Here is a 57671-nt window from a genome sequence, read left to right as displayed (position 1 = left end):
CGGTCCGCCCGCGGGTCCCAGGTGTCCACCTCGACGCCCAGGGCCAGTTCGTCACGGAACCGCGCCAGATCGCTGCCGCACCGCTCGGCCAGCGGCCGCAGCAGGTCGGCGGCGGCGCGCAGCTCGGCTGCGTTGCTCTCCGGGGTGCTTTCCGGGGTGCTCTCCGGGGCGCCGCGCCGCAGCAGGTCGTCCACCGCGCGCCCCAGCAGGGCCGTGACCGGCCCGTCACCGGACATGGCCGCGACCAGCGGGGCGACGCCGGGCCGGTCGGCGAGCCGGTCGTGGGAGCGTTTCTGGAACGGCAGCCCGGTCCGGGTGAACGCCTCGGCCAGTGCCCGCGCCTGCCGGTCGGTCCGGTACAGCACCGCGAAGTCGGAGAACCCCAGGCCCCCGCCGCCCTGCTCGCCCGGTTCGGTGGCGTCGACGCGGCCGCTGTCGAGCGAGTGGAACGACGCGCCGCCCAGCAGCCGTTCGACGGTGCGGGCGACGAACGACGCCTCGGCGTGCTCGTCGGCCGCCGCGTGCAGGGCGGGCAGCGTCCCGCCGTGGCCGCCCATGGGCCGCAGCTGCCGCCCCGGCGCGAGCGTCGCCGGCTCGACCACGCGCAGCGAGGCCGCCAGGACCGGCGCGGCGGAGCGGTAGTTGCGCGTCAGCGTGACGGTGCGGGCGCCCGTGAAGTCCTCGGTGAAGCGCAGGAAGAAGCCGACGTCGGCGCCGCGGAAGCGGTAGATGGCCTGGTCGGGGTCGCCGATGGCGGTGAGGTTGCCGCCGGGCGGCGCGAGCAGCCGCAGCAGCCGGTACTGCCGCTCGTCGACGTCCTGGTACTCGTCCACCGAGATCCAGCGGTACCGCTCGCGGTAGGCCGCGGCCAGTGCCGGGTCGCCGGACAGCAGCGCCAGCGGCACGTCGATCAGGTCGTCGAAGTCCACCAGGTCCTGGGCGCGCAGCGCCTTGCGGTAGACCTCGCCGCGCTCCTCGTCGCCGCACCCGGCCGCTACCTCGGCCTGCCGGGCCTGGTCGGCGATGCCGAAGTCCGCGCTCAGGCCGGCCCGTTCGTGGTGTTCGCGCAGGATTGACAGGCCGAGGGAGTGGAACGTCGCCACGGTCAGCCGGGGCGCGTGCGCGGGCGCGAGCGCGGCGAGGCGCTCGGCCATCTCCGCGGCGGCGCGCCGGGTGAACGTGATCGCCAGGCACTGTTCCGGCGGCACGCCGCGCTCGCGCACCAGGTGCGCGATGCGGTGCGTCAGCGTGCGCGTCTTGCCCGTGCCGGGGCCGGCGATGATCAGCAGCGGGCCCTCGCCCGCCTCGGCGGCGCGCCGCTGCTCGGGGTCCAGCCCGTCGAGCAGCGAACCGCCGGGCGTGCGTGCCGGCGCGGGGGCGGGCCCGGGCGCCGGGGCAGCGGCGGGCGGCTCGGGGCGCCGGGGCGCCGGGATCCGGGCGCCCGCCGGGCGCCTTGCGGAGCGGCGCGCGGGCGCGCGCGACGGCGCCTGCGGTATCGCTGCGTCGTCGAAGAGCGAGGGCGCCGGGGCGGGAGTTAACCGGGCCAGCTCGCCGGGCTCGAAGAGCCGGATCGTGCCGTACTCGCCGTCGTACCCGGCCTCGCGGATGACCTGCCCGCGCCGCAGCCGGGCGACGGCCTCGCCCAGCGGCGCGGAGTGGCGGGCGATGTCGTCCACCGGGACGTCTTCCAGGATGGCCAGTTCGGGCCCGAGCGCGGTGGTGAGGGCGTCGATCTCCCGGGCCACGCGCTTGCTCTTGGGGCCCACGCCGAGGATCTCGCCCATCACCTCGGGCAGCGGCACCAGGCTGCGGAACGGCGGCGCGCCGCTGGGCCGGTACCCCTCGGGCCGGTCGGCCAGGTCCTCGACGCGGCTGAGTACGCCGACCGTCAGCGGCTTGCCGCACACCGGGCACAGCCCGCCGCGCTCGCGGGTCTCGGCCGGCTCCAGGCGCACGCCGCACTTGCGGTGCCCGTCGGTGTGGTACTTGCCCTCCTCGGGGAAGAACTCGACGGTGCCGGCGTGCCCCTGGCCGGTTTCGAGCGCGCGCCGCAGCGCGAAGTAGTCCAGCTCGCAGTCGAAGACCGTCGTCTCCCGGCCGAGCATGGGCGGGGAGTGGGCGTCGGAGTTGCTGACCATGCGGAAGCGGTCCAGGCGCGAGACCCGCCAGTTCATGGCCGGGTCGCTGGACAGGCCCGTCTCCAGCGCGAAGATGTGGTCCGACAGGTCGGCGTAGCAGTCCTCGATCGCGTCGAAGCCGGACTTGGAGCCGAGCACCGCGAACCACGGCGTCCACACGTGGGCGGGGACCAGGTAGGCGCCCTCGCCGCACTCCAGGGCGATCTCCAGCAGGTCGCGTGAGTCCAGGCCGAGGATGGGGCGGCCGTCGGAGGTGATGTTGCCGATGGCGCCGAGCCTGCGGTTGAACGCCTCGGCCGCCTCGAAGTCCGGCATGTAGATGAGGTGGTGGACCTTGCGGGTGCGCTCGGCCCGCTTGTAGATCGTGGAGATCTCGACCGACAGCATGAACCGCACCGGCCGGGCCGCCAGCGCCGGCGGCAGCGTCCGGGCGATGTCACGGTCCAGGTCGTCCCGCAGCCGGAACAGGCCGGGCTCCGCCGGGACCAGCGACTCGCGCAGGTGGGCGAACCAGGCCGGATGCGTGAAGTCTCCCGTGCCGACCAGGGAGATGCCCTTGCGGCGGGCCCACCACGTCAGGTGCTCCAGGTCGCAGTCCTTGCTGCACGCCCGTGAGTACTTCGAGTGGATGTGGAGGTCGGCATGGAATCGCATCAAACCGCATCTTCCCACACCGCGCCGGGCGTTCCTCACACCCCGGGGGCACGGCGTCACCGACCGCTACGGGGCGCGGGCGCGGGGAGCGCGGGAGGCCGGGTTGCGACTGTTCGCACCGGGGCACGGGCGTTTAGGCTGCCCGCGCGAACGAGCCACCCTCGTCGCACAACTGAACGTGCATCACGAGACCGTTCCGCGCGGAGCCCCGCGCAAGGAGAAGACATCTCATGGAATCGCACCTGCCGGAGTCCCCACGAACCGCCTCCGCTACGCCGAGGCTGGAGACGATGGACGTCGAGCCGCTGATGACCCGGGACTACGAGACGCGGCCCGCGTTCGTCTACGAGCGGCTGCGTGCCAAGTACGGCCCGGTAGCGCCGGTGGACCTGTACGGCCTCAAGATCTGGCTGGTGCTGGGCTACCAGGAGGTGCTGGAGGTCCTGCGCAACGAGAACCAGTGGAAGAAGGACCCCAAGCACTGGAAGGCGCTCCAGGAGGGCCGGGTGCCGCCGGACTGGCCCATGCTGGCGGCGTACCAGGTGAGCCACACGCTGCTCCAGGACGACCAGCAGCGCAAGGAGTCGCGGGCCGCGATCGAGGCCGCGCTGCGGCCCTACCAGGACCCGGGGCAGCCGCAGGCCGCCGAGCTGGAGGCGGCGGTGGCGCGGCAGACCGACGAGCTGATCACCTTCTTCGCCGACGGCGGCACCACCGGCTGGGCCGACCTGAGCGCGGAGTTCGCCCGGCCGCTCCCGCTGCTGGTGATCAACCGGCTGTTCGGCTTCCCCGTCGAGCAGACGGACGACATCTTCATGGACGCCTGGCGGATGATGGACTCGGGCCCCGACGCGGCCGAGGCCATCGGGCGGCTGAACACGGCGACGTCCCAGCTCGCCGCGTACAAGCGGAAGAACCCGGGCGACGACCTGACCAGCCGGCTTATCGAGGCGGGTCCGCACCTGTCGGACGAGCAGATCGGCCTGGAGCTGTACGCCATGCTGATCTACTCCGACCACATCACGCAGTCGATCACGCACACCGTGCTGGAGGTGCTGACCGGCAACACCCGCGCTCAGGCGAGCCTTTCGGTCGGCACGTTCCACGAGCTGGTCAACCGCGTGCACATCGCCTCGCCGCCGTGGCGCAACCTGGCGCTGCGGTACCCGGTGTCCGACGTGGTGCTGGGCGACTTCCACATCGCCGCCGGGGACGTCGTGATGCCCTCGGTCGCCGCCGCCCACGGCGACCCGATGTTCGCCAAGGCGCTGAACGACGACTCCGTCATGAGCACCCGGGCGCACCTGGCGTGGGGCGCGGGCCCGCACCAGTGCCCGAGCCGGGACCTCGCCGAGATGGTGTCGACCACGGCGGTCAGCCGCCTCTTCGAGCGCTGCGACCTGGAACTGGGCCTGCCGGTCGACCAGTTGCCGTGGCGCTCGTCGTCCTACATCCGCGGCCTGAAGTCGTTCCCCGTGAAGTACACGATGCGGCAGCTGCCGCCCGGCGCGCGGCCCGACCTCAGCACGCCCGTCACCCCGGCGCCGGCGGCCGAGCCCGGCGGCGGCGAGCCGGAGAGCCCGGCGCAGCCGCAGCAGCGGCCGCGGTCCCGGCTGTGGCGCTTCCTCGCGTCGCTCCGCGGCGGCGCCAACCCGCGCAACTGACCGCGCGGCCCGGCGGCCTGCGCTGTACCCCCGCCCCGCCCGTACCCGGCACCGGGAAGGCATCGCGTCGCCCGCGCGATGCCCGGAACGGGCGGGGCGGGGGGCCGCCCCGCCGCCGTCAGGGCCGGTCGGCGGGCACCGGGTTGGCCGCCGGGTCCCACTCCACCCACAGCTCCCTGGGGCCGCGGAACGAGGTGTTCGGCAGGTAGGAGAACGTCTGCCCCTCGACCAGCCGCATGTGCGGCAGCCGCCGCGTCAGCTCCTCCAGGAAGATCCGCATCTCCAGGCGGGCGAGCGTGGCGCCCATGCAGATGTGCGGGCCGAAGCCGAACGACAGGTGCCGGTTGGCGTTGTCCCGGTCGATGTCGAACGCGTCCGGGTCGTCGAACACGGCGTCGTCGTGGTTGGCGGAGGCGGTCATCAGCAGCAGCTTGGCGCCCGCGGGCACGCGCACGCCGCCGATCACCGTGTCCTTGCGCGCCTGGCGGCGCCACGACACCACCGAGCTGCTGTACCGCAGCGACTCCTCGACGGCCTTCGGGATCGCCTCGGGCTCGCGGCATATCCGCTCCCACACCTCGCGGTGCTCCAGCAGCGCGCGCAGGGCGTTGCCGCTGGCATTGGTCGTGGTCTCGTGCGCCGCGACCAGCCCGGACATGGCGGTGGTCTGGAGGTCGTTGTCGCTGAACAGCGACGGGTCCCGGCGCTGCGCGCGGATCAGGTGCGGCAGCCAGCCGGGGGTGTCGTCCGTCAGCGTCCGCTTCAGCTTCTCGACGAGCCCGCCGGCGAACTGCCAGTACTGGCCCATGCCGGTGGCGACGCGCTTCTGCTCCTCCAGGTCAGGGCGGCCCCAGGTGAAGATCGTCTGCTCCATGCTGAACCGGCGGCAGACCTGGATGTCCTCGTCCGGCACGCCCATGAAGATGAGCGCGATGGTGTTCGGCGCCTCGTGGAAGAGACCCGCGACCAGGTCGGCCTTGCCGGCGCGGACGAAGCGGTCGATGCAGTGGGTGACGACCTCGCGGATGCGGGGCACCAGCCGCTCCACCTGCTTGGCCTTGAACGGCTCCTGGTGGGCGGCCCGTCGCACTGGGTGCTTCGGCGGGTCCTCGTTGGCCAGGGACTTCCCCGCGTTGAACCCGTAGTGCGCGAGGATCTGCACGGCTTCCTCGCGCAGCGGCACGAGCTGGTCGAGGGCGATACGCGCCGAGAAGGTCTCCGTGTCCTTGAAGATCTGTTTGACGTCCTCGTACCGGGTAACGATCCAGTAGTCCAGCTGCGGGCTGTAGAAGACCGGCTCCTCGCGGCGTGCCCACGCCAGGGACACCGCCGGGTCCTCCTGATAGGGGCCCTGGAAGAAGTCGAAGGTCGCCGCTCTGTGGGAAACGGGACAGCCGGTAGGAGTCAGCTGTGGCTGATGAGACGTCATGTGCTCTCCTGTGAGCGCTGTTTGCGGTGCGACGTTCAACCTCTTTCCCAAGGCGTGCACTCAGATAATCGGTTTGGTGGCAAAGAGTTGCCTCCGTCATAGGCCCGCGCCGCGCCGCCCAGGGCTTGACCCGCCCCGTGCCCTGCTGTCCACTGGGCGCTCATGAGGCGCCACGACGTATACGAGGTCTTCGACGAGCGGTTCAGCGACCGCACGCGTCACGCACCCTGCGACGCGGGCGACCGGGAACTGGAACTCCTCCACGAGGGCAGCCGCTGGGCCGAGGGCCCGCTGTACGTGCCCGCCGGCCGGTACCTGCTGTGGAGCGACATCCCCGCCGACCGGCTGATGCGCTGGGACGAGACCACCGGCCAGGTGGGGGTCTTCCGCGAGCGGGCGGGCTTCCCCAACGGCAACACGCTCGACGGCCAGGGGCGCCTGATCACCTGCGAGCAGGGCAACCGCCGCGTCACCCGCACCGAACACGACGGCTCGATCACCGTGATCGCCGACCGGTACCAGGGCAAGCGGCTCAACAGCCCGAACGACGCGGCGGTCACCTCCGACGGCGCCGTGTGGTTCTCCGACCCGGACTACGGCATCATCAGCGACTACGAGGGCCACCGGGCGGAGAGCGAGATCGGCTCGTGCGATGTGTACCGGGCCGACCCGGTCACCGGGGAGGTCCGCCGCGTGGCCGACGGCTTCCAGGGACCGAACGGCCTGGTGTTCTCCGCCGACGAGTCCCGGCTGTACGTCTCCGACAGCCGCGCCGGCCACATCCGCGTCTTCACCGTGCGCGAGGACGGCACCCTCACCGGCGACCGGGTCTTCGCGACCTGCCGGGACGCCGTCAACGGGCGGTTCGACAACATCCGCCTCGACTCGGCGGGCCGGCTCTGGGCCGCCGCGCTGGCCGACGGCGTGCACTGCTATGACCCGGACGGCACCCTGCTGGGCCGGATCGTCGTGCCCGGCGTGGTCGCCAACATCCGCTTCGGCGGCCCGCGCCGCAACCGCCTCTTCATCGCGGCCACGACGCGGATCTACTCCCTGACGATGAGCACCACGGGCCTGCCGCCGCTGCCGGGCCGCTGAGCCGGGGGCCGGGCGGCGCCGCGCCGCAGCGGGGCGCCGCCCAGCCCGGGCCGGCCTCAGCCGTGGCCCGTGCCGTGGCCGGCGTTGTGGTCGAAGACCGCGACCTCGGGCGGGGTGACGGTGAAGACGCGCATCATGCCCATGTCCTCGTGCTCCAGCAGGTGGCAGTGGTACATGAAGCGCCCCTCGGCACCCTCATACGGGCCCAGCACACTGACCATCTCGCCGGGCGGCACGATGACCACGTCCTTCCAGCCCTGCTCGTTCGGCGGCAGCGGCACCTCGGCGCCGGGCGAGGCGTCGGCGGTGACGGGCTCCGTCGTGCCGCCCGCCGCCGGGTCGAAACCGGCGGTGGTGTACCGCTCGCGGCTGAGCACCTGGAACGACGTCAGGTGGATGTGCATCGGGTGTTCGGGGCCGCCGAGGTTGAGGAAGCTCCACTGCTCGTAGTCCCCGCGCACCACCTTGAACCCGAGAGCGTCGTCGAAGGTCCGGGCCGTGCGGCGGTAGGTCCGCGTCGTCCCCTCGGCGCCGGTGACCTGGAGGACGCCGTCTGACGGCACCGTCACCGAGTCCGCCGGGACCTCCGTCATCTCCCATATTTCCGGGTGGCCCTTGCCGCCCACCGTTCCCGGCGGTGTGAGGACGACCAGCCGGTGCCCGTGCGGGATGTCGTGCGTCAGCCGCCGGAACGAGCGGGCCAGCACGTGCGGCAGCGTGAACCGGTCGCGTACCGGGCGGGAGTCCACCCGGAACTCCATCACCTGCGGGAACGGCACGTCCTGATCGGGGGCCGGCTGCCCGGGCACCGCTCCGGCGTCCGGGACGTTCACCAGCCGCAGCCGCCTGCCGCGCAGCCGGGAGAAGTCCACCAGCAGGTCCATCCGCTCGGCGGGGGCGACCGTCAGCAGCGGCAGCTCCCCGTCGAAGTCGACGGCGACGGGAGCGGGCAGCAGCCCGCCGTCCGAGCCGATCTGCTTCACCGCGCCCCGGACCAGCTGCCCGTCCTCGTCGATGAGCGCCAGCCGGAAAATCCGCGAGTTGGCCGCGTTCAGCATCCGGAAGCGGCACCAGCGCGGCTCGACGTCCAGGTACGGCCAGATGACGCCGTTGACCAGCGTGAACGGGCCGGTGAACGGGATGGTCACCGGCTCCCCGGTCTCCGGGTCCGGGTCGGGCAGGCGCGGCACCTTGTGCAGCGTCTCGCCCGTGACCCGGCCCTGGGCGTCGGTTTCGAAGTTCCGGTCGCTCAGCAGCAGCGGGATCTCGTACGCGCCGCCCGGCAGCCGCAGCGCCCTCTCCTCGTCGTCCCGTATCAGGTACATGCCGGCGAGCCCGGCGTAGACGTTCCACCGGGTGATGTGCATCGCGTGGTCGTGGTACCAGAGCGTCGCCGCGCGCTGGTCGTTCGGATACTCGGTGAGCTGCGTCTCCCCGGCGGAGACGGCGTTCTCCGCCCAGCCGTCGTGGCCGCCACCGGTGACGGCGCCGTGCAGGTGCGTCACCGTCCAGCCGGGCAGGCCGGCGACCTCCTTGATCTCCTCGAAGCCGTCCTGGCGTCCCGGCACGGCCGTCGGCGGCGCGCCGTCGCCGAGCGGCTCGGTGCCCGCGGCCACCGGGTAGGCGCCTTCGAGACGGTTGGTCCAGGCCACCCTGATCCGCTGGCCGCGCCGCACCTCGATGGTCGGCCCCGGGAAGTGGCCGCCGTAGGTCCAGAGCAGGCTGGGCGGCAGTTCGGAGTGGAGCCGTTCCCACGCCGGCTCCAGCTCGATGGTGATGTCCTCGCGCGTCCCGCCCCGGCCCGGTCGCAGCACCCGCGGGATGCGCAGCGGGTCACGGAACGGCGTGAGCCCGTGCGCGTCGTCCTTTCCAGGCACGTGTGAACCCCCCTTGGTTCCCCCATGCCGCCGGCGGTATCCGGCGGCACCTCTCGCGAGAAGGACGAACGGGACAGCAGGAAGGTTGCGGACATTGTCTCAGTTAGTGCGCTAACAGGGGTCTTTCCGGCCAGTGCGGCGCCGGCCCGCGCGGCCGTTACCTCGCGGGAACCGCGCCGCCCCAGGTCCGGATCTGGCCGGAAACGGGCACCCGTGGAAACGGGCCGCCGCCCGGCTGCACAGGGGGAGCGGCCGGGCGGCGGAGCCGGAGAGGAGCCGGGGAGGAGCCGGGGGGGATCGAGGCAGACTGCGAGAGGGGGCTTACCAGGTCAGGGCGTCCTCCGGGTCGCTGAGCCAGTAGGACACGTACGCGTTGCCGGGCTCGACGTAGACCTCGCCGCCGGGCACGTCGAGTTCGACGGCCTCCCCGGTGCCGGTGCCGCTGTCGTCGATGAGCGTGACGTTCATGTAGTCGGTGGTCTGCCCGGAGCCGGAGCCGTCGGCGCTCGAGCTGCCGACCACGGCGTATCCGGCCTCGCCGGGCTGGAGCGTGACGACCGCCTGCGGCTTGCTCTCCTCGATCGGCTCGGGCAGCGGCGCCTCGGGATCCGAGGAGAGGGCGACCAGCGGGTACTCATAGAGCGAGCACGGCTCGTCGCTGGTGTTGGTGGCCGTCAGCAGCATGTGGTTGACCGGGCGGCTGACGCTCTCGGCGGTGATGGTCACCATGCCGGGCGTGCACGCGCCCCCCGCCTGGGCGCCGTCGTCCCCGGAGCCGCCCTGGTCTTCCTGGCTGCCCTGGTCTTCGCTCTGGTCCTCCTGGCCGCCCTGGTCTTCCTGGCCGCTCTGGTCCTGATCCTGGCTGCCCTGCTCCTGGCTCTGCTCCTGGGAGCCGCCGCCCTGGGAGCCCGTGGCCTCCTCCTCGTTGCAGGCCCCGAGCGCGAGCACCAGAGCGGACGTGGACAGGGCGGTGGCGGCGATACGGACGAGGCGCATGGGTGGGTTTCCTGTTCCGGTACGTAGTCGGTCTGTCAGCTTCGCGGCGTTATCTGTGGGTTGAGCCGCTGTCACCCTGTTCTGATCCCGGCCCCGCCGCAGAAGTTCGCGGGAGTTCGAGAAAATCTGGGCCGGCGGCAGAAGATGCCGCGGCATCCGCTATGTCCGGGAGTTCTGATGGCCCACACCGTGCGCATCACCTACTGCACCCAGTGCCGCTGGCTGCCGCGCGCCGCCTGGCTCGCGCAGGAGCTGCTCGGCACGTTCGAGGCCGAGCTGGCCGAGGTGGCGCTCGCCCCCGGCAGGGGCGGCGTCTTCACCGTCAGTGTGAACGGCGAGACGGTCTGGGACCGCGCCAAGGACGGATTTCCCGACCCGGCTGCGGTCAAGCGCCTGGTCCGCGACCGCGTGGCGCCCGGCCGCGCTCTCGGGCACGCCGACCGGGGCGGCCAGGACGGGCCCAGCGCTTCGTGAGCCCGCGGCCGGCCGGTGCCCAGGGAGCATCCTGCCGGTGACCTCCCGGGCGCAGCCGTCCATGCCCGCCTCGCTGTCGCTGCCGCCCGCAGGCCGGGGGGGAGCCCGCAGGCCGGGGCCGATCACGCGGGATCCGGCTGCGGCAGCGCGGTGGTCCGCGGTGACCCAGCGGCCGGTGGAACGGCTGCCCGTGGATGAGGACGACGGGCAGGCCGTCCCGCGGGCCCGGACGTCGCAGGGGAGGGGCAGGCCGTGCACCGTCATCCGCGCGCCATGCGGTACCCGTGCGCAGGGCTCCCCGCTGGCGCTCAGGAGGGCGCTTGCTCAAGTTAAACGTAATTACGTAAGATTTGGGTTATGGATCTGGAGGAACGCCTCACCGCGCTCGAGCGGCGGGTCGAGGCGCTGGAACGCGGGGCAGGCGAGCGGACCGGAACGGCCGGCACCGGCGAGGCGGGCCCGGCGCCGGCGGCGGAAGAGCGCGACGCCGCCGCGCCCGGCGGCGCCTTCTGGGCGCTGGAAGGGCTCAAGGAACGCCTGGCGGCCGACGGCTCCGCCCCCGGCGGCGGGGTGCTGTTCACTGGCGCTGTCCGGCTGCCCACCGGCGAGGAGTACGAGTGGCAGTACGGGCTGCCCACGCCCCAGCTGCTCGACGGCGACTGGACCGAGGCCGCCGAGGCGTTCGCCGCCCTGGGCCACCCCGTCCGCATGCGCCTGCTGCGCGAGGTCCTCGGCGGCCGCCGCAGCGTCTCCGCCCTCGCGGAACTTGCCGGCCTCGGCACGACCGGCCAGATCTACCACCACCTGCGCCAGCTCACCGCCGCCGGCTGGCTGCACACCCCCGGCCGCGGCCGCTACGAGGTGCCGCCCACGCGGATCGTCCCGCTGCTCGTGGCCCTGGCGACCACCGCGCGGACCTGACCGGAAGCGCCCGTGCCCGACCCTGGAGACACCATGCGCACGACCATCAAGGCGCTCTCGGTGCTCAGCCGGTGGTGCTTCCTTCTCGTCGCCGCCGAGTTCGCCGCCGGCTTCTTCTGGGACACGCCCCGCCTGGTGGGCTGGGTCCTGATCACCGCCTCGGTGGTCTTCCGGATGCTGGCCGCCCTGCTGGCCCGCCGCGCCGACCGCCGCGCACCCGCGCGCGAGCCGGCCGAGGTGGCCGCGCCCGTCACGGGCACGTGGTCCGCACTGAACAGCCCGGCCGACAACGTCCCCAGCCACGGCACCCGCGCCTACGGCCAGGCGTACGCGATCGACGTGGTCGCCGAGGGCGACGGACCCGGCCGCGCGGCCGGGGAGACCGCCCCGGCCCGGCCCGGCTTCGGCTGGTGGCCCGTGGTCCGCCGCAACCGGGACTTCCCGGCGTACGGCCAGCCGCTGCTGGCCGTCGCGGACGCCACCGTCGTCACCGCCACCGACTGGCAGCGCGACCACCTCAGCCGCAACTCCTACCCGGTGCTCGCCTACTTCTTCCTGGAGGCCATCCTCCGCGACCTGCTCTCGCCCCGCCTGGTGGTCGGCAACCACCTCGTCCTGGACCTCGGTGACGGCACCTACGCCCTGTACGCGCACCTGAAGCACGGCTCGCTGACCGTGCGGCCCGGCGACCGCGTCACCGCCGGCCAGCGCCTCGCCAGCTGCGGCAACTCCGGCAACACCACCGAGCCGCATCTGCACTTCCAGCTGATGGACGGCCCCGACCTGGACACCGCGCGCGGCGTGCCCTTCTCATGGCGCGGCATCGGCGTCCCAGCCGCCGGCGAGCGCTTCACCGCCGCCGCCCCCGCCGCCTGACCGGGCCGTCTCGGCCGCCACGGCCGCCGCGAACTCCCCCAAGGCGCGCGGCGCGTGCCCCCGGTGCCACACCAGCCCCAGCGCCGAGTCCGGCACGCCGGTGACCGGCACGAACGCCACGTCCCGCCGGCGGTGGTACTCGGCGGTCGGCTGGCACAGCAGCATCGCGCCGCGCCCCGCCGCGACCAGGCTCAGCCCTTCCTGCAGCGTGCTGACGCACGGGCCGCCGGCCGCCACCGGGGCCTGCGCCTGCCGCCAGTACCCGGGCGCCGGCTCGCCGGGCGCGATCAGCGGCGGCGCGCCACCGAGCTGCGCCGCCGTCAGGCCCGCCCGCGCCGCGAACGGGTGCCGCGCCGGCACCGCCAGCGCCCGCCGCTGCGGCGCGAACACCGGCCCCAGCACCAGGTCCGGCTCCGCCACGGGCAGCAGCACCACCGCCGCGTCCACCTCGCCCCGCCGCACCGCGCCGAACGGGTCGGCGAGCGGCAGCTCGCTCATCTCCACGCGCACCCGCGGGCGCTTGGCCTCGAACGCTGCCAGCGCACGCACCAGCCCCGCGTCGGCCGTGCCCTGGAACCCGATCCGCAGCACGCCCTCCTCGCCGCGCGCCGCCGCCCGCGTGGCCGCCACCACGCCGCGCAGCGCCTCGTACGCCGGGCGCAGCTCCGCCTCGAACCGCTCGCCGAGCGGCGTCAGCGCTACCCGCCGGCTCGTGCGCGCCACCAGCCGCGCCCCCAGGCGCCGCTCCAGCGCGCTCAGCAGCTGGCTGACCCGGCTGGCCGAGACGTAGAGCCGCTCCCCGGCGCGGCCGAAGTGCAGCTCCTCGGCGAGCACCAGGAAGCACTCCAGCTCACGGATCTCCAGTCCGCCCACGCCGCCGCCCTCCCGATCGTTGAACCTCGCTCATCCAAGGCTGAGAACTCCGGCGTTGTTCCCGGCCAGCGCCGCGCGCAGGCTGAAGTGCCATGTCTCACCCCGCTACCGGCACGCCCGCCCGCCGTCCGGCCGCCGTCCCGGCACTCGCCGCGGCCACCTTCTGCGTGGTCACCTCCGAGATGCTGCCGGTCGGCCTGCTCACGCCCCTCGCCGCGGGCCTGGGCGTCGCGGAGGGAACGGCCGGGCTCGCCGTCACCCTGCCGGGCCTGGCCGCCGCGCTCACCGCCCCGCTGCTGCCCGCCGCGCTGCGGCGCGCGGACCGCCGCACCGTGCTGGCCGGCCTGATGACGCTCCTGGCCGCGGCCAACGCCACCGCCGCCCTGGCGCCCGCGTTTCCGGTGCTGCTGGCGGCCCGGCTGCTGGTGGGCGTGTGCATCGGCGGTGTCTGGGCGGTCGCGGCCGGCCTGGCGGTGCGGCTGGTCCCCGGGCCGGCGGTGGCGCGCGCCACCGCGCTGGTCTTCAGCGGCATCGCCGTCGCCTCCGTGGTGGGCGTGCCCGCGGGCACGTTCCTGGGCGAACTGGCCGGCTGGCGCGCCTCGTTCGGTGCGGCCAGCGTCCTGGCGCTGCTGTCCGCCGCCGCGCTGGCCCTGCTGCTGCCCCGGCTGCCCGCCGAACGGCCCGTGCGGCTGCGGGAGCTGGGCGGTCTGCTGCGCGTCCCGGCGGCGCGCGCCGGGCTCGCGGTGGCCGCGCTGCTCGTCACGGGGCACTTCGCCGCCTACACGTATGTGCGCCCCGCACTGGAACGCGGTGACGGGCTCGCGGCCGAGGCCATCGGCGGGGTGCTGCTCGGCTACGGGGCCGCCGGCGTCGCGGGCACCTTCCTCGGCGGCATGGCCGCGGCCAGCGACCCCCGCCGCACGATGGGGGTGCTCAGCGCCGCGCTCGGCGCGACGATGCTGCTGCTGATCCCCGCCGGTGCCAGCGCCGCCGCCGCGGTCGCGCTCGTCGTCGTCTGGGGCCTGGCCTACGGCGGGGTGTCGGTCACCACCCAGAACTGGCTGATGGCCGCCGCGCCCTCGGCACGCGAGGCCGTCTCCGCCCTCTTCGCCGGGATGTTCAACGCCGCGATCGCGCTCGGCGCCCTGGCCGGCGGCCAGACCGCGGCACGCCTCGGCCCGGACGGGGCCCTGCTGCTGGGCGGCGCGCTGGCCGCCGCCGCCTTCGCCGTCACCCTCGCCGTCCGGCCCGCCACGGCCACGGAGGCCGGCAGGGCCGCCGGGCGCCAGGCGGGGGAGGCGGTCACGGCTCCGGCGCCACGTCCCTGACGAACACGACGCCGTCGATGCGCGGCAGATGGGCCGGGTCGAGCGGGGCGTAGCCGAAGTAGGCGGACACCCGGGGCGCGGGCGGCGCCTGGCCGGCCGCGCCCCGCAGCACGGCGGCCAGCTCCGCCGCCCCGACGAGACAGCGGTCGGCCCCGAACCGGTACAGCACCCCCTCCGCGGTGTCCGGCGGCGGCACGTCCACCCCCCGGTGCCGGAGCGTGCCGAGGGCCGTGGCCAGGAAGGCGTAGTCCGCGCCGAGGCGGTCGCTCACCAGGGCGCCCGCGCTCCACCACGCCACCGGCCCGCTGTCCATCGCCATGCTGCTGAGGTCGCGCTGCATGTGGCCGTTGTGCGCGCTGACCAGCCCCGGGCCCCGCTCGGCAAGGTCCAGCAGGTTGCCGGCCATCATGTGGTCCCGCACGCTTACCAGCCGCGTCAGGCGCGCCGGCGAGTCGTCGGCCATCCAGGAGTGGTACCGCAGCAGGCCCGTCGCCGTGCGCCCGTACCGCCGCGCCCGCTGCCAGTCCTCCGGCGGGGTCACCGCGCGCAGGTGCGGCGCCCGCTCCTCCAGCAGCGCCACCAGATCGTCGGCCAGCAGCCGCAGCCTGGCGGCCTCGGGCGACTGGCCCACCGACCGCGACGGGTCGCGCATCGCCTCCGGACGGGTCCACCGGGCGTCGGCGCCGAGCAGACGGTCCAGCTCGGCCGCGGCGCGGGGCAGCGAGGCGGCGTCCACGTGCGGCGCCAGGTAGTCCAGCAGCCCGGTCAGCGCCCGCCGGGGACTCGCGGCACCGGTGATCTCCAGCGGCCCGTCGAAACCGGCGAACCGGACCCGGTCCGCCTCGGGCCGGCCCTCGTTGAACGCGCGCATCCACCGCACCAGGGCGCGGTTGCCCGCCCACGCGCCCCAGCCGTGGCTGAACCCGCGCGCCATCGCCTCGTCCAGGGAGCACGCGCCCCCGGTGACGTAGTCGTCGACCAGCAGGCCGCTGAGGCAGTCGGTCTCCAGCGCGATGGTCCGGTAGCCCTCGTGCTCGACCAGCTGCCGGAACAGCTCGTTGCGCACCCGGAGCAGGGCCTCCTCGCCGTGCGTGGGCTCGCCCAGGGCGAGCAGCCGGGGCCGGGAGGGAAACAGCCGCATGACGGCGGCGGCCTCGACGCGGTGGGCGATGTCCGTGCTGCGAGTCACCATGCCTTCCACGCTATCGTTGAACATGCGGTGCAAACTTTTTCGCGACTACCCCAGGAATCAGCGGGTGTGATGGGGAAAAACCTTCAAACCGACGGGAAGCTCAGGCCGGTTGACCTGGCGCGCGGGCACGGCATTTCCGCGCAGGCGGTCAGGAACTACGAGGCGGCCGGGATCCTCCCGGCGGCCGGCCGCACGCGGCACGGCTACCGCGTCTACACCCCGCTGCACGCCGCCGCGCTGCGCGCGTTCCTCGCCCTGGTGCCCGGCCACGGCCACCAGACGGCGGCGGCCGTCATGCGGGCGGCGAACGAGGGCGACACCGCGGAGGCGCTCCGCCTGATCGACGTCAGCCACGCCCAGCTCCTCAGCGACCGCGGCACCCTCCAGGCCGTCGAGAGCGCCCTGCGTGACCTCGGCCGCGCCGCTGTGCCGGCGCCCGCCCCGCGGCGCGCACCAGCGGCGGGCGGCACGCACATCGGCCCGCTGGCGGCACAGCTCGGGATCCGGCCCGCCACGCTCCGCGCCTGGGAGCGGGCCGGGCTGGTGCGGCCCCGCCGCGACCCGCGGACCGGCTACCGCGTCTACGACGAGGCCGACGTGCGCGACGCGCGGCTGACGCACCAGCTGCGCCGCGGCGGCTACCCGCTGACGCGGATCGCCCCGGTGCTCGACCGGGTGCGGGCCGCCGGCGGCCTCGCGCCGCTCCAGGCCACGCTGCGCGACTGGCACGAGCGGCTGGCCGCCCGCGGCCGGGCGATGCTCGCCGGGGCCGCCGCACTGGACGCCTATCTCCGTCTCGCGGAAGAGAGTTCGCCCCACGCGAGCGTCAACACCCCACCCGTTGACGGCGCTAACGCGCGCACACCTCCCTGACCTGCGCGGAAGCGTGTACGGTGACGTGCATGACGGAGGACGCGCGCCCCGCCGCCGACCCGCTGGTCAGCGGCGCCGAGATCGCCCGGCTGGCCGGGGTGACCAGGGCCGCCGTCTCCAACTGGCGGCGGCGGTACCCAGACTTCCCCCGCCCGGCCGGCGGCGCCGCGGGAGCGCCCCTGTTCTCGCTCGGTGAGGTACGCGCCTGGCTGGCCGCCCACCGCAAGGGCAAGGACGTGCCGGACGAGGCCCGGCTCTGGCAAGCGCTCAAGGGCACCGCGCCCGGCGGCCTCCCCGGCGCCCTCGCCGCCGTCGCGGCGTTCCTCGCCACCGGTGAGCCGTCCGGCCTCGACCCCGGCGTCGCCAGCCTCGCCGCCTCGCTGGCGGAACGCCGCTCGCCCGCCGCTGTGGTCACCGCCCTGACCGACCGCTACCTCGACGCGGCCCGGCGCACCGGCTCCGACCGCGTCACCTCCGCCCGCGTGGTGCGGGCCGTGGCCCACTTCGCCCGCCCCGTGCCGAAGGACGCCACCCTCTTCGACCCCGCCTGCGGCATCGGCACGCTGCTGGCCGCCGTCGGCCCCGCCGCCGGCCCGCGCCGCCTCGGCCAGGAGGCCGACCCCGGCGCGGCGCGCTTCGCCATGCTCCGCTCCGCGCTGACCGGGCCGTCCCGCCTCACCGTCCGGCACGGCGACTCGCTGCGCGCCGACGCCTGGCCCTCGCTCCGCGCCGACCTGGTCATCTGCGACCCCCCGGCCGCCGAAGCCGACTGGGGCCGCGAGGAGCTGCTGCTCGACACCCGCTGGGAGCTGGGCACCCCCTCCCGCGCCGAGGGCGAACTCGCCTGGCTCCAGCACTGCTTCTTCCACACGGCACCCGGCGGCCGGGCCATCGTGGTGATGACGGCCTCCGCCGCCTACCGCAAGGCGGGCCGCCGGATCCGCGCCGAACTGGTGCGGCGCGGCATCCTCACCAGCGTCATCGCCCTGCCGCCCGGCGTGGCCGCCTCCCACGCCCTGCCGGTCCACCTGTGGACGCTGCGCCGCCCCGCCTCGCCCGCCGAGGCCGCCGACCGCGTCCGCATGGTCGACCTCACCGGCAACGACCCGGACGGGCCGCTCAACCCGGCCCCCCAGCAGGTCACCGAGGTGCCCGCGCTCGCGCTGCTCGACGACACCGTGGACCTCACGCCCGCTGCCCACGTGCGGGCCTCCCGGCGCGACGTCCCCGCCGAGTACCGCGAGCTGCGCCGGCAGCTCGACGAGCGGCTGCGCGCGCTGCGGGACCTGCTGCCGCCGCTGGTGACGGGGCCGGGCACCGGCTCCCTGGCCGGGGCGTCCGTCCCGCTCGCCGACCTGGCGCGCGCCGGGCTCGTCGACCTCGCCTCCGGCACCCCGGTCTCCGCCAGCGACCAGCTGGACACCGACTACCTCGCCGGCTTCGTGCGCCGCGACGCCCGGGGCGCGCGGGTGCCGCAGATGGCGGTCGCGGACCAGCGGCGCTACGGGGCGGCGTTCCGGGCGCTGCGCGCATTCGAGGAAAACCTCGACGCGCTCACCGAACTGGGCCGGCGCGCCGCCTGCCTGGCCTACCAGGGGCTGACCGACGGCGCGCTGGCACCCGGCGACCCGGTCCCCTGAGCGACCGCCGCGGCGTCCTGGGCCAGGCGGGCCGCCAGCTCCCGCACCGCGGCCAGCAGCCGCTCCGGCGGCTGGTCCAGGTCGAGCGCGTGCCGGTGCAGCACCACCCCGGCCCCCCGGACCCGGTGCGCCCCGCGCGGCGCGCCGCCCCCGGCGTGGACGAGATGGCCGCGCGGCAGCCCGAGCGCCGTGCAGTACGCCAGCATCTGGTACAGGTCGGCGTGCGGCAGGCCGCCGTCCGGCGCCTGCCCGGACGCCGCCTTGTACTTGGCGTCCACCACGGCACGCGGCCGCCCGTCCGCGCCGTACCACACCAGGTCGGGCCGCATCCGCACCGCGCCGTCCTCGTCGAGCCACATCTGCTGCTGGAGCACCGTGCGCCCGCCGTACGCCGCCAGCGCCTCGCGCAGCGCCACGCACACGAAGTCCTCGAAGACGGCGTTCATGTCACACACGAAGCCCTCCACGGCGACGCCCCCCGGTGCGAGCTCCACGGACGAGCCGCGCAGCACCGTCTCCGCCAGCCGCAGCGCGGGCCAGTACCGGGCGTTGAGGCGGCTCGGCCGCCATCGCGGCAGCGGCGCGCCCGGCGCCAGCCGCGCCGCACCCCCCAGCCGCGCGCCGTGGTGCCGCAGCCGCTGCCGCACGGCCCGCGGCACCCGCGGCAGGCGCAGCAGCCGCTCGGCGGCGGCCCGCAGCAGGCGGTTCTCGGCGGTGTCGGTGCCGTACGCGTCGTACGCCACCTCCAGCGGCAGCGCCCGGCCCAGGTGCCGGCGCAGCTGCTCCGCCTCGCGCAGCCGCCCCCGCAGCACGGGCGCGGACTCCTCGGTCCGGCGGTAGCCCTGGAGCACGCCCTGCCGCAGGGCCCGCTCCAGCGCCCGCTCGTAGGCGTGCGCCAGCGCGGGCAGCACCTCGTCGTGCGCCGCCAGGCCGACGGTCCCCGCGCCGTGCGTCTTCGGATCGCGGGCGTAGCCCAGCAGGAAGAACAGCCGGGCCACCGGCAGCTTCGGCGCGATCCGCAGCTCCAGGCTCTCGCCGCCCGGCACCGCCAGCCGGACCGCCCCGACGCGGCTGCCCGCCCGCAGCCGCCACGCGCCCGGCACGTGCGGGTCGGGCGCGGCGGTGACAAGACCGGAGGCGGCCAGCGCCCGCCCGGCCGCGTCGGGCAGCCGGAGCGTCGCCGCCGGGCCGTGCTCCGTCAGCTCGACGAGCGTCACGCCGCCGGCCCGTCCTCGCGCAGCGCGGCCCGCAGCGCCTCCAGGCCGTAGCGCTCCGCCACGTCGACGTCCTCGCCGTAGTGGTACTCCGCGAGCAGCGGCAGGATCTTGGTGCGCCAGACCCGCTCCAGGCCACCGTCGCGGTAGACGCCCGGCTTCATCAGATAGGACGGCCCGACCGCGAAGTCAGGGTCGGGTATGCGGGAGTTGAGCGCGTCCAGCAGGTCGGCCGGCTCGCTGTCCCGGCCCTCGCGCGCCAGCCAGCGGCGCAGCAGCCCGCGCACCGGCTCGACCCGCGGCGACAGCTCCACGAACGCGAACCGGCGCCGCATCGCCGCGTCCACCAGCGCGATGGACCGGTCCGCCGTGTTCATCGTGCCGATGACGAACAGGTTGGGCGGCAGCGCGAACCGCTCGCCCGAGTACATCAGCCGCACCGACCGGTCGCGGTACTCCAGCAGGAAGTACAGCTCGCCGAACACCTTCGCCAGGTTGGCCCGGTTGATCTCGTCGATGACCAGCACGTGCGGTATGTGGCGCCGCTCGGGCCGGGCGGCCAGATCCGCCAGCTCCCGCAGCGGGCCGGCCGTCAGCCGGAACGCGATCCCGCCCTCGGGCCCGTCCTGCCGGGGCCGGAACCCCTCGAAGAAGTCCTCATAGGCGTACGAGGGATGGAACTGCACCAGCGTCACCTGCCCGGGGCCGCCGCCCAGGAACTCCGCGAACGCCAGCGCCAGATGCGTCTTGCCCGTCCCCGGCGGCCCGTACAGCACCAGCTGCCGCTCGTCCCACAGCAGGTCACGCAGCTCCCGCAGCCACGCCGCGTCGTGCACCAGCAGCGACCGGGCCAGCGCCGCGTCCGGCTCGGGCAGCCGCAGCTCCCGCGGCGCCGCCGCCCGCGCCGCCTCCCCCCGCCGGACGGCGTCCAGCAGGTGGCGCACGGCCGTCAGCTCCACCACCTCGTGCGGCCCCCACAGCCGCTCCCGCAGCTCCTCGGGCAGCTCGTCCCACGCGGCCGAGGCGCTCCAGGACACCGGACGCCGCAGCTCGCACCGGCCGTCACCGGCCGCCTGGCGCACCACGCCGCCGGTGATCTCGCCGGTGAACAGCCGCCCGCCCGCCAGCGCGCACACCACGTCGCCCGGCCGCATCACCGACAGGAACGCGTGCAGCTCCTCGACCCGCTGGAGCTTCTCGGTGTACGTCGCCGACGGCCCCAGCTCGCGCTCGGTCACCTCCCGCAGCCGGTCCTTGCCGGCGCCGGGCTCCAGCTCGCCGCCCCCGGCGGCGGACAGGGCCACCACGCCGTGCGGCAGCCACACCTGGCCGACTACCTCGTCCCCGGGCGGGTCCGCGCGGCGGACCAGCCAGGCCCGCCGGTTGTGCTCCTCACTCACGCACCGACCCTACCGGGGCCCGCTGACACTCCGGCCGGCGCTCCGCCCCGGGCGGCCGCCGGGCCGCTCCTGCCCGTCCCCGGCCGGGGGATCGGGCAGCGACCGGATCAGCTCGGCCACGTCCGGCACGCGCGCCCTGATCTCCGCGGGCGTCGGCGGCAGTTCGTAGCTGTGGTGGTGGCACGCGGAGCTGAGCGCGGCCCACACCGCGTACCAGCGGCGCGCCACCTGTGGGCCGGCGTAGTACGCCAGGCACAGCATCTTGGTCCGGCCCTTGCTCCGCGTCATGCCGGGGCTGATCCGGCGCCAGTAGCCGTTCATCGTCTCGTCCAGCGCCAGCCGCAGCAGCGCGGCGGCGGCCCGGGCCCGGGTGCCGGGGGCGAGCGCCTCGGCCGTGCCCGGCGGCGGGTTCAGCAGCCGTTCGGCGGCGGCGACCAGGCCGCTGGTGGGCAGCGTCACCGGTGCTGCACCGCCCTGGCGAGCTGCTGGGTCGCCCTGACCAGCTCGCGCGGCTCACCCATCGGCGGCAGCGCCTCGTGGGAGCCCGCGTTGCACAGCTGGATCAGCGTGCGCGCCCACGCGCCGTGCTCCCGCGCGACCGCGCCCAGCACCTCCGACGCGCGGTCGCGGGTGCCGAAGATCGCCAGCGCCGCCACCTCGACCAGCGAGTGGGCCTTCGCCGTCTCCTGCTCGGCGGCCAGGTGCCCCAGCCGCTCGTCGCGCAGCCGCCGCCGCGCCGCCTGGAGGTAGGCGGCCTCCAGCACCCCCCGGCACATCGCGGGCAGCACCCGCTCGGCCACGTCCCGCGGCAGCCGGTCGTCGCTGGCCACGGACCACGCCTCGCCGAGCGCCTGCGTGACCGGGTCGCTGACCGGCACCACCCGCACCACCGAGTCCGTCTGCCGCGAGACCTCCCGCACCGTGGCGCTGATGCCCAGATGGCTGATGGCCTGCTGCAACCGGGTGTCGTGCGTGAAGACGACGACCTGCCGGGTGCGGGCGTACTCGTCGAGGACGCGGGCGAGCCCCTCGACCTTCTCCGGGTCCATCGACTGCACCGGATCGTCGATGACGAGGAAGCCGAACGGGCTGCCGTGGTGCGCCGCCCGCGGCACGAACAGCGACAGCGCCAGGGAGTGCAGCTCACCCTGGCTCATGACGCTGTACGCGGGCGCGTCGATGTCGTCCACGGAGACGTCCAGCACCACCTTGCCCTGGTTGGCCGTGCCCGCCAGGCTGATGGCGCCCAGCGTGACGCTGCTGCGCTCGCACAGCCGCCGCCACACCCGCTGCGAGGCGTCGGCGAACGGCTTGAGCCGGGCGTCCCGCAGCTCGTCGGTGACGGTCCTGAGCCACTCGCGGGCGGCCTTGACGTGCCGCAGCCGCGGCCGGGCGTCCTCGGCGGCCTCGGCCGCGGCCAGCCAGTCACCGAGGCGGACGGCCAGGCCCTGCCACCGGCTGTCGCGGTCGGCGAGCTGCCCGGCGGCGTCCTCCCGGGCCTGGTGGCAGGCGACGTCCAGCGCCACGGCGGCGCGTTCGACGCGCTCGGCCAGCTCCGCCGGATCGCTGATGCCGCGGCAGACCGCCCACTCGCGCCAGCGGTCCGCCAGCGAGGAGGACTCCGCCTGCAACCAGCCGGGCACCGGGTGCACCAGGTCCCGCACCGCCCGCACGGCGGCGTCCAGCCCCCGGTGGGCGGCCTCCGCCTCGGCCGCCTCGGTGGTCAGCCGCGCGATCTGCTCCCGGGCGTCCGCCGCCCACGCCTCGTCCAGGCGGCCGGCGGACCCGCACACCGGGCAGTCGGCGGAGCCGGGGTGGCGGCGGCGGTGGTCGAGCGCGGCGCGCAGCAGCTCGCTGAGCCGGCGCGCGTTCTCGGCGGTGCCCTCCCGGACGTTCTCGGCCCGGGCGGCGGCCTGCCGCAGCCGCGCCACGGCGCCGCGCAGCTCCGCCAGGTCCGGCCCCTCGATGCCGGCCAGGCGCCGCAGCCGGGCCAGGTCGCCGCCGTCCTCGGCCGGATGGCCCTTCAGCAGGGCCCGCACCCGGTCCAGGTCAGGGTGGCGGGCGCGCAGCGCGGCGGCGGCCTCGGCGGCCCGGGGGTCGTCGTGCGTTTCGAGCTCGGCGAGCACGGCCCGCGTCATCTCGGTGTACTGGCTGACCGTCTCGTTGAGCGTCCGGCGCAGGGCCAGCACCTGCTTGTCGGTGTCGCGCAGCAGCTCCAGGCCCAGGATGCGGGCGAGGGCGTCGTGGAGCGCGCTGAGCGGCTTGTTGAGCATGGCGCCCAGCTCGCTGTAGGAGAGGAACGGCCGGTACAGCGACAGCGCCTCGGGGTCGAGGAACTCCTCCAGCCGCACCGGTGGCCGGCCCGGCCGTTCGACGACCGCCGTGGAGTCGTCGACGTCCTCGCCCTGCCACGTCCTGCGGACCGTGACGGGCTCGCGCTCGCCGTCCACGGACAGCTCGACCGACACCTGGGGAGCGCGGTGGTCATGCAGGTTCCGCCAGCCCTGCTTCCAGATCTTGGTGCGCCCGTGCCAGCGCGCGTTGTCCCCGGTCAGCGCCATCTCGGCGGCCTCGGCGAAGCTGGACTTGCCGGAGCCGTTGCGCCCGGCGACGACCGTCAGTCCCGGGCCTGGGGGAAGTTCGAGCGTGGCCGCCGGGCCGATGCCGCGCCAGCCCGCCGCCGTAACCGACCGCAGGTAGACCGTGCCCGTGCCGTTCGTGCCGCCCCTGGCGCGTGCCTCGGGCAGCAGCTCGCGCAGCAGATCCTGGGCGGGGGCGGGCAGACCGGACTCGGCGAGGCGACCGAGGAGCACGTCGCGCAGCGCGGCCTGCGGATGGTCGGTCATGGCGATCCCTGGGGCGTGGGGGCACGGCTGTCGGAGCGATCGCGACGGCTCGGGACCGTTGCGGAACGAGCATGACGCAGGCGCGTTAGCGAAGTCAACGCAGATAAGAAACGGGGCGGGACCCCGAAAACGTGTACGTGGCACGGGAGATGGAACCGGCGGCGGAGACCGCGCGTCCTGCCGGGGACAAGCCACCGCCCACGGCGAGACGTTCACCACCCTCGGCGACGTGGGGTTCATCCGCTTCCGGCACGGCACAGCCCGCCCGCTGGGACGCCCTCACCGGGGAACTCGCCGGTCTCGGCTGGCCGGTGGGCCTCAGCAGCTGCGGCGAGCGCGGCGAGCCGGTCCGCGACATCCCGCCGGTGCGGCCGGCGGAACGGAACCCCTAAGGTGAGGGTGGGCTGGCTGGGCGCGTGGCGGCACGCCGCGCGCACACCACACACAACCGGGAACACCATGAGGAAGACACGTACCGTACGGGGCGCCCTCGCCGCCACGGCCGCCGCGCTCAGCGTCACGCTCGCCGCCACGGCCTCCGGCGCCGAGGCCCCCACGGCGGATGCCACGCCGGCCCCGGACGCCACCTCCGGCTACACCTACGCCGACTTCTCCCGCCTGACCGAGCGGTCGGCGGGCCAGTTCGGCTCGGGTGACTCCGTCGCCGGGCAGTGGTCCTGGCGCACCGACGGGCCCGGCCAGTACAGCATCACCTGGGACCAGGAACGCCCGGAGAACCGCGAGCGCTTCTCCCGCTCCGAGGACGGCGAGTGGCTGCTCCTCGACGGCTGGGGCATCAAGGGCACCGAGTACTACGAGCAGCGCGTCACCTCCGAGTACGCGGGCGACGCCGACTGCGCGAACATGGAGCCCCTCCCGTCCGAAGGCGGCCTCCAGCACTACGTCCGCTGGGACATCCCCGAGGAGGGCTACTGCCTCGACGCGCGCGGCACCATCACCGAGGAGTCCGGCGGTGGCACGGAGATCACCTTCCGCCACCGCCAGGTCTGGTCGCCGCCCGCGCCCTGCGCCAATGCCACCTTCGGCGAGCAGCTGTGCATCACCCAGCACGAGACCTGGTGGGACGACAACGGCCACTCCTACCAGAAGGTCCTCGACCGGGAGATCCACCTCGCCTACGGGCTGGGGATGGCGTTCACCATTGACCAGACCTATCCCGAGCCCTGGTCCGCCGAGCTGATCAACGTCTGGGACTACTGAGCGGGCTGGGCCGGCGGGCGGTGGCCGATGAAAATCGTGCGCCCCTGCCCGCCCTCCTCGCGCGCCCAGAAGACGGCGAAGCCCGCCGCGGCGAGCAGCTCCCGCCAGACGGCCGCCGGGAACAGGCCCGTGGTGTGCGTCTCGTGCACCGCGCGGACCCGCCCGTCCGCCTCGCGCAGCGTGAACGTGTACTCGGTGCGCACCGTCGTCGCACCCGGCTCCGGCGGCAGGCTCCACGCCAGGTAACGCGCGCCGCTGCCGTCTTCGGCGTCGTCCCCGCCGCAGTCGGTGCGGGGCTGGTAGGTCTCGGCGAGATGGTCGGGGAAGAACAGGGCGACGCCGCCGGGCCGGCAGTGGCGGTAGGCGGTGCGGAACGCGGCGGCCAGGTCCTCGCGCGTCGTCATGTAGTCGATGGCGTCGTGCACGATGACCGCGTCGAACGTCTCGTCCAGCCGCAGGTGACGCATGTCGCCCACCAGATGCTCGGCGTCCGGGTTGAGGCGGCGCGAGACGTCGAGCATCTGCGGCGAGAGGTCCACCAGCGTCAGCGCGTACCGCGACCGCAGGTGGTGCGCCAGATGCCCGCCGCCGCAGCCGAGTTCGAGCACCCGCCGCACCGGCCGCTTGGCCTGGCCCAGCAGCGTCACGGCGGTCGCGGCGTCGTCCTCGTAAACGTCCACGGGCGAAAGCAGCGGCCACCACCGGGCCAGGTCCCCGTACAGCCGCGCGGGCTGGTCTGGTGTCGTCGTCACTGCGTGCTGCCGCCTTCCCGCTCCGGAAAGCCCGTCCGGACGGCCCGATCCTACGGGCGGCCCGGCGGCGTCACCGCGGCCGGTACACGGACAGGGTGAACGAGGCCGTCACCGGCACCGGCGGCGCCAGCGCGGCGACGCGGTCCCGCAGCTCACCGGGGGCGACGTGGTGGGCGCTCGGCCCCATGGCGACCAGCCGCTCGATGTCGCCGGCGGACAGGCGCAGCCCGTACTCCAGCGGCTCGGCGCGCTCCCGGGTGAAGTGGCCGTCCAGCGCGCGGCTCAGCCGCTCCTCCTTGGCCGGATCGACCGCCAGCGTGCCGGCGTGCTCGCGCAGTTCGGCCAGGTGCCGGGCCGCCGGCGTCACGACGAGCAGCGCGCCGCCGGGGCGCAGCACCCGGTGGAACTCCCCGCCGTTGCGCGGCGCGAACACGTTGAGCACGAGGTCGAACGCGCCGTGCCGCACCGGCAGCTGACGCCACACGTCCCACGTCGCGGCCATCGCGCGGGCGTGGGCCCGGGCGGCCCGGCGCAGGGCGCGCGAGGAGGTGTCCAGCCCCAGGCCGGCGGCCGACGGCAGGGCGTCCAGCACGGCGGCCAGGTAGTAGCCGGTGCCGGTGCCCGCGTCCAGCACGGCGGCCCCGGGCGGGCACACCTCCCTTGCCAGGCCGGCCAGGGCACGGCCGAGCGGCGCGTAGTGCCCCGCCCCCAGGAACTCCTCACGGGCCTGCACCATGGCGGCGGTGTCGGCGCTCGCGGCGCGGCGCCCGCCGGACAGCAGGCTGACGTAGCCCTGGCGGGCGATGTCGAACGTGTGCCGCGCGGGACAGCGCAGCGCGCCGTCGGCGGGCGCGAGGCGCTCGCGGCACAGCGGGCAGCGCAGGAGGTCCAGAATCCTGCCCCGTGCCCGCTCGCGCGCGTCGGTTGGGGTGGGCATGACTGGTTCCTCGGCGGCGGTCAGCGGCGGCCGGCCCCGCACCGGGGCCCGCACGCCCCGAGGCTACCGCGCTCAGCCTCCGGCCTCCGGGGCGCCGCCGGTTTCGCCGATCCAGCACAGGACGTCCTCGAAGCCCTGGGCCCAGCTGATGCGCAGGACGGCCGGGCCCTCGTCGCATTCCCACACCTCGCCCACCGCACCGGCCGCCCCGGGCGCGGTCTCGACGGTGGCCGTGCCCTGGAACGACTCCTGGGTGCCTTCGAGGCCGGCGAGGCTGCTGCACTCCAGTTCCACGCTGAGCTGGTTGACGCCCTCCTCCTCGACGGAGCCGAAGCAGATTGCGTCGGACTGGAGGGGGGAGCCGGGCGCGGGACTGCCCACGGAGTCGGCGTCCCCGTTCGCGTCGATGAGCAGGGTGTAGTAGGCGCCGCCGTCCGACTGCGCCGGCATCCAGCCGCCGGCCAGATCAGCGAGCGTGACCTGCTCCGGCGTGGGGGAGGGCTCCGCCTCCGGCTGCTCGCCGGGCGGGTGGGTGGGCTGCGGGGCGTCGGCCTGGGACGAGTCCCCGCCGCTGTCCCCGTCGCTGGAGCCGCTGTCGCTGGAACAGCCACCGGCCACCAGCACGGCTGTGACGGCCACCGCCGCCAGAGAAACGGTTCGTCGCATCCCCCTTGCATACCCGCCTTACCCGGTGAGGGGTCCCCGGCAGCGGTCCGTCCCCGCCGCAGCACTCGCGGCCGCACGCGAGCGCCATGCGCAGCATGTGGCCCCGGATCCGCTCCAGTGGGGTGCCGGAGAGGCCGCGCATCGCCGCAACCGACGCCACTCGCCGCTGGCGACCGAGGCCGGGGGCTTGCTGGCAGTCCCTGCTGGCTGAGGGAGACGGGGGCAGCCGGAGCCGCAGCCTTCGCCCTGGCCGGAGCGCGTTGCTGTACTCCGCTGTACGCCCATGCGAAAACCCCCGCCGACTACCGCCGACGAGGGCTCGAACCTGCGTGGACCTGAGGGGATTTGAACCCCTGACCCCCTCGTTGCGAACGAGATGCGCTACCAGACTGCGCTACAGGCCCGTAAGACGCTGCAACTGTAGCACCCGGACGGCCGTGGTCTGAAATCCGAGGGGAGCCCACAGGGGCCGGGGCCTACTCGCCCGCCGCGCGGGGGTGGTCGTCGTCGGCGTACTGGTCGAAGAGGGGAGTGCTGCGCGGCGGCTCGGCCGGGGCCGAGGGCTGGGAGCCGGCCGTGGTGGAGCGGTCGGGGGACCAGGTGGACGGGCCGCCGCCGCGCGTCCTGCGCGGCGCCACGGGCGCGTTCACGTACGTCGGCAGCGGCACGGGCGCCGGGTCCCACGTCGGGGCCGTGCCCGGGCGGCGCTGCTGGTCGACCCACTCGGCGTGGTCGGTCTGTTCCACGACCGCGCGGGCGGGCTGCTCCCGCTCCGCCTCGGCCGGGCGGGCGGCGGCGCTGGCCTGCGCGCGCTCGCGGAGGCGCCGCGCGGCCTCCTCGGCGCGGCGGCGGTCGAGCGCGACGGCGTAGCGGCGGTGCTCCTGGCGGCGGACGTGGATCACGTACGCGAGCAGCAGCGCGGCCGGGATGGCGGGCAGCCACAGCAGGCCGGGGCCGGACGAGAGCGCGAAGACGCCGCCGAGGGTGAAGGCCAGGAAGAGCACCATCGTGGTGCGGCGGCGCCGGGCCAGAACCTTGGCGCGGGCCGCCGAGATCTGCGCGGGCTTCCCTGTTTCAGGCGGCTTCACGGGCCGGGAGCCACCGGACGCCTTCGGGGACTTGGCGGACTTCGGGGACGGCACCGGCGCCGGGGGCATGGTCACCGGCTCGGCGTAGGCGCGGACATCGGCGGAGAAATCCGGCGTGGCCGTGGCCTCCTCGTCGCCGTCCGCGTCCGGGCGCGCCTCGTCGGCGGCTGGCCCGTCGTCCCGGGCGGCCGCCGCGCCGAGCCTGCCGCGCGTCAGCAGGCGGAGTGCCGTGCTGAACCGCTCGGTGGGGCGGGCCTCGTTCAGCTCGTCCTGCCGGCGGAGCCACATCGGCACCAGGTACGCGGCCCAGGCTCCGACGATTACTGCGAAGATGAGGCCACTGCTGCTCACGGTCACACGGTAGAGGGATTCGTGCGAGTCCATCCGCCAAATCGGGCGGTGTGTCGCCCGAACCGGCGCTCTCCCTGGATTTTCTTCGGATTGTTTTCAGAATCGTTATCTTTTAATCGAACAAAGTTTTTATTTCTGCTGGCTGTCCCGCTCCCGCCGCTGGTGCCAGCGGGCCAGCAGCCCCGCCGGCACCTCCTCCGCGGTGAGCGCGAAAACCAGGTGGTCGCGCCACTCGCCGTCGATGTGCAGATACCGCGGGCGCAGCCCCTCCTCGCGGAAACCCAGCTTTTCCACCACGCGCCTGCTGGGCCCGTTCTCCGGCCGGATGCAGATCTCCACCCGGTGCAGCCCCAGCGTCCTGAAACAGTAGTCCGTCACCAGCGCCACCGCCGTCGGCATCACACCCCGGCCCGCCACGGCGCGGTCCACCCAGTAGCCGATGTGCGCCGAGCACATCGACCCCCACGTGATCCCGGCGACCGTCAGCTGCCCGGCCAGCCGCCCCCGGTAGGTCACCACGAACGGCAGCATGCGGCCGGCCTGCGCCTCCGCCCGCAGGTGCCGCACCATCTGCCGGAACGTCGGCCGGCGCGGCGGCGCCTGGCCGGGCCGGGGCGGCGGCAGCGTCGCCTCCCAGGGCCGCAGCCAGTCGCGGTTGCGCTGGTTGACCTCGCGCCAGGCGCGCTGGTCCCGCTGCCTTATGGGCCGCAGCCCCACGTCACCGTCGGACAGCTCGACGGGCCAGTACCCCTTCACGGCCGGTGATCGCCGCCGCGCAGCTGGTCCACCGCGTGCCGCAGCAGCGGGCGCAGCACCGCCAGGCCGTCCCGCACGCCGCCGGTGGAGCCCGGCAGGTTCACGATGAGGGTGCGGCCCGCGACCCCGGCCACACCCCGCGACAGCGCCGCCGCCGGCACCTTGGCCATCCCGGCGGCACGGACCGCCTCGGCGATGCCCGGCACCTCGTAGTCCAGCACCCGCCGCGTCATCTCCGGCGTCCGGTCGGTCGGCGAAATGCCGGTGCCGCCGGTCGTGAGCACCACGTCGTGCCCGGCCGCGACGGCCTCGCGCAGCGCCTCGGCGACCGGCTCACCATCGGGCACGACCACCGGCCCCGTCACGGCGAAGCCCAGCTCAGCCAGCCCCTCGGCCAGCAGCGGACCGCCGGTGTCCTGGTAGACCCCGGCCGCGGCGCGGTTGGACGCGGTCAGCGCCAGCGCCCGGTACCCGGCCGGCTCCCCGCTCGTCACGTGTCCCTGCTCCAGTCTCCCGAGGCGCCGCCCGTCTTCTCCTCCACCCGGACGTCGCTGATCACCGCGTGCCGGTCCACGGCCTTGACCATGTCCACCAGCGTCAGCGCGGCGACGCTGACGGCCGTGAGGGCCTCCATCTCCACTCCGGTGCGGTCCGTCGTCCGCACCGTCGCCGTGATCTCCACGGCCTCCTCGGCGAGGGCCAGGTCCACCGACACCCCCGACAGGGCCAGCGGGTGACACAGCGGAACGAGGTCGGGGGTCCGCTTGGCGGCCATGATCCCCGCGATGCGGGCGGTCGCCAGGGCGTCGCCCTTCGGCACGCCGCCGTCGCGCAGCAGGGAGAGGGTGGCGGGCGCGAGCAGCACCCGGCCCGTGGCCCGCGCCGTCCGCGCGGTGACGGGCTTGCCCGACACGTCGACCATCCGCGCGTCCCCGGCCTCGTTGAGGTGTGTGAGTTGCGGGGTGCTCATGAAGGGCTACGGTACTCCCGCTCAGTCCAGCAGCACGACGGCGATATCGGCTCCGCTCGGCACGCTCGTCACCGACGCCTCGATGTCGAGCAGCACGTCCGCGCGGGCCAGCGCCCCGATCAGATGCGAGCTGGGGCCGCCCACCGGCCGGACCGTGCCCACCCGCTCGCCCGGCCGCGGCGGCGTGTACGAGCCGCGCAGGAACTGCCGCTTTCCGGCCGGAGACGTCAGCGGCGCGCCGCCGTCCGTCACCAGACGGGCGACCGTCCGCGGCCGGTGCAGCGCGTCGGGGCCGTACCCCGCGAGCGCGCGCAGCGCCGGGCGCACGAAGATCTCGAACGAGACGTACGCGCTCACCGGGTTCCCCGGCAGGGCGAACAGCGGCGTCCCGGCCGGCCCGGTGAGCCCGAACCCCTGCGGCTTGCCGGGCTGCATCGCCAGCCGCCGGAACACCACGCCCGTGGCCGGATCGGCCAGCGCCGCCTTGACCACGTCGTACGCGCCGACGCTGACGCCGCCGCTGGTGAGCACGAGGTCCGCGCCGCCGAGGCAGGAGTCGAGCGCGCCGCGCAGCGCGCCGGCGTCGTCGGCGACGGCCGGGGCCAGCCGCACCACCGCGCCGGCGCGCTCGGCGGCGGCGGCCAGCATCGGGCCGTTGGCGTCGTAGATCTGGCCGGGCGCCAGGGCCTCGCCGGGCGGGACGAGTTCGCTGCCCGTGGACATCACGACGACGCGGGGGCGCGGCCGCACCCGCACGCGCGCGCGGCCGATGGCGGCCAGCAGGCCCACCTGCGGCGGCCCGAGGACCGTCCCGGCCGCCAGCGCCAGCGTGCCCGGCGTGATGTCGCTGCCGGACGCCCTGACGTGTGCCCCGAGCGAGACGGGCCGGAAGACGCGTACCTCGCCGCCGGCGGGCGCGGCGGCCGGGGGCGCCATGGCGTCGGCGGGCTGGTCGCCGCCGGTGCCGCCGTCCGTCCACTCCACGGGGACGACGGCCTCCGCGCCCGGCGGCAGCGGCGCGCCGGTCATGATCCGCACTGCCTGCCCGGGCCCGACCGGGGGCGACCCGGCGGCTCCCGCCGCGATGTCGCCCGTGACGCGCAGCCGCGCCGGCGTCTCGCGGGTGGCGGCCTCGACGTCGGCGACGCGCACCGCGTAGCCGTCCATCGAGCTGTTGTCGAACGGCGGCAGCGGCGAGACCGCCGGCACGTCCTCGGCCAGCACCAGGCCCGCCGCCTCGGTCAGCGACAGCTCCACGGGCTCCAGCGGTCGGACCGCCCGCAGCACGTCGGCCAGGTGCTCCTCGACGGACCAGATCCGGCCGCCTGCCTGCTCGTCGTCAGCCAAGGCGCGGCATCTCCTCTGTGACGTAGTGGCGCAGCCACTGCCGGAACTCCGGCCCCAGGTCGGGGCGTTCGCAGGCGAGGCGGACGATGGAACGCAGGTAGTCGCCCTTGTCGCCGGTGTCGTAGCGGCGGCCGGAGAAGATCACGCCGTGCACCGGACCGCCGAGCGAGGGGTCGGCGGCCATGGCCGCCAGCGCGTCGGTGAGCTGGATCTCGCCGCCGCGGCCGGGGGGCGTCTGGCGCAGCACGTCGAAGACGCCGGGGTCGAGCACGTAGCGGCCGATGATGGCCAGATTGCTGGGAGCGTCGGCCGGGTCGGGCTTCTCGACCAGGCCGGTCACGCGCCGCACGCCGTCGCTGTCGACGGGCTCCACGGCGGCGCAGCCGTAGAGGTGGATCTGGTCGGGGTCGACCTCCAGCAGCGCGATGACGCTGCCGCCGTACTCCTCCTGCACGGCCGTCATCCGGGTCAGCAGCGGGTCGCGCGGGTCGATCAGGTCGTCGCCGAGGAGCACGGCGAACGGCTGGTCGCCGACGTGCGGGGCGGCGCAGAGCACCGCGTGGCCCAGGCCCTTGGGGTCGCCCTGGCGGACGTAGTGGATGGTCGCCAGGTCGTTCGACGCCTGCACGCGGGAGAGCCGGTCGTCGTCCCCCTTGCGGTGGAGGGCCTCTTCCAGCTCGTAGTTGCGGTCGAAGTGGTCCTCCAGGGGACGCTTGTTGCGCCCGGTGATCATCAGCACATCGGTGAGTCCCGCCGCGGTGGCCTCTTCGACCACGTACTGGATGGCCGGCTGGTCGACGACGGGCAGCATCTCCTTCGGCGTGGCCTTGGTCGCAGGCAGGAAACGCGTGCCGAGGCCGGCAGCGGGAATGACTGCCTTGCTGATGCGGGAGGGTCGGCTCATGGCGGTCACTCTATCCAGCGGGTCGGTTACGGAGGGGAACTTTGCTGGCGTGCGTCATGCTATGTGGGATTTTGATGTGGTCGTGATCTGGTCATGCTGCCAGAGAAGCGAGCCAGAACGCGTGAAGGGAGCGGCGGGACAGCGTGGATGACGCGGGCACGGAGGCGTTGAGGCGGCGGAAGCGCGAGGTCAGGCGGGATCTGCTGGCGGTGCGGGCGGCCATGGCGGACGAGGAGGTGGCGCAGGCCGGCGAGGCGCTGGCGCGCCGGGTGCTCGGCCTGCCGGAGGTGGCGGACGCCGGCACGGTCGCCGCGTACGTGTCGGTGGGGCACGAGCCGCGGACCACCCGGCTGCTGGCCGAGCTTCGGGAGCGCGGCACCCGGGTGCTGCTGCCGGTGCTGCGGGAGGACGACGACCTGGACTGGGCTCCGTTCGAGGGCCCCGGCCGGCTGGTGGAGTCGGAGCGGTCGGGGCGGGCCCGGCTGCTGGAGCCCGCGGGCGCCCGGCTGGGCCGCGAGGCGGTGGCGGCGGCCGGGGTGGTGCTGCTGCCGGGCGTGGCGGTGGACCGCCGGGGCGTGCGGATCGGGCGCGGCGGCGGCAGCTACGACCGGGTGCTCCAGCGGCTGGCGGCCACGGCCGGTCCGCCGGCGCTGGTGACGCTCGTGTACGGGCACGAGGTGGTGGACGAGCTGCCGCGCGAGCCGCACGACCGGCCGGTGCACGCCGCCGTCACTCCCGAGGGCGTGCACCGGTTCGCGCCGCACGGGCCGGGCCACACGCCCTAGCCGTCGTCCTCGGCGGGCGTCAGCGTCAGCGTGTCGGCGGTGGCGTCCTCGACGGCACCCGGCCCGTGTGCCCACGTCAGGTACTCGCCGCGTGCCCACAGGTCGGTCTGGTCGGTGTAGTGGGGGTGGTAGGTGTGTCCTGACGCCCCGGTGAGGTTGATCCACAGCGACTCGTTGAAATCACCCAGGCTGACGATCATCCGCATGGACGGCACCGAGGTGATGTCGTAGCCGCCCGCGGCATTCCAGGCGCTGGCGTTCACGGCGTCGGAACCGCCGGAGAGGTTCCACGGGCCGCGGTTGAGCAGCCACTGCACCGGGCCGGGGCCTTCGGTGCCGAGCGTCTGGTTGTTCAGCATCAGGCGGTGCAGGCGGCCCCAGTTCCAGGTGGTGATGTCCTTGCCCAGCTCGGCGGTCAGCTCGTAGCGGGCGTCACGCATGGCGCGGCGCAGCAGCTCGTCGCGGGTGTCGGCGCCGGGCTGGGTGGCGGTGGCCGGGGTCTGCCACCACTCGTTGTCCTGGTCCTCGATGATGCCGCGCACCACCTCGAACCAGCGGTCGCCCCCGTCCGGCTGGGCCCTGCCGGGTGACCGCTCGCCGCACTCCTCGATGAGCCGCACGCCGCCGTCGAGGTCCTCGATGGGCTGCGAGTCGTCGGCCGGGCGGACGAGCAGGCACTGGCCCTCGACGCGCAGCTCCTTGGGCAGCTTGTTGCCGAAGGCGAGCTGGAGCAGGTTGCGCCACACCGCGTTGAAGTAGGCGGCGCCGGGCGAGTCGGAGGACTGGGAGTAGTCCCAGTCCCGCAGCAGGTCCTGCGCCTCGCGGATGTAGGGGTCGGAGATCTCCACGTCGAGCAGGTAGGGCACGAGCAGCTCGGCGATGGCGTTGTGGTTGTCGAGCTGGATCTCCTGCATGTCGCGCAGCGAGATCTTGCCGCCGTCCTCGATGGTGTCGAGGATCAGCTCCTCGATGCGCTGGCTGCGGGTGCCGTAGCTCCAGTCGCTCGTCAGGTGGTAGTCGTACTCGCTGGGGTCGATGACCGGCTGGTTGGCGGTGACGATGTAGCCGCGCTCGGGGTTGAACTCCCAGGGCAGGTCCTCCTGCGGGATGTACCCGGTCCAGTCGTAGGAGGAGTCCCAGCCGGGGGAGGGGAAGCTGCCGTCGCCCTGACCGCGCACCGGTATCTGGCCGGGGGCCTGGTAGCCGATGTTGCCCTCGGTGTCGGCGTAGATGAGGTTCTGCGAGGGAACGGCGAAGTCGCGCGCGGCCGCCCGGAACTCGTCGAAGTCGGTGGCGGCGTTGAGGCTGAAGACCGCGTCCATGGTGCGGGAGGGCGTCAGGGCCGTCCAGCTCAGGGACACGGCGTAGCCGCTGCCGCGGTCCGGCGCGTCGGAGTCCACGGGCGCCGTCGCGCCGACGCCGGTCAGCTGGGACTCGCGGTCGGACAGGATCGGGCCGTTCTCCGTGGCACGCACGGTGATCTCGCGGGCCTCGCCGCCGGCGACCTCGATGGTCTCGGTCCGCGTCTCATAGGGGACCCACTCGCCGTCGCGCAGGTAGTTGCCGTCGTCGAGCTTCTCCAGACGCAGGTCGGTGACGTCCGCGTCCAGGTTGGTCATGCCCCAGGCGATGGACTGGTTGTGCCCGATGACGACGCCCGGCATGCCGGAGAACGTGAAGCCGGAGACGTCGAACGGGCAGTCGTCGCTGAGCTCGTTGCAGTGCAGGCCCATCTGGTACCAGACGGACGGCAGGCTCGGCGCCAGGTGCGGGTCGTTGGCCAGCAGCGGCAGGCCGGTGGTGGTGTACTCGCCGGAGACGACCCAGGAGTTCGAGCCGATGCCCGCGCCGTTGGTGCCGAGCATGTCGGGCAGCGCGTCCAGGCTCTCGGACAGCCCGGCCAGCTGCGTGGTCAGGCCGGCGGCGTCGTCGCCGGTGCGGGCGTCCGGGTCGGCCGAGGGGTCGTAGGTGCCCGCGTAGGACGGGGTGCTCTCGTCGCCGGGCTCGCGGACGATCGGGTGGTGCCGGTCGTAGGGGTAGTCGGGGTACAGCTCGGCGATCTGGTCCTCGCTCAGCCGCCCGGCCATCAGCGCCCGGTCGATCTCCTCCTGCATGTTGCCGGAGAGGTCCCAGGCCATGGCCTTCAGCCAGGCGACCGAGTCGATGGGGCTCCACGGCTCGGGGGAGTAGTCGTTCTGGAAGCTGAGGGCGGCGTACTCGACGGACAGCCCGGCGCCGCTGCGCTCCTCCAGGTAGGCGTTGACGCCGTCGGTGTACGCCTGGAGGTAGCGCTTGGTCTCCTCCGACAGCTCGTTCTCGTACTCCTGCCGCGCCACGTCGTGCCAGCCGAGGGTGCGCAGGAAGGCGTCGGTCTCGACCTGGCTCTCGCCGAACATCTCTGAGAGCCGGCCGGCGGTGGTGTGGCGCCGCACGTCCATCTCCCAGAAGCGGTCCTGGGCGTGGACGAAGCCCTGCGCGCGGAAGAGGTCCTCAGGGGTGTCCGCGTACACGTGCGGAATGCCGTTGCCGTCGCGTCTGACGGTGACGGGGGCCGACAGACCGGGCAGCGTGAGCTCCCCCGCCACCTGCGGGTACGAGGCTCTGACGGTGCTCACGCTCCAGTAGGCCCCGTAGCCGAGCCCGGCCACGAGGAGCATGACGAGAGCGAGCGCGATCAGACGACCGCGTCGCCTGGGCTTCTTGGAGCGGGGCATCTCTGTCCTTCACAGGGCAGCCAAGCGGTTGGAAGCAACCATAGACATACGGCCACTGGGGTGAGCCTACGGGGAGTCACGTGGACGGGCCGGAGCGTTCGTCTACTGGTAAATTCTGCGCAAAGGGCGTGAATTGCCCGGACGGGTCCGTCCGGTACACCCCCGGCAGGAAGGATTCACCACTGACTGTCGACCGCCTCAACGCGCTGCTGCTCGCCTGCGCTCTGGTCCTGCTGGTGGCGGTCGCCGCGGTGCGCCTGACGTCCCGCAGCGGGCTGCCGTCGCTGCTGCTGTACCTGGGCATCGGGCTGCTGCTGGGGCACGACGGGCTCGGGGTGGACTTCCGGGACGCGGAGCTGACCCAGGTGCTCGGCTACGCGGCGCTGGTGGTGATCCTGGCCGAGGGCGGGCTGAGCACGCGGTGGAAGGACATCAGGCCGTCGGCGCCGGAGGCGGCGGTGCTGGCCACGGTGGGCGTGCTGATCAGCGTCGGCGTCACGGCCGCCGCGGCGCACTATCTCGCGGGCCTGGAGTGGCGGGCGGCGCTGGTGATGGGGGCGGTGGTGTCCTCGACGGACGCGGCGGCCGTGTTCTCCGTGCTGCGGCGGATGCCGCTGCCGCGGCGGCTGCGCGGGCTGCTGGAGGCGGAGTCCGGGTTCAACGACGCGCCGGTGGTGCTGCTCGTCGTGGCGTTCTCGGGCCTGGACGGGGCGGGGGCGGCGCAGGGGGCGGAGCGGTGGCTGGTGCTGCCCGGCATGCTGGCCGGCCAGCTGGCCCTCGGCCTGGTGATGGGGCTGGTGGTGGGGCGGCTGGGGGAGCTGGCGCTGCGGCATGTGGCGCTCCCGGCCGCGGGGCTGTACCCGATCGCGGTGCTCGCGCTGTGCGTGCTGGCGTACGCCGGGGGCGCGCTCGTGAACGGCAGCGGCTTCCTGGCCACCTACGTGGCGGGCATCGTGCTGGGGAACGCGCGGCTGCCGCACGGCCCGGCGACGCGGGGGTTCTCGGACGCGATGGCGTGGCTGGCGCAGATCGGGCTGTTCGTGCTGCTGGGGCTGCTGGCCGAGCCCTCGGAACTGTGGCGGGACGCCTGGCGGGCGGTGGTGATCGGCGGGGCGCTGACGCTGCTGGCGCGGCCGCTGTCGGTGGTGCTGTGCCTGGTGCCGTTCCGGCGGCCGTGGCGGGACCAGGCGATGCTGTCGTGGGCCGGGCTGCGGGGGGCCGTGCCGATCGTGCTGGCGACGATCCCGGTGGGGGCCGGGGTGGCGGACAGCGACCGGATCTTCAACATCGTCTTCGTGCTGGTCGTGGTCTACACGCTGGTGCAGGGGCCGACGCTGCCGTGGGTGGCGCGGCGGCTGCGGCTGGGGGAGGAGGGCGGGCGGGCCGTGGACGTGGACATCGAGTCGGCGCCGCTGGACCGGCTGCGGGGGCATCTGCTGTCGGTGGCGATCCGGGAGAACTCGCTGATGCACGGCGTGGAGGTGGCGGAGCTGCGGCTGCCGCCGGGGGCCGCGGTGATGCTGGTGGTGCGCGACGGCGAGAGCTTCGTGCCACGGCCGACGACCGTGCTGCGGCGGGGGGACGAGCTGCTGGTGGTGGCGACGGACCAGGTGCGGGACGCGGCGGAGCGGCGGCTGCTGGCGGTGGGGCGGGGCGGCAAGCTGGCGGGGTGGCTGGGGTACGGCGAGCCCGGGGAGCCCGGGGAGCCCGGGGAGCGCTGACGGGCCGGTGCTGCCGGACGGGGGGCCGCGGCGGCCGGGAAGCGGGGCCGCGGTAGACGTGAGGGGCGGGAATGTTGCACGATGGAGCGTCGTTAGCACTCGCAGAGGAAGAGTGCCAGGAGGAAGACGTGCCGACCTACCAGTACAAGTGCACCGAGTGCCATGAGGGCCTCGAAGTGGTGCAGAAGTTCACCGATGACGCCCTCACCGAGTGCCCGTCCTGCAAGGGGCGCCTCCAGAAGGTGTTCTCGGCGGTCGGCATCGTGTTCAAGGGTTCCGGCTTCTACCGGAACGACAGCCGCAACGCGTCGTCGTCTTCGTCGTCCTCGTCCAGCAGCTCCTCGTCGAACTCGAGCAGCGGCTCCAAGGACTCGTCCGGCTCCTCGAGCTCGTCCTCGAAGTCGGGCACGACGGCCTCCGCCGCATGAGCCAGGACTCCGCCCCGCGCGCCGGCATAGGGGTGATCGGCGGCTCCGGGTTCTACTCGTTCCTGGAGGACGTCACCGAGGTGACGGTGGACACCCCGTACGGGGCGCCGAGCGACGCGCTGTTCGTGGGCGAGGTCTCGGGCCGCCGGGTGGCCTTCCTGCCGCGGCACGGGCGTGACCACCGCCTGCCGCCGCACCTGATCAACTACCGGGCCAACATGTGGGCGCTCCGCTCGCTGGGCGTGCGGCAGGTGCTCGGGCCCTGCGCCGTCGGCGGGCTGCGCCCCGACTACGGGCCGGGCACCCTGCTCATCCCCGACCAGCTTGTGGACCGCACCAAGAGCAGGGCCTCGAGCTACTACGACGGGCAGCGGCGGCCGGACGGCCAGACCCCGAACGTGGTGCACGTCACGTTCGCCGACCCCTACTGCCCGGCGGGCCGCCAGGCCGCGCTGGCCGCCGCGCGCGACGCGGGCTGGGAGGCCGTCGACGGCGGCACCATGTGCGTCATCGAGGGGCCGCGCTTCTCCACGCGCGCCGAGTCGCAGTGGCACGCGGCGCAGGGCTGGTCCGTCGTCGGCATGACCGGGCACCCGGAGGCGGTGCTCGCCCGGGAGCTGGAGCTCTGCTACACGTCGATAGCCCTGGTGACGGACCTCGACGCCGGGGCCGAGGCGGGCGAGGGCGTCTCGCACGGGGAGGTGCTGGAAGTCTTCGCGCGGAACGTGGACCGGCTGCGCACGGTCCTCTTCGACGTGGTGGCGCGGCTGCCTGAGACCGCGGACCGGTCGTGCGCGTGCGCGTCCGCGCTGGGCGGGCAGCTTCCCGGCATCGAACTGCCCTGACGGCGCCCGCACCGCGCCCTCCCCGGCCCTCGCCGCCGGCCCCTGACACACCACCCCCCTTCACTCGTTCGGGTGAAGGGGGGTGCCGTGGGCGGCGGGTTGTCCACAGGGCCCGGCGGAATCTGGCGGCATCCCGCATCGTGACCGTGTGAGAACCGTCAGTACTGTTTCGGGGGCGGGGTTCGCCCGGTTTCGTCCCGCCCGCTCCGCTGGTTCCGCCGGTGCCGCGCTGGCCGCGCGCTCTGCCGTGCCGTCCTTTCCGCCCGTCCGCATCTCTTCCGGCCGCCCGCGGCTGCGCCGCGCGGCCCGGCACGGGCGCTCCGCGCTCGCCGCCGCGCTGGCGGTGGCCGCGGCCGTGACCGAGCTGGTGGCCTCGCGATGGCTGTGACCGATTGGACACCGGGCCCGCTGCTGTTGCAGCGTGAGCGGCGGTCTCCCGGAGGGGCCGGGACGTCACGGGAAGGGCTGAGCGGTGAAGGAGCGGGGCAGGGAGTTCGTCGAGGGGGCGCGTGGCGTCTTCGCGGGATTCAAGGAGTTCATCTCGCGGGGGAACGTGATGGAGCTGGCCATCGCCGTCGTGGTCGGCACCGCCTTCACCAACATCGTGAACTCCGTCGTCGAGGGCGTCATCAACCCCCTGGTCGGCGCCTTCGGCACCCAGGACCTCGAGGCCTACGAGTCCTGCCTGCGCGGCCCCTGCGAGGAGAACGCCGCGGGCGAGATCGTCTCCGGTATCCCGATCCGCTGGGGCTCGGTGATCAGCGCCTCGCTGACCTTCCTGATCACCGCGGCCGTCGTGTACTTCCTGATGTTCCTGCCGCTGAAGCGGATCATGGACCGGCGCAACGCCGCGGCCGAGGAGCCGGCGCCGAAGACGGAGCTGGACCTGCTGACCGAGATCCGGGACGAACTGATCGCCCAGCGCACCGGCGTGGCGCCCGGGGCGGACCAGGGCGGGAACGGGGACAGCAGCGCCGACGCCGGCACCAGCGCCGGCGCTGGCGAGGCGGGCGCCTCGCGGGTGCCGCCGGGGCCGCGCTCCGGCGACTGAGCCCGGTCAGCACGGCCCGGCGGGCCGCTTCACAGGTGATGGGGCGGCTTCTCGTCGAGGAAGCGGCGCAGGTCCTCCTCGGCATCCTTGCCCGCGTCCGCACCGGCGGGCAGGCTCCCGCCCCAGCCGAGGTCGGCGTCGTCGGGCGCGGGGGCATCGAGCGGATCGGTGAAGTCCAGGGCGTCCGCGCCGCGCCGGGGGGTACTGCTCATGCTCCCAGCGTACGGGGAGCGGTGCCGGCGCCCTCAGGCCCCGGTTCCCATCCGGGCGGTTCGGGCAGCGGCGGCAGGTCGTGGTCCAGGGCCTCGTGCCACCACAGATCGCGGCCCGGCACCCAGGGCACCGGGCGCGCGACCTGCGGCACCACCACCACGCTGCGGACGCCGGGGCAGTCCGCGAGCGCCCGGTCGAGCCGGGCCTTGACGTGAACCGGCTTTCCCTCGGACAGGCAGCTCCCGGCGCTGATCACGACCCGGCTGCCGCTGGCGCGGATGCCAGCGCGCAGGGAGGCATGGCAGCCGGTGACGGGCAGCGTCTTGCGGAGCACGCCCAGCCGGACGCACGCGAGGGTAACGACTACCGACTCCAGGCACATCGGCAACAGCACGGTCACGGCGTCGCCCGCCTTCAGCCCCAGCCGCGTCAACGCCCAGGCCGCGCGCTCACCCTGCCGCAGCAGCTGCGCGTGGCTGAGCACGTCGGCGGCACAGGCGCGCTCGCCGCGCGGACCGCCCCGGCCGTCCTGCCTGTCGTTTCCGGTATCCCCGTCAGGTGCGTCTGGCGACATGCCAGCAGTCTTCCGCCAGCTGATTGACGCGCGATAAACGTCTGTTGGATGAGACGGCTGAGACGTGTGATACCGGTGAGCCATGAGCGAGGCGTCGGGTGAGACGGTGAGGGGCGCGCCGGCGGGACCGGCTGACGGGCTGACGGATGTGGCGGGGCTCCGCGTGGGGCACGCCCAGCGCGAGGGTGACGGCTGGCTCACCGGCGTGACGGTGGTCCTCGCCCCCTCCGGCGGGGCCGTGGCCGCCGTGGACGTGCGGGGCGGCGGGCCCGGCACGCGGGAGACCGATGCTTTGGCCCCGGAGAACCTGGTGGAGCGCGTCGACGCCGTGATGCTCGGTGGCGGCAGCGCGTTCGGTCTCGACGCGGCGAGCGGGGTCGTGGCCTGGCTGGAGGAGCAGCGGCGCGGTTTCCGGGTCGGCCCCGAGCCGTGGCAGGTGGTGCCGGTGGTGCCCGCGGCGGTGCTGTTCGACCTCGGGCGGGGCGGTGACTGGCGGGCCAGGCCGGACGCGGCGATGGGACGGGCGGCGGCCGAGGCGGCGGCGGGCCAGCCTCCGGGCGCGCCGGTGGAGCAGGGCGTGGCCGGCGCCGGGACCGGCGCCGTGGCGGGCGGTCTGAAGGGAGGCGTCGGCACGGCGAGCCTGGTGCTGCCCGCAGGGATCACCGTCGCCGCGCTGGCGGTGGTGAACGCCGTGGGCTCCGCCGTAAACCCGGACACCGGGGCGCTGTACGGCCGGGCCGGGCAGCCGGGGGCGGTCCCCGACCCCGCGGTGCACGCCGCGGCGCGGCGCCGTGCCGCCGAGGCAGCGCGCGAGACGGCGCGGCGTGCCGCGTCCGGGCCGCGTGAGCCGCTGAACACCACGCTGGCCGTCATCGGCACGGACGCGGCGCTGACGCCCGCGCAGGCGCAGAAGCTGGCGGGCGCCGGGCACGACGGGCTGGCCCGGGCGATCCGGCCCGCGCACCTGATGACCGACGGTGACACGGTGTTCGCCCTCGCCACCGGCGGCCAGGAGCTTCCCCAGGCGCCGGACGGCGGCGGGATGGCGGGCGCGCTGGCGTTCAACGAGGTGCTGGCGGCAGGGGCCGACGCCCTGGAGCGCGCGGTGGTCAAGGCGATGCTCGCGGCCACCACGCGGGAGACCTCCGGCGGCGTCTTCCTCTCCTACCGCGACCTCTACGGCGACCCGCACGCCTAGCGGCGGGGCTCCGGACAGGGGCTGGCCCCGCGGCAGGTGCCGCGGGGCCAGCCGTACGGCGCCAGGCCGTGGTCCCGTGTGGTCAGTGGGCCATCACCGGGACGGCCTCGTCCGGGGAGGCGTCGTCGCTGACCGGGGCCGGCCGGCTGATCTTGGTGTTGATCAGCAGGAGGGCCATCAGCCCGGCGAAGGCGATGATGCCGAAGCCCAGCCAGATCGCCTGGGTGTAGCCGTGCACCTGCGACTCCAGGAACACCATCCGCTGCTCCGCCTGGCTGCCCGCGCCGGCGAGGTGGTCCTCCAGGTAGGAGGCGGTGGCGCTGGTGGCGATGGTGTTGAGCAGGGCCGTGCCGATGGCGCCTCCCACCTGCTGGGAGACGTTCACCATCGCGGAGGCCACGCCCGCGTCCGTGGGCTTGACCCGCGCGGTGGCCAGGCTCATCCCGGGCATGAACGCGGTGCCCATGCCGAGGCCGAGGAGCAGCTGCGCCGGGAGCACCGTGGCCCAGTAGGAGCTGTCCACGTCCAGCTGGGTCAGCAGCAGCAGGCCGAGCGAGGCCACCAGGAAACCGGGCCCCATCAGGAAGCGCGGCGGCACCCGCGTCACCAGCCGGGCGCCGATCTGGGTCGAGCCGGTGACCATGCCCGCCGTCGTCGGCAGGAACGCGAGGCCGGCCTGGATCGGCGAGTAGCCGCGGACGCCCTGGAGGTAGAAGGTCAGGAAGAGGAACAGGCCGAACATCGCGATGATCGCGAGTCCCAGCGTGAGGTACGCCCCTCCCCGGTTCCGGTCGGTCACGACGCGCAGCGGCAGCAGCGGCGCCCGGACCCGGGACTCGACGATGACGAACAGCGTGAGCAGCACCCCCGCCGCGACGAGCATGGAGACGGTGACGCTCTCGCCCCAGCCCTCGTGCTCGGCGCGGGCGAAGCCGTACACCAGGGCCACCAGGCCGAGCGAGGCGAGGACCACGCCGGGCACGTCCAGCGTGGACCGGTTGCGGGCCTCCTCCGGTTCGCGGATCACCAGGACGGCGCCCGCGGCGGCGACAACGGCGAACGGGATATTGACGAAGAACGTCCAGCGCCAGCCGAGCCATTCGGTGAGCACCCCGCCGAGCAGCAGACCGACGGCCGCGCCCGCTCCGGCGATGGCGCCGTAGACGCCGAACGCCTTGGCCCGTTCCCGGGGGTTCGTGAACAGGACGGTCAGCAGGGACAGGGCCGCCGGGGCGGCCAGTGCGCCGAAGACACCCTGCAGCGCACGCGACGCGTAGAGCATGGCCTCGTTCTGCGCGGCACCGCCGAGCGCGGAGGCGAGAGCGAAGCCGGTGAGACCGATGATGAAGGCACGCCTGCGGCCCCACAGGTCGGCCACACGGCCGCCGAAGAGGAGCAGGCCACCGAACGCCAGGGCGTACGCGGTGATCACCCACTGGCGGTTGCCGTCGGAGATGCCCAGGTCTGCCTGGGCCGAGGGCAGGGCGATGTTCACGATTGTGCTGTCGAGCACGACCATCAGCTGGGCCAGGGCGATGAATATCAGCGCCTGCCAGCGCCGCGGATCGAGCGGCGTGCTGTGAGCCTGGCTCACCGCAGTCTCTGGTGGCATAGGGGCGTTTACCTCACAGTCGCGTTAGTCGTTAACGGGAAGAAGACGAGCGATGGCGTCATGGTGAAAAACCATGAGAAATCCCGACGCGGGACGCGGTGTTCCCGCGCGCGGTGACTCCTCGTGGTCGTGGCCGCCGTTGGCCCGCGGAAGGGCCGCGGCTGCCGGGGAGCGAAAACGTCCCGGCAGGGCTGGCCCGAAAGACTGTCAGTGGTGCCGGTAACGGCTGGGGCGGGTCACATCAGGAGTCTTCGGTGGCCCTCCCCAGGTCCCCCAACTCGACGCTTCTGCCCGGGAGCTGACTGCGCGCCGGGGCACGCAGCCCGTCGAGGAAGATCTGGAGGTAGCGCCGCACGGCCTCCCCGGTGCAGGGGCGGGCCGTGCCCGGCAGCGGCCTGGTGAGGCTGCTGACGCCGATCAGCAGATCTCCGGCGCCGACGTCCTCGCGCAGCTGCCCGGACTCGTGCGCCCGGTCGATGAGGCGCTGTGTCACCTCGATCATCCGCTCCCGGCTGGCGGCCAGGCGCGGATCGGCGGGATGGGCACCGAGGCCCAGCGTGACGCAGAGCGCGCCGATGCGCTCCTCGGCGCAGGCGAGCATCGCCTGCGCCAGGGCGTCGAAGGGATCGGTGTCTGCCCGCAGCAGGCAGGACGCCCGCTCGGTGATCCGGTCCTGCATGTACAGCAGCACCTCGTGGAGGAGGGACGAACGGTCGGGAAAATGCCGGTACAGCGTGGCATTGCCGACCCCGGCCCGTCGAGCGATTTCATCGAGGGGAACGTCGGTCCCCTCTTCGACGAACGCCTCGTGAGCGGCCGCGATGATCCGCTCGCGGTTGCGCATGGCGTCGGCGCGCAGACGCGGCCGGACTGGTGCGGTGGCCATGTGCTCGCTCCTCCCCCTCGTGTCGTCGGTGCCGGACCTCCGCCGGGTGGTCCCCAGGGTGCCGCGGTGCGCGCAACCGGGGGATCTCTCCCCGGTTGCGCCGGACGAACTGTCAAACGGGGAAAGCCTCCCCGGATATTTCAGGGGAGGCTTGTGTCGTGCATCACATTCTGGCGGCGGCTGGTGGCCGCTGGCCGGCTTGGGCGCCGCAGCGGCCCGGGAAACGGGGCGCGGGCTGGAGCACGCCGCGCCGGGGCGGGGTGAACGCGGGGCCTGCGGCGGCGCAGGGACGGAGCCGGACTCGCGGATCAGCGCCGCGGAACGGCGCAGGGTGACGGGGAGTACGACGGGGGAACGACCGGGAGAAACGACGGGGGAAGGGGCACGGGCGCGGAGCCCGTGGCGGGCCTGGGCCCGACCCCCGGCGGGGGTCAGGCCGCGGCGTCGAAGCCGGAGGCGCTGGCCATGCGCTTGAGCTCCAGCAGCGCGTGCTTCTCGATCTGGCGGATCCGCTCCCGGGTCAGGCCGTGCTGCTTGCCGACCTCGGTGAGCGTGCGCTCCCGGCCGTCCTCAATGCCGTACCGGGCGCGGATAATCGACGCGGTGCGGTCGTCGAGGCGGCTGATGAGGTCCTCCAGGCCCTCCCGGCGCATCATCACCATCACCGACTGCTCCGGGCTGGCCGCCGAGGTGTCCTCCAGCAGGTCGCCGAACTGGGTCTCGCCCTCGTCGTCCACCGACATGTTCAGGCTGACCGGATCGCGCGCCCAGTCCAGCACGTCCTGGACCCGCTCGGGCGTGGAGTTGAGCTCGGCCGCGATCTCCGCGGGCTCCGGCTCCCGGCCGCGCTCGCGGTTGAACTCCCGCTGCACCCGCCGGATCCGGCCCAGCTCCTCCACCAGGTGGACGGGCAGCCGGATGGTGCGCGACTGGTCGGCGATCGACCGCGTGATGGCCTGCCGGATCCACCAGGTCGCGTACGTCGAGAACTTGAAGCCCTTGGTGTAGTCGAACTTCTCCACCGCGCGCACCAGGCCCGCGTTGCCCTCCTGGATCAGGTCGAGCAGCGGCAGCCCGCTCCGCGGGTACCGCCGGGCCACCGCGACCACGAGCCGGAGGTTCGACCGGATGAACACGTCCTTGGCGCGCTGGCCGGCGTCGACCAGGGCCTGGAGCTCCTCGCGGGTCGCCGAGGCAGCGGCACCCCCCGGCAGCGGCTCCTCCTCACCCCGCAGGATGCGCTCCGCGTACAGGCCAGCCTCGATCGCCTGCGACAGCTCGACCTCCTTCGCGGCGTCGAGCAGCGGCGTACGCGCTATCTCGTCGAGGTACATGCCGACCAGGTCACGCTCGGTGGCGTCGCCGCCGCCGGCCTGTGCGGTCGGCCGAACAGTGCCCGTCGCAGCGATCTCTTCGGTGTCCTGGCGCCGGGCGACGGCACGGGTTGCCATACGTGCTCCCTTGCGAGTGGTCTCTTCCAGCAGTCGTAACGAATCAACGACTGGAAACCGGACAGAATTCCCAAGCCGCGCATCTTTTTTTGGCAGATGCGGTACCCTGCCCCGCCGCACTTCCGCCCCCGGGGGTCCTGACCCCTCACGCCAACGCGTCCTGGGCCCCTCTCGCTTCCCCACCCTTTGAGACGAACGGGAACCGCGGTTAGTTGCGAGTACCCGTCCCCTGACACCCGAACGCCCCGTCCGGCGCGCGCCAGGTGTGGTGCGCGGCACATCGTGGACTCCCCGGGTACGGGAGCCGACGAAGGGTGTCCGCCGATGCGCCACACGCTGCCGCACATACGCCCGGGCGCGGGATTCCGCATACGCCCGCGCCCCGGCACGCACGGCCAGCGCGCCGTCCTCGCCGTCTCCGGCTCCCTCGCGCTCGTGCTGGCCACCACCCCCGCCGCCACGTCCCCCCAGCCCGCCGTCGCCGACGCCGCCGCCTGCGCCCTCCCCGCCCCCGCCCCCGAGACCGGCGCGCCCCTCACCACCGGGCCCGACGCCCTCACCGAGGCGATCGTCCCGGCGCCGCCCCCGGCCTCCTCCGGCAGCGGAACCGGCGGCACCGGCGCCGCGGAGGGCGGCCCGCCCGCCCCCGGCTTCGCCCCCACCACCGGCACGGTCACCGCCCTGACCGTCTTCATCGACTTCCCCGGCGACGAGGCCCCCCTCACCACCCACGAGCGCTTCGCCCAGTTCTTCCCCGCCACCAGCGAGTACTTCGCCGACAGCTCCTTCGGCCGCCTGGAGTACCAGGCCGTCCCCGTGCACCGCTGGCTGCGCATGTCCCAGCCCTTCGAGCGGTACGGCATCGAGCGCGGCAGCGGCTGGGACCCCAGCGACCCGCAGGGCTACAACCGGCTGATGCGGGAGATAGCCGACGCCCTCGCCGGCGAGGTCGACTTCTCCGACTACGACCTCGTCAACGTCCTCGCCACCCCGCAGGCCGGCCCGCCCGCCACCGAGGAGGTGCTGTCCGTCACCTTCCCCGGCCGCCCCCTGGTGCCCACCCCCTCCGGGCCGCTGCGCAACGTCTCCTTCATATGGAGCCACCAGCCCGGTGAGAGCCCCTACCGCGTCCTGGTCCACGAGAACGGCCACGCCTTCGGCCTGCCCGACCTGTACTGGACCGGCCCCGGCACCCCGCCGCCGCTCACCGGCCACTGGGACGTCATGGAACAGGACTGGGGGCCCACCAACGACCTGCTCGCCTGGCACAAGTGGAAGCTCGGCTGGCTCACCCCCGGCCAGGTCGCCTGCCTGGCCGGGCCCGGCACCACCGAACTCGTCCTCACCCCCGCGGGCGAACCCGGGGCGGGCACCAAACTGGCCGTCGTCCGCACCGGCGAGCACACGGCCCTGGCCCTGGAGGTCCGCGCCCCCGGCGGCCTCGACGGTGTGGTGTGCCGCCCCGGCGTCCTCGTCTCCCGGATCGACGCCGCCGTGCCCAGCGGCGCGGGACCCGTCCGGGTGGACGACGCCACCCCTGGCAGCCCCGGCTGCCAGGCCGTGCCCGACCCGCAGGTGACGGCCCCCCTGACCGACGCCCCGTACGTGCCCGGCCAGACGTTCCGCGACGAGCAGGCGGGCGTCACCGCCGAGGTCCTCGGCGTGACGGCCGACGGCGGCTACCGCGTCCGCGTCACCGCCGACGGCACCGCCGCCTGAGAGGCACCCTCCCGCTGGCCGGTCCTTCTTGGTAGGTTCCTCCCGGTCCGGCCGTGACGTGGAACTCCGGAGGACGGCGGTCGCATGCACGGTGCGGGCAGGAAACCCGGCGCGGGCGTCAGGCCCGCCGGAACACCACCGGGGCGGAAACCGAGGCGGAAGAACCCGCGGAAACCCCCGCTCACCGAGGCCAGGCGGCGTCTCATCAGGCGCAGGCGCCGGGCCGAACTGCTGCTCACCCTCTTCGCCCTCGCCATCGGCGCCCTGGGCCACGCCGCCGCCTGGCTGGCCATGACCGGGCGGCTCCCCGGCGGGTTCGCCGCCCACACCGCGGCCCTGAGCGCCCTGGCGCTCCTGGCGCACCTCGCCGTCCGCTTCCTCGCCCCCCACGCCGACCCCGTCATCCTGCCGGTGGCCGTGCTGCTGACGGCCCTCGGCCTGGTGCTGATCGACCGGCTCGACCAGGACTACGCCACGCATTACCGCGCGCCGCCCGCCGCGCCCGACCAGGCCGCGTGGACCGTCGTCGGCGTCGCCGTGCTGATCACGACGCTGCTGGTGCTGCGGCACCACCGGGTGCTCCAGCGCTACACCTACCTGGGCATGGCGGCCGGGATGCTCGCCCTGATGGCCCCCGCCTTCTTCGGCGCCGACCTCTACGGCGCCAAGCGCTGGGTCACCATCGGCGCGCTGTCGGTCCAGCCGGGCGAGTTCGTGAAGGTCATGATCGTGATCTTCTTCGCCAGCTACCTGATGGCCCACCGCGACGCCCTCGCCCTCACCGGCCGCCGCTTCCTCGGCCTGAACCTGCCGCGCGGCCGCAACGCCGGGCCGGTGCTGCTGGTGTGGGCCGTCAGCCTCGTCGTCCTGTTCTACGAGCGCGACCTGGGCACGTCCCTGATCTTCTTCAGCGTCTTCATCGTCATGCTCTATATCGCGACCCGCCGCACCGGCTGGGTCGTGCTCGGCTTCCTGCTGGCCGCGGCCGGGACCGCCGTCGTCGCGGCCACGCAGCCCCACGTCAAGGGCCGGGTGCAGGCGTGGCTCGATCCCATGGCGGCCTTCCTGCCGCCCGAGCAGCGCCCGCCGGGCCTGGTGTCGGACCAGGCGGCGCAGGCGCTGTTCGCCCTCGGCTCCGGCGGCCTGACCGGCACCGGCCTGGGCGAGGGTCACTCCTACCTGATCAACTTCGCCGGGCGCAGCGACTTCATCTTCGCCGCCGTCGGCGAGGAGCTCGGCCTGGCCGGCACCACCGCCGTGCTGCTGCTGTACGCGCTGCTGGTCTGGCGCGGCATGAGCACCGCGCTGCGCGTGACCGACCCGTTCGGCAAGCTGCTCGCCTCGGGCCTGGCCACCGTCGTGGCGCTCCAGGTCTTCCTCATCGCGGGCGGGGTCACCGGGCTGATCCCGCTCACCGGTAAGGCCCTGCCGTTCCTCTCCCAGGGCGGCTCCGCGGCCGTCGCCAACTGGCTGCTCGTGGCCCTGTTGCTGCGCGTCAGCGACGCCGCGGGCAGGGCCTCCACAGAGCCGCCGGGCAACGCTACGATCCTGACGCCGGTCATCGCCGACCGCCCGGATCCCCTGCGCTGAGAGGCGGCCCCGCCATGGACCTACGCGACGACGCCCGCGCGCTGGCCGACGACCTGATCCGGCTGCGCCGCCGCCTCCACGCCATCCCGGAGACCGGCCTGCACCTGCCCCGCACCCAGGAGGCCGTGCTGGCCGCCCTCGACGGGCTGCCGCTTGAGATCACCACCGGCCGCGGCCTGACGTCCGTGACCGCCGTGCTGCGGGGCGCCCGCCCCGGGCCGGTGGTGCTGCTGCGCGGCGACATGGACGCGCTGCCCGTCACCGAGCGCACCGGCCTGCCGTTCGCCGCCACCGGCCCTGACCACGGCGGGAAGATGCACGCCTGCGGCCACGACTTCCACACCGCCATGCTCGCCGGGGCGGCCCGGCTGCTGGCCGCCCACCGGGACCGGCTGGCGGGGAGCGTGGTGTTCATGTTCCAGCCGGGCGAGGAGGGCTACGACGGCGCCGCACACATGATCGCCGAGGGCGTGCTCGACGCGGCGGGAGAGCGGCCCGTCGCCGCCTACGCGCTCCACGTCTCCTCCCACACCTGGCCGTCGGGGGTGTTCACCGCCCGCCCCGGCCCGATGATGGCCTCCTCGTCGGTGCTGGACGTCACCGTCCGGGGCGCGGGCGGCCACGGCTCCACGCCGCACCTCGCCCGCGACCCGGTCCCGGCCGCCTGCGAGATGGTCACCGCGCTGCAGAACTGGGTCACCCGCAGCTTCGACGTCTTCGACCCGGTCGTCCTCACCGTCGGCACGTTCGCCGCGGGCACCGCCACCAACGTCATCCCCGACCGCGCCGACTTCAGCGCCACCGTCCGCAGCCTGTCGGCCGCCAGCCTGGAGCGGCTGCGGGAGGGCACGGTCGCCGTCTGCCAGGGGATCGCCGCCGCGCACGGCCTCGCGGTGGACGCCCGCTTCACCGAGCAGTACCCGGTCACCGTCAACGACGCCGGCGAGGAGAAGTTCGCCGCCGCGGCCGTGCGCGAGGTGTTCGGCGAGGAACGGTACGAGCCCATGGCGAACCCGCTGCTGGGCGCGGAGGACTTCTCCCGCGTGGCGCACGAGGTACCCGGCGTGATGATCTTCCTCGGCGCCACCCCGCCGGACCGCGACCCAAAGACCGCGCCCAGCAACCACTCGGCGACGGCCGACTTCGACGAGTCGGTGCTGCCCGACGGCGCCGCGCTCTACGCCGAACTGGCCGTGCGGCGGCTGACGGCGGCCGCCTTCGCGTAGCGCGCGGCCGGCGCCGGGCGCGCTCAGCCGGCGCCCGCCACGGGCGCCGGGCAGAAAGACAGGCAGGCAAACGCCAGACAAAAACGCCAGACACAAACAGGCAGCCGGCGCAGCTGCGCACGGCCGGCCGTCAGACGCAGGGCAAGCGGGTCCGGTCATGCCGAGGGCGCGGGCGGAACGCACCACCCGCGCCCTGACCCGGGGGAGGCGTCAGCCGCCCTCGATTTCGACGTGGCGTGTCGAGGCGTCCTCCGCCTTCGGCAGCCGGACGGTGAGCACCCCGCCTTCCAGCGACGCCTTCGCGCCGTCGGCGTCCACGCGCCCAGGGAGCGTGGCCCGGTACTCGAAGCGTCCGGTCCGCCGCGTACCCCGGTGGAGCGTGCCCTTGCGCTCCTCTTCTCTGGTCTCGCCGCTGATCACGATGCCGTCTTCGCCGATCTCGACGTCGATGTCCTCCCGCTTGATGCCGGGCAGCTCGGCCTCGATCACGTAGGCGTCCTCCAGCTCCCGCAGGTCGGCAAGCGGAGACCACGCCGACCGGGAAGTCGGGAGGTAGTCGTCCACGGTCGACTCAAGGAGCGTGCCCATGCGCTCAAACAGCTCATCGATCTTGGCGAGCGGATCGCGCGCGGCGAGCGGACGGTGCCTGTGGACCGGGAGCGTCATAGTGCCTCACCTCCGAGGAAAAGGGGCGAACGTCCCAAATCACTCCACTTTCACCGTAACGGGCGATTCCGGCAGACGTCGAGTGACGGCCGGGCGTCAGCGGAGTACCCGCAGGCCGCGCAGCCGGTTGACCGCGGCGGCCACCTCGTACCGGCGGGGCACGGCGAAGTCCTCGTCGCTCACCGACAGCAGCGCCGCGACGCCCTCCGGGCCCGCCAGCTCCTCATCCAGCAGGTCCAGCGCCTCCGCCAGCGTCCGCCGCCCGTCCAGGAAACCGCGCCGCACCAGCAGCGCCATCGCCAGCCCCACACCCGTCACGTGCGACGCGTCGGCCAGCTGCTCGACCGCGCGCAGGTCCACCTCGTGCTCGCCGAACACCAGGTAGTCCGTGCCGCGCGCGCGGATCCGGGGCCGCCCGCGCGCGGTGGCGTCGAGCGACGACGGGTCCGGGCGGCGGGCGACGACCCCCGGGAACGAGTCCGCCTCCGCGCGCCGCCCCGTCGGCCGGGCCGCGACCTCGCGCGCCCGCCCGGTGACGTCGAAGGGCCGGTAACCGTCCATCATCACCACCCGGTCGGCGACCTCCAGGTAGTCACCGGACCCGCCCATCACCAGCACGGTCGACACCCCGTGGTCCCGGTGCAGCGACCGCACCGAGTCCACCAGCGGCGTCAGCGGCTCCCGCTCCTTGGCGACCAGCGCCTGCATCCGGGCGTCCCGGATCATCAGGTTGGTGGCGGCGGTGTCCTCGTCGATCAGCAGCACCCGCGCGCCCGCCTCCACCGCCTCGCACAGCGACGCCGCCTGCGAGGTGGACCCGGAGGCGTTGGGCGTCGAGAAGTCGTCGGTGGGGGCGCCGCCCGGCAGATGGTCCACGAACGCGTGCACGTCCACGCGCTCCACCGGCCGCCCGTCCTCGGCCCGGATCTTCACCGTGTCGCGGTGCGACACCACCCGCTCCCGCCCGTCGCCCGGGACGTGGTCCCACACGCCGGTCTCCAGCGCGCGCAGCAGCGTCGACTTGCCGTGGAAACCGCCGCCGACGATTAGCGTCACGCCCTCCGGCACGCCCATGCCGGTCACCGGCCCGGCGTTCGGCAGCCGCACCGTCACCCGCAGCTCGTCCGGCGAGCGGAACGGCACCAGCCCCTCGCCGCGCGCCGGCCGGTCGTCCGCCCCCGACCGGCGCGGCAGCATCGCCCCGTCCGCGACGAAGCCGACCAGCCCCAGCCCGGGCAGCGCGGCGCGCAGCGCGTCGGAGTCCTCCACCGTCGCCACGAACTCCCGCACCGCCGCCTCGTCCAGCGCGGACAGGCACAGGGCGCGCTCAGCCAGCCGCGGCAGCCGCTCGCACAGCAGCCGCCGCGCCTCGCGGCCGTCGATCCGCCGCCGCGGGCCCGGCAGCGCCACGCCGAGCCGCAGCGTCACGGACCCGTCCGCCGCGCCGACCACGCACGAGGCGCGGTCCAGCACCTCCTGCCCGCCCGCGTCCACCCGGAACGCGGGCACCCGCGCCGCCTCCCGCGCGGCGTGCCGCACCAGGTGGCTGGCCAGCGCCCGCCGCCGCACCGGCGACTCCCACAGCTCCGCAGGGAACCCGGCGCGCTCGCCCGGCACCCGCAGCGCGACGCGGGCGGGCGGCGCGTACGGGTCGGCCTGACCCCGCACGATCCGCAGCTCACAGCCGCCCGGCAGCTCCCACGGCCCGGCCAGCGACTTGTACCGGCCGTAGGGGGCGCCGTCCAGCCGCTCCAGCTCGCGGTCGAGGCCCCGCCGGGGCGGCCCGGACCGCCCGGACTGCCCCGGCTGCCGGGGCTGACCCCCGGGCCGCTGGCCCCTGCGGTCCTGGCCCGATCGCTGACGCATGGTGGCTCCCCGTTTCCGTTCGGACGCCCGCAGTCTACGAGCGGTCCGGGGCGGCGGCCGCGGCCATGGTGGCCGGGGTGACCCGGGGGACGGTGGCGCCGCGCTGCCGGGCCCAGCTCTCCAGCGTCGTGCGGCAGGCGTGGTCCAGGTGGCGCAGCCCGGTCAGGTCCAGCTCCACCGGCCGGTCCTGCGGCAGCGCCTCCAGCGTCTCCAGCATGCGGGGCAGACGCAGGAACGTCGCCGAGCCGGTCAGCGCGACGATCAGCCGCCCGTCGGTCCGCTCGTGGACGTCGAGGTGGACGTGCGAGGTCTCCCACGCCGACTTGATCACGGCGAGGGCGATGCCGAGCAGCACCCCCTCGAACATGTTGGTCCCGACGATGGCCAGCGCCGTGACCACGAGGATGGCCGCCTCGCCGCGGTGCGCCCGCCACAGCGGCACCAGGTCCTTGACGGGGATGAGCTTGGCACCCGCGTGGATGAGGACCCCGGCCAGCGCGGCCAGCGGGATCACGCCGATCGCGGCCGGGAGCAGCGCCGCGAACAGCACCAGCCACAGCCCGTGCAGCACCCGCGACAGCTTCGTCCGGGCGCCGGCCTGGATGTTCGCGGAGCTGCGCACGATGACGGCGGTCATCGGCAGGGCGCCGAGCGCGCCGCAGACCGTGTTGCCCACCCCCTGCGCCATCAGCTCCTTGTCGTAGTCGGTGCGCGGCCCGTCGTGCATCCGGTCCACGGCGGCGGCGCTGAACAGGCTCTCCGCCGAGGCGATCAGGGCGAACGCCAGCACGGTACCGAGGGCGGCGAGGCTGCCCAGCCCAGCGAGGTCGCCGGTGCCAGGCGGCTGGATGGCCGGCAGCAGGCCCTGCACCTCCACGCGGTCGACGGACACGCCGGTCGCCGCCGTGACCGCCGTGACCAGGGTGACCGCCGCGAGCGGCGCCGGGACCAGCCGCACGCGGGCGGGCAGCCGCTGCCACAGCACCAGCAGGGCGATGGTGGCCGCGCCGATGGCGGCGGCGGCCAGCGCGGTGCCCGAGGCGGCGGTGTCGCGGACCAGGCCGGGCAGCTCGGTGAGCTTGTCGATGCCGGAGCGCGGCTGCTCCGCCCCGGCCAGCGTGTACAGCTGGCCGACGACCAGGACCAGCCCGATGCCCGCCAGCATGCCCTGCACCACGGCCACCGTGATCGCGCGGAAGAAGCGGCCCAGCCGCAGGGCGCCCAGCGCGAGCTGGATGAGCCCGGCGGCCAGGACGAGGGCGCCGAGCGCGCCGAGGCCGAACTCGTGGACCGCCTCGTAGACCAGGACGGTCAGGCCGGCCGCCGGGCCGCTGACCTGGAAGCGGCTGCCGGGCAGGAACCCGACGACGAGGCCGCCGACGATGCCCGTGACCAGGCCGAGTTCGGCGGGCACGCCGGAGGCCACGGCCACCCCGACGCACAGCGGCAGGGCGACCAGGAAGACGACGAGGGAGGCGAGAACGTCACGCCGCAGGTCGGCGCGGTTAATGACAGGCTTGAGGGAAGGCATCGGTCCTTTTCCTCGCACACGGCGGAAGCGGCTGAAGTCAGTCGTCGGAGCGCGGTCCCTGCGGGGCGCGGGGTTACAGCGGGTGAAAGGCCGCTTCCTCGGGCCGGTATTCGGTCACGGCACCGGTGTGCACCTCGTAGTACCAGGCATGCGCTGACAGATTACCCTCGCTCAGTCGTTCGGCTACGCAGGGGTAGGTGCACAGCCGTTCCAGCTGCGCGAGGACGTGGTGCTGCACGGCTTCGGCGAGGTGTGGCGAGCCGGCCCCCGCTGGGGGCCCGGGCCGCGCCACGGTGCGGGTCAGCCAGTCGCGCACGGCGGGCAGATGGGAGAGGTCGCCGCCGCCGACGAGGGCGCCGACGGCGCCGCAGTGCGAGTGGCCGCAGACGATGACGTGGCGCACGCCCAGCACGCGCACGGCGAACTCGATGGTCGCCGTCTCGCCGGTGGGGTGGTCGCTGCGGTACTCCGGGACGATGTTCCCGGCGGTCCTCAGCTCGAACAGCTCGCCCGGCCGCGCGCCCGTGATGAGGGAGGGCACGACACGGGAGTCGGAACAGGCGATGAACAGCACATCGGGGCGCTGACCGGCCTCGAAGGCGCGGAATTCCTCGGCGCGCTGGGCCACATGCGACGTGAAGGAGCGTGCGTGGTCAACCAGGGACTTCATGGTGGCCTTTCTCCTGCGCCCACGGGAGACCACCGGGGCGCGGTGTGGTCAGGTCATCAGTCGATGGGGTCGTACGTCGGCGCGGGAGCGTCATCGTCGACGCGAATGCGAGGATGCGTGCCGCCTTCAGGGATGGGACGGCAGGCAGGGGGAATCAAGGGAAAGCAACGCGGTACCGGTCTCAGGCGGATTCCCGGGCGCGACTTTTCCCGGGTATTACCTTACGTCAGAACGTAAAGGCGCGGTCAAGCAGGCATGGCCACTGGTTGTGACACGCCATCAGCCGTGGTAGTCCCGGGGAGCGAGGGGGCCCAAAGGGGGCAGCGGTAGAGGTATGGTGACGCTTGCAGCGGCCCCTCCAGGCTCTGTCTTTTACATAGCGTTTACCGAAGGCAGATCTCTCGACCATCAGTCGTTCACGTCTGATCAACGATGATCATGTCGCGTTAGAACGGCATTCGATTACCTGCTCACTCATGGGGAAGAGGTGAGCGGCCGCGCCTGGCACGCGGAAGTGTAGAGCTTCGGTGGTGACCTCGCGGTGCTTCGGCGATGACGCACGACGGGTGAATAATGCGGCCGCTTTCATGCGTCGGCTCCCGCATATCGAACATTCGCGCACCCTTCGCCGGCTGCAATCCCGCGCGACCAGGATCAGGTCCGTGAGCCGGTCTCAGCGTTGCGCGTGCCCGGGAAAGCAGCGGATCGCGGATCACGCACCGGCGAAGGTACGAGGCCCGGCTCGCTGCGCCATTCCGCGGTGCCTTGGCCGCTCCGCTCCTTCCTTGCTCCCCCCGGCCCACCCCGGCGCTGCGGAGAGACCGGCAGCGGCCTGCGGGGTGGGTCCGGGCCACGCGAACGAGCGGACGGACTCGCACCGCTGGAAAACTTTGCGAACCGTGCTCGTGTACATATCGGGATTACTCGGTCAGTTGGTAGGTGCGGACAGCCCGTGTGAGGGGCGTGCTGGGCGTTCTCCCGCTGTCCCAGGGCAGCCAGGTGCCACGGACTGGCTGTGCAACGCCGCGGCGAGGGCAGGCACGTCGGGGGCCGGCGTGTCGGAGTGGTCGACCAGAGCCGTGGCGAGACCGGCAGCCAAGTCGCCGAGGGCCAGGGGGCAGTCCGGTAGCTGGCCGTCGAGGCGGTGCAGCGGGGGGACGTGCCGCGTAGTGCGGGCCAAGCCTGTCAGGGAACCGACCAGAAGCGCGAGGCAGGGCGAGCGGGTAGCCGCGGTCAGAGCGGCCGGCCCCAGCACGGCTGGCGGCCCGGCCGTGGTCAACTGCCTCCGCCAGCGCCAGGAGCCGCCCGGCACGGCTCTCGGCGCAGTCGACAAAGACCAGGAGCGGCCGGCACACCTGCGACAGCTTGTCGAGCGGCACCGCATCGGTGGTCAGGCGGACGTGCCCAGCCCTGGCGCGCCCTCCGGCTGGCCAGTTCGGCGGCTAGCCGGTTCTTGCCCGCACCGCGCGACTGGTCGTGCGCCGACTGGCACCAGCGGGCCAGGTCTGCAAGCAGGTCTTCGCGGCGCCCACGAGGGACACCACCGCCTGCTCCGGCCGTACCAGTTCGGCGGGCGAACGCGGTCCCCGGGGAAGAACGGTCCAGACGGTCACGTGCTGGAGCTTCCGGCCCAGCAGCCTTTCTCATCCGGTGTGCTCCGAGACCAGCTGTCTCCCCACCGGCTCCGACGTGGCTGCCTGGACGGGGGTGAAGAGTGCGATGGCATGGTCGAGAATCGCGGCAAAGGCAGATACACGGTCGGCTTGGTTGAGGAGTTCGGGGCCGGTGGCCCCGATGCAGCTAACAGCCGCAACGGCGATGTCGCGCTCGTCGTTCGGTGGGGTGGTCACTTCGGGGTAGGCAAGCCGGACTGCACGCGCGTGGTGCGGGTCCTTCGGTCCACGCGAATTCGTTAGCCATAACATGTCAGGCCGGGTGAGGGCAGTGGGGTACCGGATTGCCGGACCTGCTGGTCAGAAACTGACGCGGCTAGCCGATCCATCCCGTCCCGGCTCGAGAAAAGTGCCGCCGTCGAGGACAGTATCACTAGGTGCTCAAGGCGGTTTTCGGGCAGCGTCAAGAGACGGGGACGAGGCCTCCGAACACGGTCAAGAGGAACGCTGACTCCACTGCCGTGAGCGCGGTGAGCGCGGTGCGCGCGGTGGTGGGGTCGGTGAGGTCGCCGGCGATCATGTCGACTCTGGCCGTAATCCGCCTCGTCTGATATCGCAGTAGGGCGCCTTTGCTGAGTAATATACAGCTGCATTTCGAGCTGCTAGCGCTGTCCACGTCGCAAGGCCTCGCGCAGCTGGATGGCTTTCAGCAAGTTATCCATAAAAATTTCGGGTTGTTTCGTTGTTAGGTTTTGGTAGGTGTTGACGGCGCGGGTGATGGCTTTTAGGGCTTCCTCGTGCCGACCTGTCTCCGCCAGGCGGTTGGA

At 74.1% G+C, this 57671-nt stretch carries 48 protein-coding genes and 1 tRNA gene (1 of these 49 running past the window's edge); 19 read left to right on the top strand and 30 right to left on the bottom strand.

Features of this window, described 5'->3' with window-relative positions; all coding sequences use genetic code 11:
• On the bottom strand, positions 1-2792 hold the 5' portion of the coding sequence (locus JK356_RS12420; protein WP_201867739.1) for a UvrD-helicase domain-containing protein. It extends 331 nt beyond the left edge of the window; the window shows 2792 of its 3123 coding nt (coding positions 1-2792); its start codon is at positions 2790-2792; its stop codon lies off the left edge, out of view.
• A 230-nt stretch (positions 2793-3022) separates the two neighbouring features.
• Between JK356_RS12420 and JK356_RS12415 the strand changes: the two genes are divergently transcribed.
• Entirely contained in the window at positions 3023-4456 is a 1434-nt protein-coding gene (locus tag JK356_RS12415; protein ID WP_201867738.1) for a cytochrome P450, read from the top strand.
• A gap of 118 nt (positions 4457-4574) precedes the next feature.
• Here the strand turns inward: JK356_RS12415 and JK356_RS12410 are convergent, their stop codons facing one another.
• A complete protein-coding gene (locus JK356_RS12410) occupies positions 4575-5885 on the bottom strand; it encodes a cytochrome P450 (RefSeq protein WP_201867737.1) in 1311 nt (436 codons plus the stop codon).
• Between the two features lie 162 nt (positions 5886-6047).
• On the opposite strand from JK356_RS12410, the gene JK356_RS12405 reads away from it, so the two are divergent.
• Complete coding sequence (locus JK356_RS12405; RefSeq protein ID WP_201867736.1) at positions 6048-6983, top strand: SMP-30/gluconolactonase/LRE family protein; 936 nt, start codon at positions 6048-6050, stop codon at positions 6981-6983.
• Positions 6984-7039: 56 nt separating this feature from the next.
• On the opposite strand, the gene JK356_RS12400 is transcribed toward JK356_RS12405, so the two are convergent.
• Both JK356_RS12400 and JK356_RS22210 read right to left on the bottom strand, forming a co-directional pair.
• Positions 7040-8860, bottom strand: coding sequence for a multicopper oxidase domain-containing protein (locus JK356_RS12400; RefSeq protein ID WP_201867735.1), 1821 nt, complete (start codon positions 8858-8860; stop codon positions 7040-7042).
• A gap of 321 nt (positions 8861-9181) precedes the next feature.
• A complete protein-coding gene (locus tag JK356_RS22210; protein ID WP_201867734.1) occupies positions 9182-9856 on the bottom strand; it encodes a DUF4232 domain-containing protein in 675 nt (224 codons plus the stop codon).
• 177 nt (positions 9857-10033) lie between these two features.
• Here JK356_RS22210 and JK356_RS12390 point away from each other — a divergent pair, with 177 nt between their 5' ends.
• The 3 genes from JK356_RS12390 (at position 10034) to JK356_RS12380 (ending at position 12127) form a co-directional block, all read left to right on the top strand.
• Entirely contained in the window at positions 10034-10330 is a 297-nt protein-coding gene (locus tag JK356_RS12390; protein ID WP_201867733.1) for a SelT/SelW/SelH family protein, read from the top strand.
• A 357-nt stretch (positions 10331-10687) separates the two neighbouring features.
• The gene (locus tag JK356_RS12385) at positions 10688-11251 is read left to right on the top strand and encodes a helix-turn-helix transcriptional regulator (RefSeq protein WP_201867732.1); all 564 of its coding nucleotides are present in this window, start codon (positions 10688-10690) and stop codon (positions 11249-11251) included.
• 33 nt (positions 11252-11284) lie between these two features.
• Positions 11285-12127, top strand: coding sequence for a M23 family metallopeptidase (locus tag JK356_RS12380; RefSeq protein ID WP_201867731.1), 843 nt, complete (start codon positions 11285-11287; stop codon positions 12125-12127).
• On the opposite strand, the gene JK356_RS12375 is transcribed toward JK356_RS12380, so the two are convergent.
• Positions 12062-13000: a LysR family transcriptional regulator gene (locus JK356_RS12375; RefSeq protein WP_201867730.1), complete on the bottom strand. Its 939-nt coding sequence runs from the start codon at positions 12998-13000 to the stop codon at positions 12062-12064. The genes JK356_RS12380 and JK356_RS12375 overlap by 66 nt on opposite strands.
• A 92-nt stretch (positions 13001-13092) precedes the next feature.
• Between JK356_RS12375 and JK356_RS12370 the strand changes: the two genes are divergently transcribed.
• Positions 13093-14328: an MFS transporter gene (locus JK356_RS12370; RefSeq protein WP_201867729.1), complete on the top strand. Its 1236-nt coding sequence runs from the start codon at positions 13093-13095 to the stop codon at positions 14326-14328.
• Here JK356_RS12370 and JK356_RS12365 read toward each other — a convergent pair.
• On the bottom strand, positions 14303-15520 hold the full coding sequence (locus JK356_RS12365) for an erythromycin esterase family protein (protein WP_201867728.1): 1218 nt from the start codon (positions 15518-15520) through the stop codon (positions 14303-14305). The genes JK356_RS12370 and JK356_RS12365 overlap by 26 nt on opposite strands.
• Before the next feature lie 69 nt (positions 15521-15589).
• Here JK356_RS12365 and JK356_RS12360 point away from each other — a divergent pair, with 69 nt between their 5' ends.
• The gene (locus JK356_RS12360) at positions 15590-16393 is read left to right on the top strand and encodes a TioE family transcriptional regulator (RefSeq protein ID WP_201867727.1); all 804 of its coding nucleotides are present in this window, start codon (positions 15590-15592) and stop codon (positions 16391-16393) included.
• A 29-nt stretch (positions 16394-16422) separates the two neighbouring features.
• A complete protein-coding gene (locus JK356_RS12355; protein WP_201867726.1) occupies positions 16423-18033 on the top strand; it encodes an N-6 DNA methylase in 1611 nt (536 codons plus the stop codon).
• Here JK356_RS12355 and JK356_RS12350 read toward each other — a convergent pair.
• From JK356_RS12350 to JK356_RS12335, 4 genes are read right to left on the bottom strand one after another with little or no spacing between them, the layout of a single operon-like run.
• Positions 17982-19250 carry an McrC family protein gene (locus JK356_RS12350; RefSeq protein ID WP_201867725.1) on the bottom strand — a complete coding sequence of 423 codons (1269 nt, stop codon included), beginning with the start codon at positions 19248-19250 and terminating at the stop codon, positions 17982-17984. The genes JK356_RS12355 and JK356_RS12350 overlap by 52 nt on opposite strands.
• Entirely contained in the window at positions 19247-20647 is a 1401-nt protein-coding gene (locus JK356_RS12345; protein WP_201867724.1) for an AAA family ATPase, read from the bottom strand. The genes JK356_RS12350 and JK356_RS12345 overlap by 4 nt, the downstream gene beginning before the upstream one ends.
• Before the next feature lie 9 nt (positions 20648-20656).
• Positions 20657-21106 carry a hypothetical protein gene (locus JK356_RS12340; protein ID WP_201867723.1) on the bottom strand — a complete coding sequence of 150 codons (450 nt, stop codon included), beginning with the start codon at positions 21104-21106 and terminating at the stop codon, positions 20657-20659.
• Entirely contained in the window at positions 21103-23493 is a 2391-nt protein-coding gene (locus tag JK356_RS12335; RefSeq protein ID WP_201867722.1) for an ATP-binding protein, read from the bottom strand. Before JK356_RS12335 ends, JK356_RS12340 begins: the two co-directional genes overlap by 4 nt.
• Before the next feature lie 459 nt (positions 23494-23952).
• Here JK356_RS12335 and JK356_RS12330 point away from each other — a divergent pair, with 459 nt between their 5' ends.
• Entirely contained in the window at positions 23953-24714 is a 762-nt protein-coding gene (locus JK356_RS12330; RefSeq protein WP_201867721.1) for a hypothetical protein, read from the top strand.
• Here the strand turns inward: JK356_RS12330 and JK356_RS12325 are convergent.
• The 10 genes from JK356_RS12325 to galU form a co-directional block, all read right to left on the bottom strand.
• On the bottom strand, positions 24708-25466 hold the full coding sequence (locus tag JK356_RS12325) for a trans-aconitate 2-methyltransferase (protein ID WP_201867720.1): 759 nt from the start codon (positions 25464-25466) through the stop codon (positions 24708-24710). The genes JK356_RS12330 and JK356_RS12325 overlap by 7 nt on opposite strands.
• A gap of 70 nt (positions 25467-25536) precedes the next feature.
• Positions 25537-26403 (bottom strand): putative RNA methyltransferase, encoded by an 867-nt coding sequence (locus JK356_RS12320; protein WP_201867719.1) that lies wholly within the window; start codon positions 26401-26403, stop codon positions 25537-25539.
• A 72-nt stretch (positions 26404-26475) separates the two neighbouring features.
• A complete protein-coding gene (locus JK356_RS12315) occupies positions 26476-27069 on the bottom strand; it encodes a hypothetical protein (RefSeq protein WP_201867718.1) in 594 nt (197 codons plus the stop codon).
• 330 nt (positions 27070-27399) lie between these two features.
• Positions 27400-27473, bottom strand: a tRNA-Ala gene (locus JK356_RS12310).
• 72 nt (positions 27474-27545) lie between these two features.
• The gene (gene glpR, locus JK356_RS12305) at positions 27546-28508 is read right to left on the bottom strand and encodes a gephyrin-like molybdotransferase receptor GlpR (protein ID WP_201867717.1); all 963 of its coding nucleotides are present in this window, start codon (positions 28506-28508) and stop codon (positions 27546-27548) included.
• Positions 28509-28637: 129 nt separating this feature from the next.
• Positions 28638-29264 (bottom strand): GNAT family N-acetyltransferase, encoded by a 627-nt coding sequence (locus JK356_RS12300; RefSeq protein WP_201867716.1) that lies wholly within the window; start codon positions 29262-29264, stop codon positions 28638-28640.
• Positions 29261-29773 (bottom strand): molybdenum cofactor biosynthesis protein B, encoded by a 513-nt coding sequence (locus JK356_RS12295; RefSeq protein ID WP_374100651.1) that lies wholly within the window; start codon positions 29771-29773, stop codon positions 29261-29263. The genes JK356_RS12300 and JK356_RS12295 overlap by 4 nt, the downstream gene beginning before the upstream one ends.
• Positions 29755-30234 (bottom strand): cyclic pyranopterin monophosphate synthase MoaC, encoded by a 480-nt coding sequence (moaC, locus tag JK356_RS12290; RefSeq protein ID WP_201867714.1) that lies wholly within the window; start codon positions 30232-30234, stop codon positions 29755-29757. Before moaC ends, JK356_RS12295 begins: the two co-directional genes overlap by 19 nt.
• A 21-nt stretch (positions 30235-30255) precedes the next feature.
• A complete protein-coding gene (gene glp / locus JK356_RS12285; protein WP_201867713.1) occupies positions 30256-31581 on the bottom strand; it encodes a gephyrin-like molybdotransferase Glp in 1326 nt (441 codons plus the stop codon).
• Positions 31574-32485 carry a UTP--glucose-1-phosphate uridylyltransferase GalU gene (galU, locus tag JK356_RS12280; protein ID WP_201867712.1) on the bottom strand — a complete coding sequence of 304 codons (912 nt, stop codon included), beginning with the start codon at positions 32483-32485 and terminating at the stop codon, positions 31574-31576. The genes glp and galU overlap by 8 nt, the downstream gene beginning before the upstream one ends.
• Positions 32486-32628: 143 nt before the next feature.
• Here galU and JK356_RS12275 point away from each other — a divergent pair, with 143 nt between their 5' ends.
• Positions 32629-33270: a 5-formyltetrahydrofolate cyclo-ligase gene (locus JK356_RS12275; protein ID WP_307815545.1), complete on the top strand. Its 642-nt coding sequence runs from the start codon at positions 32629-32631 to the stop codon at positions 33268-33270.
• On the opposite strand, the gene JK356_RS12270 is transcribed toward JK356_RS12275, so the two are convergent.
• Positions 33267-35984: a penicillin acylase family protein gene (locus tag JK356_RS12270; RefSeq protein WP_201867711.1), complete on the bottom strand. Its 2718-nt coding sequence runs from the start codon at positions 35982-35984 to the stop codon at positions 33267-33269. The two genes, JK356_RS12275 and JK356_RS12270, sit on opposite strands and share 4 nt — an antisense overlap.
• A 128-nt stretch (positions 35985-36112) precedes the next feature.
• Between JK356_RS12270 and JK356_RS12265 the strand changes: the two genes are divergently transcribed.
• The 5 genes from JK356_RS12265 to JK356_RS12245 all read left to right on the top strand — a co-directional run bounded on the left by JK356_RS12265 (position 36113) and on the right by JK356_RS12245 (position 40029).
• Positions 36113-37705 (top strand): potassium/proton antiporter, encoded by a 1593-nt coding sequence (locus JK356_RS12265; protein ID WP_201867710.1) that lies wholly within the window; start codon positions 36113-36115, stop codon positions 37703-37705.
• Between the two features lie 128 nt (positions 37706-37833).
• A complete protein-coding gene (locus JK356_RS12260) occupies positions 37834-38133 on the top strand; it encodes an FmdB family zinc ribbon protein (protein WP_201867709.1) in 300 nt (99 codons plus the stop codon).
• Positions 38130-38978 (top strand): S-methyl-5'-thioadenosine phosphorylase, encoded by an 849-nt coding sequence (locus JK356_RS12255; RefSeq protein WP_201867708.1) that lies wholly within the window; start codon positions 38130-38132, stop codon positions 38976-38978. The genes JK356_RS12260 and JK356_RS12255 overlap by 4 nt, the downstream gene beginning before the upstream one ends.
• A 247-nt stretch (positions 38979-39225) precedes the next feature.
• Complete coding sequence (locus JK356_RS12250; RefSeq protein ID WP_201867707.1) at positions 39226-39366, top strand: hypothetical protein; 141 nt, start codon at positions 39226-39228, stop codon at positions 39364-39366.
• A gap of 84 nt (positions 39367-39450) precedes the next feature.
• Positions 39451-40029, top strand: coding sequence for an MscL family protein (locus tag JK356_RS12245; protein WP_307815544.1), 579 nt, complete (start codon positions 39451-39453; stop codon positions 40027-40029).
• A gap of 29 nt (positions 40030-40058) precedes the next feature.
• On the opposite strand, the gene JK356_RS12240 is transcribed toward JK356_RS12245, so the two are convergent.
• Both JK356_RS12240 and JK356_RS12235 read right to left on the bottom strand, forming a co-directional pair.
• Positions 40059-40241, bottom strand: coding sequence for a hypothetical protein (locus tag JK356_RS12240; RefSeq protein ID WP_201867706.1), 183 nt, complete (start codon positions 40239-40241; stop codon positions 40059-40061).
• On the bottom strand, positions 40238-40816 hold the full coding sequence (locus tag JK356_RS12235) for an AMP-binding protein (protein WP_201867705.1): 579 nt from the start codon (positions 40814-40816) through the stop codon (positions 40238-40240). Before JK356_RS12235 ends, JK356_RS12240 begins: the two co-directional genes overlap by 4 nt.
• A gap of 82 nt (positions 40817-40898) precedes the next feature.
• Here JK356_RS12235 and JK356_RS12230 point away from each other — a divergent pair, with 82 nt between their 5' ends.
• Complete coding sequence (locus tag JK356_RS12230) at positions 40899-42014, top strand: P1 family peptidase (RefSeq protein ID WP_201867704.1); 1116 nt, start codon at positions 40899-40901, stop codon at positions 42012-42014.
• Positions 42015-42096: 82 nt separating this feature from the next.
• Here JK356_RS12230 and JK356_RS12225 read toward each other — a convergent pair whose 3' ends face one another.
• The 3 genes from JK356_RS12225 to JK356_RS12215 form a co-directional block, all read right to left on the bottom strand.
• Entirely contained in the window at positions 42097-43626 is a 1530-nt protein-coding gene (locus JK356_RS12225) for an MFS transporter (protein WP_201867703.1), read from the bottom strand.
• A gap of 241 nt (positions 43627-43867) precedes the next feature.
• Positions 43868-44512 (bottom strand): TetR/AcrR family transcriptional regulator, encoded by a 645-nt coding sequence (locus tag JK356_RS12220; protein ID WP_201867702.1) that lies wholly within the window; start codon positions 44510-44512, stop codon positions 43868-43870.
• Positions 44513-44943: 431 nt separating this feature from the next.
• Positions 44944-45963: an RNA polymerase sigma factor RpoD/SigA gene (locus tag JK356_RS12215; protein ID WP_201867701.1), complete on the bottom strand. Its 1020-nt coding sequence runs from the start codon at positions 45961-45963 to the stop codon at positions 44944-44946.
• A 324-nt stretch (positions 45964-46287) separates the two neighbouring features.
• On the opposite strand from JK356_RS12215, the gene JK356_RS12210 reads away from it, so the two are divergent.
• The 3 genes from JK356_RS12210 (at position 46288) to JK356_RS12200 (ending at position 50498) form a co-directional block, all read left to right on the top strand.
• Positions 46288-47682, top strand: coding sequence for a M6 family metalloprotease domain-containing protein (locus JK356_RS12210; protein ID WP_201867700.1), 1395 nt, complete (start codon positions 46288-46290; stop codon positions 47680-47682).
• Between the two features lie 84 nt (positions 47683-47766).
• Entirely contained in the window at positions 47767-49272 is a 1506-nt protein-coding gene (locus JK356_RS12205; protein ID WP_201867699.1) for an FtsW/RodA/SpoVE family cell cycle protein, read from the top strand.
• A 14-nt stretch (positions 49273-49286) separates the two neighbouring features.
• Positions 49287-50498: a M20 family metallopeptidase gene (locus tag JK356_RS12200; protein WP_201867698.1), complete on the top strand. Its 1212-nt coding sequence runs from the start codon at positions 49287-49289 to the stop codon at positions 50496-50498.
• Positions 50499-50708: 210 nt separating this feature from the next.
• On the opposite strand, the gene JK356_RS12195 is transcribed toward JK356_RS12200, so the two are convergent.
• The 4 genes from JK356_RS12195 to JK356_RS12180 form a co-directional block, all read right to left on the bottom strand.
• Positions 50709-51164 carry an Hsp20/alpha crystallin family protein gene (locus tag JK356_RS12195; protein WP_201867697.1) on the bottom strand — a complete coding sequence of 152 codons (456 nt, stop codon included), beginning with the start codon at positions 51162-51164 and terminating at the stop codon, positions 50709-50711.
• A gap of 96 nt (positions 51165-51260) precedes the next feature.
• On the bottom strand, positions 51261-53030 hold the full coding sequence (locus JK356_RS12190; protein WP_201867696.1) for an ABC-ATPase domain-containing protein: 1770 nt from the start codon (positions 53028-53030) through the stop codon (positions 51261-51263).
• A gap of 34 nt (positions 53031-53064) precedes the next feature.
• Positions 53065-54561: a SulP family inorganic anion transporter gene (locus JK356_RS12185; RefSeq protein WP_201867695.1), complete on the bottom strand. Its 1497-nt coding sequence runs from the start codon at positions 54559-54561 to the stop codon at positions 53065-53067.
• A gap of 73 nt (positions 54562-54634) precedes the next feature.
• Complete coding sequence (locus JK356_RS12180) at positions 54635-55231, bottom strand: carbonic anhydrase (RefSeq protein WP_201867694.1); 597 nt, start codon at positions 55229-55231, stop codon at positions 54635-54637.
• Positions 55232-57671: the final 2440 nt, after the last annotated feature.

Source organism: Streptomyces sp. 7-21 (genome assembly GCF_016741785.1).
Taxonomy (GTDB): Bacteria; Actinomycetota; Actinomycetes; order Streptomycetales; family Streptomycetaceae; genus Streptomyces.
This window is presented reverse-complemented; position numbering and strand designations above follow the sequence as displayed.

Bases quoted from the DNA above. Each gene is read 5' to 3' on its own strand.
- JK356_RS12270 (WP_201867711.1), bottom strand. From the start codon at position 35,984: ATGCCCCGCTCCAAGAAGCCCAGGCGACGCGGTCGTCTGATCGCGCTC.
- JK356_RS12315 (WP_201867718.1), bottom strand. From the start codon at position 27,069: ATGCGACGAACCGTTTCTCTGGCGGCGGTGGCCGTCACAGCCGTGCTG.
- JK356_RS12415 (WP_201867738.1), top strand. From the start codon at position 3,023: ATGGAATCGCACCTGCCGGAGTCCCCACGAACCGCCTCCGCTACGCCG.
- JK356_RS22210 (WP_201867734.1), bottom strand. From the start codon at position 9,856: ATGCGCCTCGTCCGTATCGCCGCCACCGCCCTGTCCACGTCCGCTCTG.
- JK356_RS12255 (WP_201867708.1), top strand. From the start codon at position 38,130: ATGAGCCAGGACTCCGCCCCGCGCGCCGGCATAGGGGTGATCGGCGGC.
- moaC (WP_201867714.1), bottom strand. From the start codon at position 30,234: ATGAGCACCCCGCAACTCACACACCTCAACGAGGCCGGGGACGCGCGG.
- JK356_RS12180 (WP_201867694.1), bottom strand. From the start codon at position 55,231: ATGAAGTCCCTGGTTGACCACGCACGCTCCTTCACGTCGCATGTGGCC.
- JK356_RS12320 (WP_201867719.1), bottom strand. From the start codon at position 26,403: ATGCCCACCCCAACCGACGCGCGCGAGCGGGCACGGGGCAGGATTCTG.
- JK356_RS12360 (WP_201867727.1), top strand. From the start codon at position 15,590: ATGGGGAAAAACCTTCAAACCGACGGGAAGCTCAGGCCGGTTGACCTG.
- JK356_RS12215 (WP_201867701.1), bottom strand. From the start codon at position 45,963: ATGGCAACCCGTGCCGTCGCCCGGCGCCAGGACACCGAAGAGATCGCT.
- JK356_RS12355 (WP_201867726.1), top strand. From the start codon at position 16,423: ATGACGGAGGACGCGCGCCCCGCCGCCGACCCGCTGGTCAGCGGCGCC.
- JK356_RS12370 (WP_201867729.1), top strand. From the start codon at position 13,093: ATGTCTCACCCCGCTACCGGCACGCCCGCCCGCCGTCCGGCCGCCGTC.
- JK356_RS12380 (WP_201867731.1), top strand. From the start codon at position 11,285: ATGCGCACGACCATCAAGGCGCTCTCGGTGCTCAGCCGGTGGTGCTTC.
- JK356_RS12240 (WP_201867706.1), bottom strand. From the start codon at position 40,241: ATGAGCAGTACCCCCCGGCGCGGCGCGGACGCCCTGGACTTCACCGAT.
- JK356_RS12405 (WP_201867736.1), top strand. From the start codon at position 6,048: ATGAGGCGCCACGACGTATACGAGGTCTTCGACGAGCGGTTCAGCGAC.
- JK356_RS12330 (WP_201867721.1), top strand. From the start codon at position 23,953: ATGAGGAAGACACGTACCGTACGGGGCGCCCTCGCCGCCACGGCCGCC.
- JK356_RS12235 (WP_201867705.1), bottom strand. From the start codon at position 40,816: ATGTCGCCAGACGCACCTGACGGGGATACCGGAAACGACAGGCAGGAC.
- JK356_RS12410 (WP_201867737.1), bottom strand. From the start codon at position 5,885: ATGACGTCTCATCAGCCACAGCTGACTCCTACCGGCTGTCCCGTTTCC.
- JK356_RS12230 (WP_201867704.1), top strand. From the start codon at position 40,899: ATGAGCGAGGCGTCGGGTGAGACGGTGAGGGGCGCGCCGGCGGGACCG.
- JK356_RS12365 (WP_201867728.1), bottom strand. From the start codon at position 15,520: ATGGTGACTCGCAGCACGGACATCGCCCACCGCGTCGAGGCCGCCGCC.
- JK356_RS12385 (WP_201867732.1), top strand. From the start codon at position 10,688: ATGGATCTGGAGGAACGCCTCACCGCGCTCGAGCGGCGGGTCGAGGCG.
- JK356_RS12200 (WP_201867698.1), top strand. From the start codon at position 49,287: ATGGACCTACGCGACGACGCCCGCGCGCTGGCCGACGACCTGATCCGG.
- JK356_RS12220 (WP_201867702.1), bottom strand. From the start codon at position 44,512: ATGGCCACCGCACCAGTCCGGCCGCGTCTGCGCGCCGACGCCATGCGC.
- JK356_RS12190 (WP_201867696.1), bottom strand. From the start codon at position 53,030: ATGCGTCAGCGATCGGGCCAGGACCGCAGGGGCCAGCGGCCCGGGGGT.
- JK356_RS12335 (WP_201867722.1), bottom strand. From the start codon at position 23,493: ATGACCGACCATCCGCAGGCCGCGCTGCGCGACGTGCTCCTCGGTCGC.
- JK356_RS12185 (WP_201867695.1), bottom strand. From the start codon at position 54,561: ATGCCTTCCCTCAAGCCTGTCATTAACCGCGCCGACCTGCGGCGTGAC.
- galU (WP_201867712.1), bottom strand. From the start codon at position 32,485: ATGAGCCGACCCTCCCGCATCAGCAAGGCAGTCATTCCCGCTGCCGGC.
- JK356_RS12195 (WP_201867697.1), bottom strand. From the start codon at position 51,164: ATGACGCTCCCGGTCCACAGGCACCGTCCGCTCGCCGCGCGCGATCCG.
- JK356_RS12225 (WP_201867703.1), bottom strand. From the start codon at position 43,626: ATGCCACCAGAGACTGCGGTGAGCCAGGCTCACAGCACGCCGCTCGAT.
- JK356_RS12390 (WP_201867733.1), top strand. From the start codon at position 10,034: ATGGCCCACACCGTGCGCATCACCTACTGCACCCAGTGCCGCTGGCTG.
- JK356_RS12210 (WP_201867700.1), top strand. From the start codon at position 46,288: ATGCGCCACACGCTGCCGCACATACGCCCGGGCGCGGGATTCCGCATA.
- JK356_RS12205 (WP_201867699.1), top strand. From the start codon at position 47,767: ATGCACGGTGCGGGCAGGAAACCCGGCGCGGGCGTCAGGCCCGCCGGA.